At 59.2% G+C, this 57,671-nt stretch carries 45 protein-coding genes, 4 tRNA genes, 3 rRNA genes and 1 riboswitch (2 of these 53 running past the window's edge); of the genes, 17 read left to right on the forward strand and 35 right to left on the reverse strand.

What is annotated here, in order from left to right; genetic code table 11:
• Positions 1–289, reverse strand: the 5' portion of a protein-coding gene (locus ACMGG9_RS22640) for an autotransporter outer membrane beta-barrel domain-containing protein (RefSeq protein WP_414161738.1). The gene continues 2,735 nt to the left of window position 1, outside the view; 289 of the gene's 3,024 nt are visible here — the first part of the coding sequence; the start codon lies at positions 287–289; its stop codon lies beyond the left edge, outside the window.
• 480 nt (positions 290–769) lie between these two features.
• Positions 770–1,321 carry a TetR/AcrR family transcriptional regulator gene (locus ACMGG9_RS22645; RefSeq protein WP_249655407.1) on the reverse strand — a complete coding sequence of 184 codons (552 nt, stop codon included), beginning with the start codon at positions 1,319–1,321 and terminating at the stop codon, positions 770–772.
• 350 nt (positions 1,322–1,671) lie between these two features.
• On the opposite strand from ACMGG9_RS22645, the gene ACMGG9_RS22650 reads away from it, so the two are divergent.
• Positions 1,672–2,889: a Tm-1-like ATP-binding domain-containing protein gene (locus ACMGG9_RS22650; RefSeq protein ID WP_042785546.1), complete on the forward strand. Its 1,218-nt coding sequence runs from the start codon at positions 1,672–1,674 to the stop codon at positions 2,887–2,889.
• A gap of 90 nt (positions 2,890–2,979) precedes the next feature.
• On the opposite strand, the gene spy is transcribed toward ACMGG9_RS22650, so the two are convergent.
• On the reverse strand, positions 2,980–3,471 hold the full coding sequence (spy, locus tag ACMGG9_RS22655) for an ATP-independent periplasmic protein-refolding chaperone Spy (RefSeq protein ID WP_033645367.1): 492 nt from the start codon (positions 3,469–3,471) through the stop codon (positions 2,980–2,982).
• A 542-nt stretch (positions 3,472–4,013) separates the two neighbouring features.
• Here spy and pdeR point away from each other — a divergent pair.
• Positions 4,014–6,008, forward strand: a complete 1,995-nt coding sequence (pdeR, locus tag ACMGG9_RS22660; RefSeq protein ID WP_033645368.1) for a cyclic di-GMP phosphodiesterase — start codon at positions 4,014–4,016, stop codon at positions 6,006–6,008.
• 16 nt (positions 6,009–6,024) lie between these two features.
• Here the strand turns inward: pdeR and ACMGG9_RS22665 are convergent, their stop codons facing one another.
• Entirely contained in the window at positions 6,025–6,891 is an 867-nt protein-coding gene (locus ACMGG9_RS22665) for a crotonase/enoyl-CoA hydratase family protein (protein WP_033645369.1), read from the reverse strand.
• 341 nt (positions 6,892–7,232) lie between these two features.
• Between ACMGG9_RS22665 and yhjD the strand changes: the two genes are divergently transcribed.
• The 3 genes from yhjD to ACMGG9_RS22680 all read left to right on the forward strand — a co-directional run bounded on the left by yhjD (position 7,233) and on the right by ACMGG9_RS22680 (position 10,773).
• Positions 7,233–8,252, forward strand: a complete 1,020-nt coding sequence (gene yhjD, locus ACMGG9_RS22670) for an inner membrane protein YhjD (RefSeq protein ID WP_072626780.1) — start codon at positions 7,233–7,235, stop codon at positions 8,250–8,252.
• 329 nt (positions 8,253–8,581) lie between these two features.
• Positions 8,582–9,904, forward strand: coding sequence for an MFS transporter (locus ACMGG9_RS22675; RefSeq protein WP_016930463.1), 1,323 nt, complete (start codon positions 8,582–8,584; stop codon positions 9,902–9,904).
• Positions 9,905–10,005: 101 nt separating this feature from the next.
• On the forward strand, positions 10,006–10,773 hold the full coding sequence (locus ACMGG9_RS22680) for a CDP-diacylglycerol diphosphatase (RefSeq protein ID WP_342174526.1): 768 nt from the start codon (positions 10,006–10,008) through the stop codon (positions 10,771–10,773).
• On the opposite strand, the gene ACMGG9_RS22685 is transcribed toward ACMGG9_RS22680, so the two are convergent.
• Together ACMGG9_RS22685 and pdeH are read right to left on the reverse strand one after the other, a co-directional pair.
• Entirely contained in the window at positions 10,774–12,813 is a 2,040-nt protein-coding gene (locus ACMGG9_RS22685) for an AsmA family protein (RefSeq protein ID WP_223085291.1), read from the reverse strand.
• Positions 12,814–12,904: 91 nt separating this feature from the next.
• Positions 12,905–13,696 (reverse strand): cyclic-guanylate-specific phosphodiesterase, encoded by a 792-nt coding sequence (gene pdeH, locus ACMGG9_RS22690; RefSeq protein WP_042785549.1) that lies wholly within the window; start codon positions 13,694–13,696, stop codon positions 12,905–12,907.
• Between the two features lie 236 nt (positions 13,697–13,932).
• Between pdeH and ACMGG9_RS22695 the strand changes: the two genes are divergently transcribed.
• Positions 13,933–14,868, forward strand: coding sequence for a sugar kinase (locus ACMGG9_RS22695; protein WP_033645373.1), 936 nt, complete (start codon positions 13,933–13,935; stop codon positions 14,866–14,868).
• A 54-nt stretch (positions 14,869–14,922) separates the two neighbouring features.
• Here the strand turns inward: ACMGG9_RS22695 and ilvC are convergent, their stop codons facing one another.
• Positions 14,923–16,398 carry a ketol-acid reductoisomerase gene (gene ilvC / locus ACMGG9_RS22700; protein ID WP_033636408.1) on the reverse strand — a complete coding sequence of 492 codons (1,476 nt, stop codon included), beginning with the start codon at positions 16,396–16,398 and terminating at the stop codon, positions 14,923–14,925.
• A gap of 168 nt (positions 16,399–16,566) precedes the next feature.
• Here ilvC and ilvY point away from each other — a divergent pair, with 168 nt between their 5' ends.
• The gene (gene ilvY / locus ACMGG9_RS22705) at positions 16,567–17,457 is read left to right on the forward strand and encodes an HTH-type transcriptional activator IlvY (protein WP_414161739.1); all 891 of its coding nucleotides are present in this window, start codon (positions 16,567–16,569) and stop codon (positions 17,455–17,457) included.
• Between the two features lie 10 nt (positions 17,458–17,467).
• Here the strand turns inward: ilvY and ACMGG9_RS22710 are convergent, their stop codons facing one another.
• From ACMGG9_RS22710 to ACMGG9_RS22755, 10 genes are all read right to left on the reverse strand, one after another.
• Positions 17,468–18,169 carry a DUF2461 domain-containing protein gene (locus tag ACMGG9_RS22710; protein ID WP_033652695.1) on the reverse strand — a complete coding sequence of 234 codons (702 nt, stop codon included), beginning with the start codon at positions 18,167–18,169 and terminating at the stop codon, positions 17,468–17,470.
• A gap of 21 nt (positions 18,170–18,190) precedes the next feature.
• Positions 18,191–18,769: a hypothetical protein gene (locus ACMGG9_RS22715; RefSeq protein WP_342193405.1), complete on the reverse strand. Its 579-nt coding sequence runs from the start codon at positions 18,767–18,769 to the stop codon at positions 18,191–18,193.
• A complete protein-coding gene (locus ACMGG9_RS22720; protein ID WP_033654501.1) occupies positions 18,769–19,764 on the reverse strand; it encodes a hypothetical protein in 996 nt (331 codons plus the stop codon). Before ACMGG9_RS22720 ends, ACMGG9_RS22715 begins: the two co-directional genes overlap by 1 nt.
• Before the next feature lie 112 nt (positions 19,765–19,876).
• A complete protein-coding gene (ilvA, locus tag ACMGG9_RS22725; protein ID WP_015379394.1) occupies positions 19,877–21,421 on the reverse strand; it encodes a threonine ammonia-lyase, biosynthetic in 1,545 nt (514 codons plus the stop codon).
• A 5-nt stretch (positions 21,422–21,426) separates the two neighbouring features.
• Positions 21,427–23,277 carry a dihydroxy-acid dehydratase gene (ilvD, locus tag ACMGG9_RS22730; protein ID WP_015379395.1) on the reverse strand — a complete coding sequence of 617 codons (1,851 nt, stop codon included), beginning with the start codon at positions 23,275–23,277 and terminating at the stop codon, positions 21,427–21,429.
• 106 nt (positions 23,278–23,383) lie between these two features.
• Positions 23,384–24,310, reverse strand: coding sequence for a branched-chain amino acid transaminase (locus tag ACMGG9_RS22735; RefSeq protein WP_033645378.1), 927 nt, complete (start codon positions 24,308–24,310; stop codon positions 23,384–23,386).
• A 23-nt stretch (positions 24,311–24,333) separates the two neighbouring features.
• Positions 24,334–24,591: an acetolactate synthase 2 small subunit gene (gene ilvM / locus ACMGG9_RS22740; RefSeq protein WP_004929955.1), complete on the reverse strand. Its 258-nt coding sequence runs from the start codon at positions 24,589–24,591 to the stop codon at positions 24,334–24,336.
• Positions 24,588–26,234 carry an acetolactate synthase 2 catalytic subunit gene (gene ilvG, locus ACMGG9_RS22745; protein WP_342175338.1) on the reverse strand — a complete coding sequence of 549 codons (1,647 nt, stop codon included), beginning with the start codon at positions 26,232–26,234 and terminating at the stop codon, positions 24,588–24,590. Before ilvG ends, ilvM begins: the two co-directional genes overlap by 4 nt.
• Positions 26,235–26,376: 142 nt before the next feature.
• Positions 26,377–26,475 carry an ilv operon leader peptide gene (gene ilvL / locus ACMGG9_RS22750; protein ID WP_013814970.1) on the reverse strand — a complete coding sequence of 33 codons (99 nt, stop codon included), beginning with the start codon at positions 26,473–26,475 and terminating at the stop codon, positions 26,377–26,379.
• Positions 26,476–26,608: 133 nt separating this feature from the next.
• On the reverse strand, positions 26,609–27,841 hold the full coding sequence (locus ACMGG9_RS22755) for an MFS transporter (RefSeq protein WP_033645380.1): 1,233 nt from the start codon (positions 27,839–27,841) through the stop codon (positions 26,609–26,611).
• Positions 27,842–28,182: 341 nt separating this feature from the next.
• On the opposite strand from ACMGG9_RS22755, the gene ACMGG9_RS22760 reads away from it, so the two are divergent.
• Positions 28,183–29,706 carry a YifB family Mg chelatase-like AAA ATPase gene (locus tag ACMGG9_RS22760; protein ID WP_414161740.1) on the forward strand — a complete coding sequence of 508 codons (1,524 nt, stop codon included), beginning with the start codon at positions 28,183–28,185 and terminating at the stop codon, positions 29,704–29,706.
• A 28-nt stretch (positions 29,707–29,734) separates the two neighbouring features.
• On the opposite strand, the gene ACMGG9_RS22765 is transcribed toward ACMGG9_RS22760, so the two are convergent.
• Entirely contained in the window at positions 29,735–30,073 is a 339-nt protein-coding gene (locus ACMGG9_RS22765; protein ID WP_004929946.1) for a DUF413 domain-containing protein, read from the reverse strand.
• Positions 30,074–30,192: 119 nt separating this feature from the next.
• On the opposite strand from ACMGG9_RS22765, the gene hdfR reads away from it, so the two are divergent.
• Positions 30,193–31,020 (forward strand): HTH-type transcriptional regulator HdfR, encoded by an 828-nt coding sequence (gene hdfR, locus ACMGG9_RS22770; protein WP_033645382.1) that lies wholly within the window; start codon positions 30,193–30,195, stop codon positions 31,018–31,020.
• Between the two features lie 269 nt (positions 31,021–31,289).
• Here hdfR and ACMGG9_RS22775 read toward each other — a convergent pair.
• The 9 genes from ACMGG9_RS22775 to btuB form a co-directional block, all read right to left on the reverse strand.
• A tRNA-Trp gene (locus tag ACMGG9_RS22775) sits at positions 31,290–31,365 on the reverse strand.
• A gap of 51 nt (positions 31,366–31,416) precedes the next feature.
• Positions 31,417–31,493, reverse strand: a tRNA-Asp gene (locus ACMGG9_RS22780).
• Positions 31,494–31,587: 94 nt separating this feature from the next.
• Positions 31,588–31,703: ribosomal RNA gene (rrf, locus tag ACMGG9_RS22785) — 5S ribosomal RNA — on the reverse strand.
• Between the two features lie 175 nt (positions 31,704–31,878).
• Positions 31,879–34,786 (reverse strand): 23S ribosomal RNA (locus tag ACMGG9_RS22790).
• Between the two features lie 207 nt (positions 34,787–34,993).
• A tRNA-Ala gene (locus ACMGG9_RS22795) sits at positions 34,994–35,069 on the reverse strand.
• A 38-nt stretch (positions 35,070–35,107) separates the two neighbouring features.
• Positions 35,108–35,184: transfer RNA gene (locus tag ACMGG9_RS22800), tRNA-Ile, on the reverse strand.
• A gap of 74 nt (positions 35,185–35,258) precedes the next feature.
• Positions 35,259–36,800 (reverse strand): 16S ribosomal RNA (locus ACMGG9_RS22805).
• Together the 16S, 23S and 5S rRNA genes with 4 tRNA genes alongside form the textbook arrangement of a ribosomal RNA operon.
• Before the next feature lie 373 nt (positions 36,801–37,173).
• Positions 37,174–38,037, reverse strand: coding sequence for a glutamate racemase (gene murI, locus ACMGG9_RS22810; protein WP_033652199.1), 864 nt, complete (start codon positions 38,035–38,037; stop codon positions 37,174–37,176).
• Entirely contained in the window at positions 37,982–39,853 is a 1,872-nt protein-coding gene (btuB, locus tag ACMGG9_RS22815) for a TonB-dependent vitamin B12 receptor BtuB (RefSeq protein ID WP_033652200.1), read from the reverse strand. Before btuB ends, murI begins: the two co-directional genes overlap by 56 nt.
• A 68-nt stretch (positions 39,854–39,921) precedes the next feature.
• A riboswitch (cobalamin riboswitch) is annotated at positions 39,922–40,135 on the reverse strand.
• A 122-nt stretch (positions 40,136–40,257) separates the two neighbouring features.
• On the opposite strand from btuB, the gene trmA reads away from it, so the two are divergent.
• Positions 40,258–41,361, forward strand: a complete 1,104-nt coding sequence (gene trmA, locus ACMGG9_RS22820; protein WP_047025843.1) for a tRNA (uridine(54)-C5)-methyltransferase TrmA — start codon at positions 40,258–40,260, stop codon at positions 41,359–41,361.
• A gap of 34 nt (positions 41,362–41,395) precedes the next feature.
• Here the strand turns inward: trmA and ACMGG9_RS22825 are convergent, their stop codons facing one another.
• Entirely contained in the window at positions 41,396–41,767 is a 372-nt protein-coding gene (locus ACMGG9_RS22825; protein ID WP_025304650.1) for a YijD family membrane protein, read from the reverse strand.
• Positions 41,768–41,782: 15 nt separating this feature from the next.
• Entirely contained in the window at positions 41,783–42,415 is a 633-nt protein-coding gene (fabR, locus tag ACMGG9_RS22830; RefSeq protein WP_004931044.1) for an HTH-type transcriptional repressor FabR, read from the reverse strand.
• 218 nt (positions 42,416–42,633) lie between these two features.
• On the opposite strand from fabR, the gene sthA reads away from it, so the two are divergent.
• The gene (gene sthA, locus ACMGG9_RS22835) at positions 42,634–44,031 is read left to right on the forward strand and encodes a Si-specific NAD(P)(+) transhydrogenase (RefSeq protein ID WP_004931047.1); all 1,398 of its coding nucleotides are present in this window, start codon (positions 42,634–42,636) and stop codon (positions 44,029–44,031) included.
• Here the strand turns inward: sthA and oxyR are convergent.
• Entirely contained in the window at positions 44,014–44,931 is a 918-nt protein-coding gene (gene oxyR, locus ACMGG9_RS22840) for a DNA-binding transcriptional regulator OxyR (protein WP_033652202.1), read from the reverse strand. The two genes, sthA and oxyR, sit on opposite strands and share 18 nt — an antisense overlap.
• 151 nt (positions 44,932–45,082) lie before the next feature.
• Here oxyR and ACMGG9_RS22845 point away from each other — a divergent pair, with 151 nt between their 5' ends.
• The 4 genes from ACMGG9_RS22845 to ACMGG9_RS22860 all read left to right on the forward strand — a co-directional run bounded on the left by ACMGG9_RS22845 (position 45,083) and on the right by ACMGG9_RS22860 (position 48,071).
• Entirely contained in the window at positions 45,083–45,814 is a 732-nt protein-coding gene (locus tag ACMGG9_RS22845; RefSeq protein WP_015379403.1) for a glutathione peroxidase, read from the forward strand.
• 72 nt (positions 45,815–45,886) lie between these two features.
• Positions 45,887–47,335, forward strand: coding sequence for a dihydrolipoyl dehydrogenase (locus tag ACMGG9_RS22850; RefSeq protein ID WP_033645220.1), 1,449 nt, complete (start codon positions 45,887–45,889; stop codon positions 47,333–47,335).
• 162 nt (positions 47,336–47,497) lie between these two features.
• Complete coding sequence (locus tag ACMGG9_RS22855) at positions 47,498–47,758, forward strand: toxin HicA (RefSeq protein ID WP_033652203.1); 261 nt, start codon at positions 47,498–47,500, stop codon at positions 47,756–47,758.
• The gene (locus ACMGG9_RS22860) at positions 47,745–48,071 is read left to right on the forward strand and encodes a type II toxin-antitoxin system HicB family antitoxin (protein WP_033652204.1); all 327 of its coding nucleotides are present in this window, start codon (positions 47,745–47,747) and stop codon (positions 48,069–48,071) included. Before ACMGG9_RS22855 ends, ACMGG9_RS22860 begins: the two co-directional genes overlap by 14 nt.
• Before the next feature lie 33 nt (positions 48,072–48,104).
• Here the strand turns inward: ACMGG9_RS22860 and argH are convergent, their stop codons facing one another.
• From argH to argC, 4 genes are all read right to left on the reverse strand, one after another.
• Positions 48,105–49,478: an argininosuccinate lyase gene (gene argH / locus ACMGG9_RS22865; protein WP_004931059.1), complete on the reverse strand. Its 1,374-nt coding sequence runs from the start codon at positions 49,476–49,478 to the stop codon at positions 48,105–48,107.
• A gap of 69 nt (positions 49,479–49,547) precedes the next feature.
• Entirely contained in the window at positions 49,548–50,768 is a 1,221-nt protein-coding gene (locus ACMGG9_RS22870; RefSeq protein ID WP_004931061.1) for an argininosuccinate synthase, read from the reverse strand.
• A 25-nt stretch (positions 50,769–50,793) separates the two neighbouring features.
• Positions 50,794–51,567, reverse strand: coding sequence for an acetylglutamate kinase (gene argB, locus ACMGG9_RS22875; protein WP_033645219.1), 774 nt, complete (start codon positions 51,565–51,567; stop codon positions 50,794–50,796).
• Positions 51,568–51,587: 20 nt separating this feature from the next.
• Positions 51,588–52,592 carry an N-acetyl-gamma-glutamyl-phosphate reductase gene (gene argC, locus ACMGG9_RS22880; protein ID WP_025304655.1) on the reverse strand — a complete coding sequence of 335 codons (1,005 nt, stop codon included), beginning with the start codon at positions 52,590–52,592 and terminating at the stop codon, positions 51,588–51,590.
• Between the two features lie 216 nt (positions 52,593–52,808).
• Here argC and argE point away from each other — a divergent pair, with 216 nt between their 5' ends.
• Both argE and ppc read left to right on the forward strand, forming a co-directional pair.
• Complete coding sequence (gene argE, locus ACMGG9_RS22885) at positions 52,809–53,954, forward strand: acetylornithine deacetylase (protein WP_414161741.1); 1,146 nt, start codon at positions 52,809–52,811, stop codon at positions 53,952–53,954.
• A gap of 261 nt (positions 53,955–54,215) precedes the next feature.
• Positions 54,216–56,852, forward strand: coding sequence for a phosphoenolpyruvate carboxylase (gene ppc / locus ACMGG9_RS22890; protein WP_004931070.1), 2,637 nt, complete (start codon positions 54,216–54,218; stop codon positions 56,850–56,852).
• Positions 56,853–56,955: 103 nt separating this feature from the next.
• Here ppc and metF read toward each other — a convergent pair whose 3' ends face one another.
• A protein-coding gene (gene metF, locus ACMGG9_RS22895; RefSeq protein WP_414161742.1) for a methylenetetrahydrofolate reductase crosses the window boundary here: on the reverse strand, positions 56,956–57,671 show its 3' portion. Its footprint extends 181 nt past the window's final position; only the last 716 of its 897 coding nucleotides appear in the window; the start codon falls outside the window, past its right edge; its stop codon occupies positions 56,956–56,958.

Raw genomic sequence — 57,671 nt, forward strand, 5'->3', positions numbered from 1 at the left:
CCGGAATATAGGGATCGGTGTATTCGCGGATGCCTTCGGTAACCAGATTGATCACCTTATTCTCACCGGCAAACTCCGGGTGCTTGGCGTAGACCGGCTGATCGAAAATGCCAAGTTTGATGCCTTTTCCGGTATAACCGGCGGCGTAGGCCTGGTCGGCGTGGATCGCCCCCAGCCCCCATTCCGCGTTGAACTCACTGCTGCGCCAGCTGGCCGGATCGCCCGCTTTGCCGTTCTCTATATAGCTGGAGGCCTGCGCGCCGCCGATCGCCGTCAGGCAGATCAGCATCGCGCTCCATTGTGCGCGATGAACTCCGATTTCAGGCCAGCCGAAGGCCGCCCGAGCGGATTTAACTCCTCTAAGTTTCTTCTCCATCCCAGATACCGTCCGTTGTTGTTTGCAAATGTTTTATAAGATTTTTTGTGTAACAGTTTGGTAACACCAAATAAATAAAGCACAACAATCTCAAGTGCGCTTAATGTGTCACTCGGCAGTTCGGTGGGCGGAGAGAACGTTTCAGGGATGAATCAGACGGGGGACGATAAGGAAAGAGAATGATCTCGCTCAGCGCTGAGGCGGCATTTATTCGCGGGGGATAATTAAATTAATGCAATGATAAATAATGATATTTAATTAAAAGAAAACCAAAGAAAGCGTCGCCTGAAAAGTGCTTAACAGGCGCTTTTTATCACTTTTAATTATAACTTTTGCCAATATTTACTCAGTGAATTATGCTGGTTTTTCACTCAGGCAGCGGCAAAAATTGGATTATCCTGCTGATGTTTTTTTGCTGTTCATCGCATCCTCTTCCGCCTGACGCAGGATGGCTTTGGCCATCCATTGCGTGACATCCTGGATACCCTCAAGCTCCAGCCCCCAGATATCTTTCAGCACCAGGAACACCTCAGAACCGTAAATCAGCGAGAAAGCATGAATCACTCTCTGTAAAGAATCTGGCGGCAGTTTACCCTGCAACGGCTCTACCGCCAGCGCCAGCAGCCGCTTGCGGTTGCCGCGCACGAACTTTTCGCCCGGCGTGGCGTGCGCCCACTGCTGCAAAGAGAGCTGCAATGCGGCGCGCAGCGCCCCTTCGTGTCGCTCCATCTGAGGATAGGCCAACGTCAGCAACTGCTGGATGCGCTTCAGGGCATCGTCGTCCTGCGGGTGCCACGCCAGAATAGGCCCCAGACTTTCCGCCACCACCGCAGTAATTAATGCGCTTTGGGTCGGGAAGTAGCGGTAGGCGGTCGCGCGCGATACCTGCGCATGCGCCGCCAGATCGGTGATCGATGGAAACGCGCCCTCGCCATACAGCGTCATTGCGCTGGCCAGCAACAAACGATGTGTTTTCGCCCGGGCGGAGGTCAGAGAAAGGTCGGACGGGGTGGGAAAAGCATTTATCGGCACTTAAACCTCATACATCTGTACACGCTTGCGCGACAGGCGAGACGCCACTGCCGACAGGTTGACGACAAAGGGTTGGCCGCGCAAAAAGCTCAAAAATGAGACAGGAGTCCCATTTTGCACTGAGCTGCCCTTGCAAAAATGATACTGCCGTCTCATTATATAAATACATTAATCAATTTAATTTAAATGCCAACACCAGGGCACCTAAAAAAACATAATACATTAATTTTTAAATAAAAATTAGAAACACCCCGGAAAAACCCATGAAAGATACTTCAAATTTTGTCTATATTGCTACCACAGCAGATACAAAAGGACAAGAGTTGGAGTATGTGCGGCGGCTGATTGCCAGCCTGAATTTACCCACGCGAACCGTCGATCTCTCCACCCGAAGCTTGCCGTTTGACTCCCCGGCCGATATCGGCCCAGAAGAGGTCGCTCGCCACCATCCGGCGGGCGCAGGCGCGGTCTTTCTAGCCAGCCGCGGCCAGGCAATCGCCGCCATGGCGACCGCTTTCGAACGTTTTATCCTGACGCGCCGCGATATCGCCGGCCTGCTTGGCCTGGGCGGCTCCGGCGGCACCGCCATCATCACGCCGGCAATGCAGCAGTTGCCGATTGGCCTGCCGAAATTGATGGTCTCGAGCATGGCGGCGGGAGACGTTTCCGCCTATGTCGGCGCCAGTGATATCAGCATGTTGTATTCGGTCACCGATCTCGCCGGCCTGAACCGTATCTCGCGCCGGGTGCTGGGCAATGCGGCGCGCCAGATAGCCGGCGCAGTCCGCTTCGCCGCCGTCGATCATCACGACGACAAGCCCGCAATCGGCCTGACGATGTTTGGCGTCACCACCCCCTGCATTCAAGCGCTGGTTGCCGACCTTGAGCCGCAATGGGACTGCCTGACGTTTCACGCGACCGGCAGCGGTGGCAGAGCGCTGGAAAAACTGATCGATAGCCGGCAACTGCACGGCGCCATCGATTTGACCACCACCGAAGTGACCGATTACCTGTTTGGCGGTGTGCTGCCCTGCAATGCAGATCGTTTCGGGGCTATCGCGCGCACCGGCATCCCGTGCGTACTCTCCTGCGGCGCGATCGACATGATCAACTTCGGCGCGCTGAATACGGTGCCGGCTCGCTACGCGAACCGCCTGCGCCATCATCACAATCCGCAAGTGACGCTGGTGCGCACCAGCCCGCGGGAAAATGCGCTAATCGGACATTGGATTGGCGAGAAAATCAACGCCTGCGCGGGCGAAGTGCGCTTCGTGATCCCGGCGGGCGGCGTGTCGGCGCTGGATGCCCCTGGGCAACCGTTCTGGGATCCCGCAGCGCTGGCCGCCTTTACGCAAACGCTGGAGGAGACGGTGCACGCCACCCATAAGCGCCGGTTAATAAAAACGCCTTACCATATTAACGATCCGCGCTTTGCGCAGGCCGTTGCCGAACAGTTCCGACATATTGCCGCTGGGGAATGATAATCACTCGCTGCCGGGCCTGCCGGAGATAACGCCGAAAAAAAAGCCAGACAAATAGTCTGGCCCTTTTTTATTTACCGCGAGCGTATATTACTGACCGGAGGACATCTGCTCCTTCATTTTATTCATATGGTCCATCATCTTTTGCTCACGTTTCTGATAATTCTCATTGTATTGTTTTTTCTGCTCAGGGGTCAGCAGGTTATACATTTTATTTTCCGCCTTGGCGCGTTCCAGCATGCGTTCGGATTGCGCTTTGCCGATCGCGTCAATTTGCGCCTTCGCCTTCGCTTCATCGAAGCTGTCGGAAGCCACCAGATTATGCAGCGCCTGGCGTTCCTCTTTCATGCCCGGACCGCGTTTCGAGTGCGACTCTTTCATGATATCGCGCATTTGCTGGCGCTGCTGCTCGGTCAGGTTCAGCCCGGCGAACGGGCCGCCTTTACCTTCACCCTTGTGATGCATCATTTTCATCGGCGCGGCATCCGCAGCCGGGGCCGCCGTCGTATCAGCGGCGAACGCCGCAGAAGCAGAACCCAGAGCCAGCGTGGAAGCAATAAATAAAGCCGTCAATTTACGCATAATCATTTCCTTAAAAATTTTTCTTCATCAGGAGCGCTGTACGTTAACAGGCTCATTCGTTCGTCGAAGATAATAATAGGCTGATAAAATTCAAGTAATGCGAGGGTGTGTAAACTTTTTAAAACCCGTCACGGGTTTATTCACCAATTATGAGAAAACTATGAAGAAGGCGTTTATTTGATGGAAATTTTAATTTCCCGGCAAAAATCTCCCCGACAGGGTTATTTTTCAGCCGCCCTCTCACCGCTATAATTTACTCGCCCACAAGGCAACCTTGCATCAACCGTTTTTCGTTAGCGGGGAAGCCGGTACAAACTTCGCACGACCCGATGTTCTCCTCCTACACTTTAAGGCAACCGGTCGCCGGGTGGCGCGTACACCGCAAAACTAATCATTGCTTATAGAATAGTTTCCATTACCCGCCCCGCCTGTGAAAACCTGTTATATGATGCACAGACGCGCACGGCGACCACTTTCGGGCCCACAGGCCGCCAGCGGTTCTTCGTGCTGACCGGCCGCCCGTGCTCTTTTGAGGAATCATCATGTCCGCAGACCAAGGCCCTGAGCTTCTTAACGCCCACTTCGGCACCCAGAGCCCCCACTGGCGGCTGGCGTTTGACAGCAATGCCCTGGAGCTGTCCGCCGTTAAGGGCAAAGCCCACGTCGCGGTGGCGCTGAGCGCCATGGACGCGGCGAAAATTCGCCGTTTGACCGGCGTGACCGCCAGCCTTGAACTCACCATCACGCTGGCCGGCGAACCGCTGCATCTGCATCTGGTCGGGCGCCGCGTCAATAACCTCGAATGGGCGGGCACCGCGTCCGCGTTCAGCGATACCCAATCCGTGGCGCGCGATCTGGTGCATGGGCTCTCCTTCGCCGAGCAGGTGGTGTCCGAAGCCAACTCGGTGATCGTGATCGTCGACCAGCACGGCCGCATCCAGCGCTTCAATCGGCTGAGCGAGGAGTACACCGGGCTGCACGAACACGAGGTGATCGGCAAGAACGTTTTCCAGCTGTTTATGAGCCCGGAAGAAGCCGCCGCCTCGCGGCGCAACATCGCCGGCTTCTTCCGCAACGGCTCTTCGTATGAGGTGGAACGCTGGGTAAAGACGGTCAAGGGCGAGCGGCTGTTCCTGTTTCGCAATAAGTTCGTGCACAGCGGCAGCGGCAAGAACGAGGTGTTTCTGATCTGCTCAGGAACCGACATCACCGAAGAGCGTCGCGCGCAGGAACGGCTGCGGGTGCTGGCCAACACCGATATCATCACCGGCCTGCCGAACCGTAACGCCATCCAGGACAAGATCAACCACGCCATCGCCACGCGCGGCGAAGAGAGTTTCGGCCTGGTGTACCTCGATCTCGACAACTTCAAAAAGGTCAACGACGCCTACGGCCATATGTTCGGCGATCGGCTGCTGGTTGAGGTCTCGCTGGCGATCCTCGGCTGCCTGAGCCCGGATCAGGTGCTCGCCCGCCTCGGCGGCGACGAATTTTTGGTGCTGGCGCCTCAGACCGATCGCGAACGTTTGCAAACGCTGGCGCAGCGCATCATCGATCGGCTGAAGACCCCTTTCCGCATCGGCCTGATCGAAGTGTATACCGGCTGTTCGATCGGCATCGCGCTGTGCCCGGAGCACGGCAACGATCTCGACAGCCTGATCCGCAGCGCCGATACCGCCATGTACGTCGCCAAGGAGCACGGCAAACGCACCTATACCGTCTTCTCGCCGGAGATGAACAAGCGCGTCGCCGAATACATGTGGCTGGACACCAACCTGCGTAAAGGGCTGGAGCAAAATCAGCTGGTATTGTATTACCAGCCTAAAATCGACGCGCGCAGCGGTGAAGTGCACAGCGTGGAAGCGCTGGTGCGCTGGGATTCGCCGGAGCGCGGCCTGATCCCGCCGCTGCAGTTCATCTCCTACGCCGAGGAGTCCGGCCTGATCGGCCCGCTGGGCCAATGGGTGCTGCAGACCGCCGCCTGCCAGGCGGCGCAGTGGCGAGAGCGGGGATTGAATTTGCGGGTGGCGGTCAACCTCTCCGCCCGGCAGCTGGCCGACGACGGCATCGTCAACGATCTGCTCGGGGTGCTGCGCCGTCACCGCATGGCCCCTTGCCTGCTGGACTTCGAGTTGACTGAAAGCAGCCTGATTGAAGACGAAAACCGCGCGCGCGTGCTGATCACCCGGCTACGCGAGCTGGGCGCGCAGGTGCATCTCGACGATTTCGGCACCGGCTATTCGTCGCTGGCGCAGCTGGCGCGTATTCCGCTGGACGCCATCAAGCTGGATAAAAGCTTCGTGCGCGGGGTGAATTTCAACCCGGTTTCGCAATCGCTGGTGCGCGCGATCGTCGCGGCGGCGGAGGCGCTGGCCTTCCGCGTGATCGCCGAAGGGGTGGAGACCGAGAGCGAAAATCAGTTCCTCGACGAGGTCGGCGTGGACGAAAAGCAGGGCTTTCTGTTTGCGCGGCCAATGCTCCCGGAACAGCTGGAGCATTGGCTGCAGTCCTATCGCCCGCGCTCACCCTCCGCATGAGGCGGGCGCGTTAACGTTAGCCGGCACGACGCAGGTTCAGGGTGTGGCGATCCTGCAACATCACCAGCCGCTCGATGTAGGCGCGATCTTTTTCCTCAATGGTGAAAGCCGAGTGCACCCAATCCTCGGTAATGTCCATCAGCTCGGAACGCGTCAGCTGCAGCACGCGCTGACGCGCCCGCAACATGGCGCGCATGCCGTTGAGCTTCGGCCGGATGGTATCGATGAAAGTGCGCGTCGCCATGTAGGCGTCGCCGGGCTGGAACAGCTGATCCACCAGCCCACGGCTCTCGAACCACTCTGCGGTGTGCGACTCGCCGCCCCAAATCAGTTCTTCGGCCAAGCGCATGCCCGCCTTGCGCGCCACCAGCGAGTAACCGCCCATGCCGGGAAACAGGTTGAACGCAATCTCCGGGAACCCCATGCGCGCATTGTTCTGCGCCAACACGAAATGGTGCGCCAGCGCCGCTTCAAAGCCGCCGCCCAGCGCGCTGCCTTCGATCATCGCAATGCTGACCGCGCCGGTATCGAAACCGCGCGCCGCCGCATGCACGCAGTCGATGCAGGCACGCGCGTAGGCCATCATCGCCTCGCGTTTGCGGTTCTTGATGGCTTCGGCGAAGAACTGCAGATCGCCGCCGACGTTAAACATGTTCGGCACCAGCGAGCCGGTGACCCAGAAATCGAACCGCAGCGAAGACTCTTTCGCCGCCTGCGCCAGCGTCATGATGTCTTCAATCAGCGCCTGATTAAAGCAAGGACGCGGCGCAGCGCGCAGCAGCATCCACATGATATGCCTCTCCTCTTCATAGTAGGCGGAAAGCTGCGACAGATTGCCCGCTTCGGTAAACGGACGGCAGGTGGGGTGATTAAGCAATTTCATAAGACCTTCCAGTTTTTCTGTTGATGACGGGTGAGACCGTTCCAGCCCCTACGGCTGCAGCGGAGCGGCGCTCGGCAACGCGTGGCGCCACATCATGAGTAAACGCTTTCTCGCCGACGAAACAGATAAAAATTGGAGGTAGGGAAGTGAAAAAAACCGAGGCGCGGCGGGGTTTTCATAGGAATTTTACCTATCGGCCGCCTCCTGGCATTTCATGCCGGGCGCTAACGCGTTAAGCTCGGAAAATGACCGTTTGCCGCCCCGGCGCTCAAAACGCCGCGGGGCTTTGGCTATAATCAACGCGGATACATGCCGTTTAACGTTAAGGAAATCGTGAAGTAATGCCTACAGGACCAGACCAGGAACGCCGCCAGCCCACACAAGACACGCCGCCGAAGCCGCTTATCGCCATCAAGACCGGCCATGAAACGCTCGACCGCCGCATCAGCGGTTTTTCACGTCTGATTGAACGCATCAAAGCCTGGCCGAGCGTTGCGCACCTGCTGCGCGCCGCCGAACGCTTTAACGATCGGCTGGGCAGCCAGTTCGGCGCCGCCATCACCTATTTTTCATTCCTCTCGCTGATCCCGATCCTGATGGTGTCGTTCGCCGCCGCCGGTTTCGTGCTGGCTTCCAACCCGGATCTGCTGGCCCGTTTGATCAACCGGATCGTCGGCAGCATCAGCGATCCGACGCTGGCCAGCACGCTGAAGAACACCGTCAACACCGCCATTCAGCAGCGCACCACCGTGGGATTGACCGGCCTGGCGCTGGCGCTCTATTCCGGCATCAGTTGGATGGGCAACCTGCGCGAAGCGATCCGCGCGCAATCGCGTGACGTCTGGGAGCGCAATCCGCAGGATCAGGAGAAAATCTATTTCAAGTACACCCGCGACTTCATCTCGCTGACCGGCCTGGTGGTCGCGCTGATTATCACGCTGTCGCTGACCTCGGTCGCCGGCTCGGCGCAGGCGGCGATCGTCAACGCGCTGGGGCTGGACGGCATCGAATGGCTGCGGCCGGCGCTGACGACGATCGCGCTGTCGATCTCGATTTTCGCCAACTATCTGCTGTTCCTGTGGATTTTCTGGATGCTGCCGCGCCACAAACCGAAGAAAAAAGCGCTGCTGCGCGGCACCTTGCTTGCGGCTATCGGCTTTGAGGTGATCAAGTTCGTGATGACGATGACGCTGCCGCAGGTGGCGAAATCGCCCTCCGGCGCGGCCTTCGGCTCGGTGATCGGGCTGATGGCGTTCTTCTACTTCTTCGCCCGCCTGACGCTGTTTTGCGCCGCCTGGATCGCAACGGCCGACTACAAAGGCGACAAAGCCTTGCCGGAACGCGAGCCGCCGGCACGCTGAAGCCATGCAATCGTGCCGGTGTTATCGCACGCGCCGGCACTTTCCTCTGGTTAATGAGCAAAAAACCAGTCAATCCCTCTAAATCATGCGGCATGGCATTCGAAAAACCAGCATAACAAACTACCCAGTCACTTTTCTTTCCCGTTTTTACAGCCATTCACACTGTATGAACCCCATTTCTCAACGTTTAACGCTACAGAAAAGAAGTCAGGTAAAACATTAGTCTTTTTAACCGGTTAGCGGCGGAGCAGCCCAGAGTTCCAGCGTTGAAAAGGCGGAATGCTGTCACTAAGATGGATTTTTACCCCCTCCAACAATAAGAAATAGATATGCAAGCCACCATCGCACCCCCACTCGACGCCGACGACGCGTCTACACCGGTGAATTCCCGCGGGAAAGTCATCGTCGCCTCGCTGGTCGGTACCGCCATCGAGTTCTTCGACTTTTACATCTACGCCACCGCCGCGGTGATCGTGTTCCCGCACATCTTCTTCCCGCAGGGCGACCCGACCACCGCGACGCTGCAGTCGCTGGCCACCTTCGCCGTCGCCTTTGTCGCGCGCCCTATCGGCTCTGCGCTGTTCGGCCACTTCGGCGATCGCGTGGGGCGCAAGGTGACGCTGGTCGCCTCGCTGCTGACCATGGGGATTTCCACCGTGCTGATCGGCCTGCTGCCGAGCTATGAAACCATCGGCATCTTCGCCCCTATCCTGCTGGCGCTGGCGCGCTTTGGCCAGGGGCTGGGGCTGGGCGGCGAATGGGGCGGCGCCGCCTTGCTGGCGACGGAGAACGCGCCGGCCAAAAAACGGGCGCTGTACGGCTCCTTCCCCCAGTTGGGCGCCCCGATCGGCTTCTTCTTCGCCAACGGCACCTTCCTGCTGCTCTCGTGGCTGCTGAGCGACCAGCAATTTATGGAATGGGGCTGGCGCGTGCCGTTCATCCTCTCCGCCGCATTGGTGCTGATTGGCCTGTACGTCCGGGTGTCATTGCATGAAACGCCGGTGTTCGCCAAAGCGGCCAAGGCCGGCAAACAGGTGAAAGTGCCGCTCGGCACGCTGCTGAGCAAGCATCTGAAAGCCACCATCCTCGGCACCTTCATCATGCTGGCGACCTACACGCTGTTTTATCTGATGACGGTCTATTCGATGACCTACGGCACTGCGCCGCAGCCGCTGGGGCTCGGTTACTCCCGTAACAGCTTCCTGTGGATGCTGATGGTGGCGGTGATCGGTTTCGGCGTGATGGTGCCCATCGCCGGCCTGCTGGCGGACGCGTTCGGCCGTCGCAAGACCATGATCGCCATTACCCTGCTGATGATCGGCTTCGCGTTCCTGTTCCCGACCCTGCTGGGTTCCGGCAACCAGGCGCTGGTGATGGGCTTCCTGCTGTGCGGCCTGAGCATCATGGGGCTGACCTTTGGCCCGATGGGCGCGCTGCTGCCGGAGCTGTTCCCCACCGAAGTGCGCTATACCGGCGCATCGTTCTCCTACAACGTCGCGTCGATTCTCGGCGCGTCCGTGGCGCCTTACATCGCCACCTGGCTGGCGGCCCACTACGGGCTGTTTTACGTCGGCATGTACCTGGCGGCGATGGCCGGGCTGACGCTGCTGGCCCTCCTGCTGATGAAAGAAACCCGCCACCAGTCGCTGTGATCCTCTGCGGCCCCCTCACTGCGGGGGGCCGCACGCGTTGTTCGTTTCCTGTCATAAAACCGGGCTATGCTGGACGTTTATCTCGGTAACAGGATCGGCCGATGTCTCTGCGTCGTGGGGTATTTGTCTGCGTGGCGCTGCTGGCGGCTCTCGCCATCGCGCTCTATTACGGGTTGAAACCCGACCATCCCGATGCGCTGTGGCGCATCGTCAGCCAGCAATGTCTGCCCAATCAGCAAGCGCATGACAACCCGGCGCCCTGCGCGCAGGTGGATGTGCAGGCCGGTTTCGTGGTGTTTAAAGATCGCAACGGGCCGCTGCAATACCTGCTGATGCCCAGCGCCAAAATCACCGGTATCGAAAGCCCGGCAGTGCTGGACGCCGCCACGCCGAATTTCTTCGCCCAGGCCTGGCGCGCGCGCCACGTGATGGCGGAACGCTATGGCAAACCGATCGACGACGGCGATATTTCACTGGCGATCAATTCGGAATATGGCCGCACGCAAAACCAGCTGCACATTCATATCTCCTGCCTGCTGCCGGCGGTAAAACAGCGGCTGGCGCAGATCGGCCCCCATTTCATCGAGCAATGGCAACCGCTGCCCGGCGGCCTGTTGGAGCATGACTATCTGGGGCGGCGGGTGACCCCCGCCGAACTGGAACAACAGGGCGCCTTCCGCCTGCTGGCCTCCGGCCTGCCGCGCGCCGACGGGCGCATGGGCAGCTTCGGCCTGGCGATGACCGCGCTGCCGGACGGGGATTTCCTGCTGCTGGCAACCGAGCGCAGCCTGCTGCCGTTCACCCTGGCCTCGGCGGAAGAGATCCAGGATCACGACTGCCGGCTGCTCACGCCGCCGCCGCGCACCTGATTATTTTTTGCCTTTCATCTCCCGCAGGATCTGCCCGCACTGGTTCTCCTCGCCGCCTTCACTGGGCGAGACCAGCGCCAGCAGCGCCGCCGCCGGCGTCAGCACCGCCCCCAACGCCACCGCCGCCGCGCCGCGCGCGATCAGCGGCCCGGCTTTGACCCCGGCGTTTGGATGCTTGAAGGTGCCTTTCACGTACAGCGGCGATCGCAGGGTCAGCACGCGCATGCCCTTGCTTTCCGGATCGATGGATAAATCCAGCCGTTCGGTGGCGAGGTTGGTGTTGCCGGTGATGTTGATCACCGCGTTTTCGGTGTCGAACACGAACAGTCGCGGCGCGGCGACGCCGCTGCGGATGCCGACGTCCGCCGCCGCGCAGTTGATGCCCACCACGTCGTCACCGAACAGCTGCGCCACCAGATAGTTACCGACGTTCAGACCGAGGATCTCCATCAGGCTACGGCTGATCACCCCGTTATTGATCAGCAGGCGCAGATCGCCGTTGCTGGTCGCCAGCAGCTCGGCCACCGAATTGCCGCTGCCCGTCAGCCTGGCGTCGCCGTTCATCTGCCCGAGGCTGCGCTTCATCGCCTCCACGTTCGGCAACAGCTGTTTAAGCTGAAGTTTGCGTGCATGCATATCCACCTGCCCGCGCATCGGCTTTTTGCCGCCGTCGAGGCGCACGACGGCGTTCAGGCTGCCGCCCGCCATGCCGAAGCGCAGCGGATCCAGGCGCAGTTCGCCATTGTTCAGCTTCAGGTGCGTGGCCAGATCGCTCAGCGGCAAATCGCTGCCGCGTTCAATGCGCGCGGCGGCAAACTTCACGTCCGCATCCATCTTGCTCCAGCTTTGCGTATCGAACTGTTCGACCGGCAGCACCTTATCCGCAGGCTGACGGCTTTTCTCGCCGCGCCCGGCTTTGGCGGCGTTGGAGTCGGCGCCGATCAGCGGCGCCAGATCCGCCAACCTCAGCTGCCGGGAGTTCACCGCGCCGCTCAGCGTGGGCCGCGGTTTACCGGCAACGTACTTCAAGCTGCCGTGAATGTCGCTGTCGCCGATTTTTCCGTCGAATTTCTGGTACTCAAACACCGCGCCGCCCGGCTGATGCAGACGGGCGGTCAGATGGCCATCGGTCGCATACGGCGGGGTATTCGGCAACAACACGCCGGTCAGGCCATAGAGGTTGCTCAGGCTTTCACCGGAAAATTTCAGCTGTACATCCAGGCCGCCGAGGTTCAGCGGATCGGACAAGGTGCCCGCGACCACCACCCGGGTGCTGCCGGAGCGCACATCGGCCTGCAGCGGGAACGGCAAATCGGCGCTCTGCAGCGACAGCATGCCGCCAATCTTGCCGCTGCCGCTCAACGGTTCGCCGTTATATTTGCCCTTCACCTGCCAGCCGAAAACGTAATCGGGGGTCGCGGCCTTGTCGCCGCCCTGTTTGCCGATCACTTCACTGAACGGCAACGGCTTGCCGAGCGGATCGACGACGGCGCGGAAATCCGCCTTCAGCGTGGCGTCTTTAAAGGCGATCTGCCCCTTGTCGAATACGATGTCGTGAACGGTGAACGACCAGTCGGAAGGCGGCTGCTTGGGATCCTGGCCGGCGGCCAGGTCAAACGTCCAGTTGTTGTCGCCGTTGGCCAGACGTTGCAACGAAGCATTCGGCTGCTTCAGCCAGATGCGCGGGATCAGCAGCTCTTTACCCAGCAGCGCCAGCGGCGCAATGCTGGCGTCGACGCGCTGCAGCGTCACCATGCTGTCGCCGGGCATGTTTTTCGGGTTACCCAGCCACACGTCTTCGGCGTGAATATGCGGCCAGGGCACCCAGGCGCGCCAGCCGCCCTCATCCGGATTGCGCGACCAGTCGACGCCCAGATCGCCGCGAATGGCGAACGGTCGCCGCAGTTCGGCCGACACTTTGTCGTTGATGGTGGGCTTGAGTCGATTCCAGTCGAAGGTAGCAATGAAGATCGCCAGCGCGACGATCAGCAGCAGCACAATGCCGCCCAGCCAGCTGAAAACCTTTCCTGTTCTTGTCATAGCGGCTCCCTCAGCGCATAAATCGGGCTGCCGAATGAAAGGAAAAGGAGTTAGCAGCCTCGTTTAAGCCTAGCTGAGGATAGGCCGGAGTTCACGCCGGCGCGCCGGGCGCGGCGAACAGCGTCGGCACGCTGTGCAGAGTTTCAAAGCACGCCGGGCGGGAAAGGTAGTAGCCCTGAGCGGCCAACGCACCGGAACGCTGCACCAGCCGCCACTCTTGTTCGGTTTCCACGCCCTCGACGATCACCCCGTCGCTGTGCTGGTTCATCATCTTGATCAGGGTGCCGAGCAGCTGGACGCCCTCTTCCGACTGTTTGAGCAAGGTAAACAATTCGCGCGCCACCTTGATGTATTGATAACGCCAGGCGCCGACGGCGGAGAAGTTGGCCAGCCCGCTGCCGAAATCGTCCAGCCACAGCCGCTCGCCGCCGACGATCTGCTGCAGCGGGCGGTTTGACGCCGTTTCGGCGTGCTCCACCAGCTCGAAGCGCAGATAGGGCATCTCGGCGATCTGCCGTTGCAACGCGCTATGGCGCTGCAACGCTTGCAGCGCAATGCCGTCGATATTGACCGACACCATCACCGCGTGACGAATGAACAACGCCTGCCAGCGCTGCAACAGCGCCAGCTGTTCCTGGATCACCTGCAAACGCTGGGCGACGCCGAGCGAGGAAAAATAATGCTCCGGGGATTGCCGCTTGTCCGGCTCATTCGGGTGATACACCGCCGTCAGCAGTTCCACCGCCAGCAGCGCGCCGCTGGTGCGATAAATCGGCTGGAAGGTATACAAGCGCCGGCATTGCCGCCAGTAGCGCCGCGATTTGGCGCAGGCATAAAGGGCAAAACAAGGCGCCAGCAGACCAGAGATCAGATTGGTTATCATCGGTACTATCGCCGTGGCGGGGAAATGAGAGCGCTGCCGCTGTTTCTTTACCCAGCTTATCGGCAACGCGGCGTAAAACTTTAAGCCGAATTGCCGCCCGTTTCTCCTCCGTCCTGCCCGCGTTCGCCGATCGCGATCATAAAAAATTAAAACGCCGTTTTAATTTATTGACTCACTGACCGCCTTGCGTGGAGACTGGCGGCTATTGCTTCTTCTTTAGCCAGGGCTTATTGACGATGACTATCCGAAATCTCGCCGTGATCGGCGAATGCATGATCGAGCTGTCGCAGCAGGGCGCACAGCTGACGCGCGGCTTTGGCGGCGATACCCTCAACACCGCCGTCTACCTCGCCCGCCAAATGCCGGAACAGACGCTACGGGTGCATTATGTCACCGCACTCGGCACCGACAGTTTCAGCGGCGACATGCTGCAGGCCTGGCGGCAGGAGAAGATCGAGACCGGGTTGATTCAGCAATTCGACAACAAGCTGCCGGGCCTGTACCTCATCGAAACCGACGCCGCCGGCGAACGTACTTTCTACTACTGGCGCAATGACGCCGCCGCCCGGTATTGGCTTGCGGGACCGCAGGCCGACGCACTGTGCGAACGGCTGGCGCAGTTCGATTACTTGTACCTCAGCGGCATTAGCCTGGCGATCCTCGCGCCTGCCGATCGCATGAAACTGCTGGCGCTGCTGCGCCGCTGTCGCGCCAACGGCGGCAAGGTGATCTTCGACAACAATTACCGTCCGCGCCTGTGGCAAAGCCGTGAGGAAACGCAGCAGGCCTACCGCGAGGTGCTGGCCTGTACCGACATCGCTTTTCTGACGCTGGATGACGAAGAGTTGCTGTGGGGAGCGCAGCCTATCGAACAGGCGGTAGCTCGCACACAGGCGCTCGGCGTCGGCGAGATCGTCATCAAACGCGGCGCGCACGCCTGCCTGGTGTTCAGTATGGCAGGGGAGAAGCTTGAGGTGCCGGCGATCGCGCTGCCGCCAGAGCGTGTCGTCGACACCACCGCAGCGGGCGACTCTTTCAGCGCCGGTTACCTGGCGGCCCGCCTGAACGGCGGCAGCGCCCAACGGGCGGCGCAGCGCGGCCATCTGCTGGCCGCTACGGTGATCCAGCATCGCGGCGCCATCATTCCCGCCGCAATGATGCCGGAGGCATAAAATAAGCCGGCATCGCTGCCGGCTCTTTCTCTTTGTGCTTTGCCTTGCGGAAAATCAGCCCGCGACGGCGATGCGTTTCATATCGGTCATGTAGCCGCGAAGTTTACGGCCGACGGTTTCGATAGGGTGGCTGCGCACCGCTTCGTTCACGTCGCGCAGCTGCGCATTATCCACCGCCGTACCCGCCACGGCTTTGCCCAAATCGCCCGCCTGCAGGGTGGTCATGAAGTCCTTCAGCAGCGGCACCGCCGCGTTGGCGAACAGGTAGTTGCCGTACTCTGCGGTATCGGAGATGACCACGTTCATTTCATACAGACGCTTACGCGCAATGGTGTTGGCGATCAGCGGCAGCTCGTGCAGCGACTCGTAGTAAGCCGACTCTTCGATGATGCCGGCATCGACCATGGTTTCGAACGCCAGCTCTACGCCCGCTTTCACCATCGCCACCATCAGCACGCCGTGATCGAAGTACTCTTGCTCGCTGATTTTGCCTTCAAACTGCGGTGCATTCTCGAATGCGGTTTTGCCGGTCTCTTCGCGCCAGGTCAGCAGTTTCACGTCGTCTTCCGCCCAGTCGGCCATCATGCCGCTGGAGAACGCGCCGGAGATGATGTCGTCCATGTGCTTCTGGAACAGCGGCGCCATGATGGTTTTCAGCTGTTCGGACAGCGCATAGGCGCGCAGCTTGGCCGGGTTGGACAGGCGATCCATCATCAGGGTGATGCCGCCCTGCTTCAGCGCTTCGGTGATGGTTTCCCAGCCGAACTGAATCAGTTTCTCGGCGTAAGCCGGATCGGTGCCCTCAGCAACCAGCTTGTCGAAGCACAGCAGCGAACCCGCCTGCAGCATGCCGCACAGAATGGTCTGCTCGCCCATCAAATCGGATTTCACTTCGGCGACGAAGGAAGACTCCAGCACGCCGGCGCGGTGGCCGCCGGTCGCCGCCGCCCAAGCCTTGGCGATCGCCATGCCTTCGCCTTTCGGATCGTTTTCCGGGTGAACCGCAATCAGGGTCGGCACGCCGAAGCCGCGCTTGTACTCTTCACGCACTTCGGTGCCCGGGCATTTCGGCGCAACCATCACCACGGTGATGTCTTTACGCACCTGCTCACCCACTTCAACGATGTTGAAGCCGTGGGAGTAACCCAGCGCCGCGCCGTCTTTCATCAGCGGCTGCACCGCGCGCACCACGGAAGAGTGCTGCTTGTCCGGCGTCAGGTTGACTACCAGATCCGCCTGCGGGATCAGGTCTTCGTAGGTGCCGACCTTGAAGCCGTTTTCGGTCGCCTTGCGCCAGGAAGCGCGCTTCTCGTCGATCGCTTCTTTGCGCAGGGCATAGGCGACATCCAGACCGGAATCGCGCATGTTCAGACCCTGGTTCAGCCCCTGGGCGCCACAGCCGACAATCACCACTTTTTTACCTTTCAGGTAGCCGGCTTCGTCAGCAAATTCGTCGCGCGCCATAAAGCGGCATTTACCCAATTGCGCCAACTGCTGACGCAGGTTCAATGTGTTGAAATAGTTAGCCATGGTGGTACTCCGGTTTGATGTTGTCTTGCATTGTTATTTTCATTCCCCGCCCTGTCTGTGCGGAGATTCGTTAAACTCAATGTATAACAGGAAATGCGTTGCTTAAATTGATATATTGAGAACGTGACATTGCAATTTTTGCAACACTCTCACTGCGAGCGTATCGATATGGATTTACGTGATTTAAAGCTGTTCCTGCATCTGGCCGAAAGCCATCACTTCGGGCGTACCGCCAAGGCGATGCACGTCAGCCCGTCGACGCTCTCCCGCCAGATCCAGCGGCTGGAAGAGATCCTCGGGCAGCCGCTGTTCCTGCGCGATAACCGCACCGTGCAGCTCACCGACGCCGGCGAACAGCTGAAAGAATTCGCCCAGCAAACGCTGCTGCAATATCAGCAGCTCAAGCACTCGCTCGGCCAGCACGGCCCTTCGCTGAGCGGCGAACTGCGGCTGTTCTGCTCGGTGACCGCCGCGTACAGCCACCTGCCGACGATCCTCGACCGCTTCCGCGCGCAGCACCCACTGGTAGAGATCAAGCTGACCACCGGCGACGCCGCCGACGCGGTCGACAAGGTGCAGTCTAACGAGGCCGATCTCGGCATCGCCGGCCGGCCGGAAACGCTGCCCGCCAGCGTGGCGTTCACCAAAATCGGCGAAATTCCGCTGGTGCTGATCGCGCCGGCGCTGCCCTGCGCGGTGCGCAGCCAGGCGTTCGCCGACAAGCCCGACTGGGCCGAGATCCCCTTCATCTTGCCGGAGCACGGCCCTTCGCGAAAACGCATCGAACTGTGGTTCCGCCGTCACCGCATCAGCAATCCGCTGATTTACGCCACCGTCGGCGGCCACGAAGCCATCGTGTCGATGGTGGCCCTGGGCTGCGGCATCGCGCTGATCCCGAGCGTGGTGGTGGACAACAGCCCGGAACCGGTGCGCAACCGCATCTCGCAGCTGGATAACATCTCGATGGTCGAACCGTTCGAGTTGGGGGTCTGCGTCCAGAAAAAACGCCTCAGCGATCCGCTGATCGACGCCTTTTGGCGATTGCTGCATCCCCGCTGACGCGGGGTTTTTACAGGTCGGCCGGATCGACCTGCTTCATCGCCTCCACCTGCATCAGCCAGTGATAGAGCGGCTCAAGCTGCAAAAATGCCCCGGCCAGCAGCGGCGCCAGATCGGCGTTGAACAGCTTTTCCACCGCGCTGTCGCTGACCATCACCGCGAACGATTTGCGGTTGTACCAGGTGGCGATCTCCGCCGCCTGCTCCTTGACCAGCGGACGCTTGTAGCTCTCGCCCACCAGCTCGAACGGCGGCCGGCAACAGGCGGCCACCTCCAGGAAAGGCTGCGGCCGCTGTTTCAGCGTATGGCGGAACAGATCCATGGTCGGCTTGTTGGCGCTGTAGTAACCGAGCCCATAGCGCAGCATGTCCGGCCCCAGTTCGAAAAAGTAGACCGGCGCATCTTTCCAGTCTTTGCTCGGGCGCTTGAACGTCAGCCACATGCGGCTGCGGTAGCGCGACTTGTCGTGAGAAAACCGTGTATCGCGATGAATGCGCGACAGCGTTTTGCCGATCGCCGGGCGAGTCTCGAACTGCGGATCGATCGCCAGCATGCTGGGAGCAAGCTGCTCCACCAGCGCGCGAAACGGCGCCAGCAGCTCGCGATCGTAGATGTCGCGGTTGCCGTCGAACCACGCCTTATCGTTCTCGATCCGCACCTGCTGCAGGAAATTCAGGCCCTGCTGGCTAAAGCCGGAGAAAGGTTGCGTCATAAGTTTTTCCGTTCTGACGGTTTATCGGGTATTGCGCAGATCTTCCCTCTGCCAACGGCGTTTGATAAACACGCGCCGACGCGTGCGGAAATAGGCGACATACAGGTAGAACGCCGCCCGGTTGCTGAACAGCGCCCCGCCAACCGCGCCCCCCAGCAGCAGGGCGCCGGTGGCGATGCCGGTCATGCCCGCCGCCCACGCCGCCGCGCCGCCGAGGCAACACAGACCGAGCATGCCAAGGTAATATTGCAGCAATACCACCCCACTGTTTTTACCCTGCACCAGTTGGAACAGGATCAGCGTCATCCACACCGCCACGATCGCGCCGCTGCCCATCAACACGGCGGCGGAGGTCTTGCCGCTCCAGGCGGCCGCCACATCCGTGACCAGACCCATCACGCCCGCCAGGCCCAGCATCAGGCACACCATCAGCAGCATGACGTTGCCGACGCCCGGTGGTGACAGCCGCTGGCCCGGCGTCAGGAAATGCTGCTCGAGCTGCGCATCCAGGCCGGCGAAAAGCGCACGATCGCGCGCCGCGATTTGGCTTTCCATCTCCCGGCCCTGCACGATCAGGCGTTTAATCATCCACTCCGCCATTACCTCACCATCTGCGGCAATTTCTGCATAATGCCCACAAAATACTGTCCGGTGGTTTTCACATTCACCGGCGCCGACAGGGTGCCGCTGATGCCGCTGCCCACGAACGTCAATGAGTTATTGAGCGCCGAATGCAGTTGCTGACGCAACCCGTTTTGGATCGCTTCCGTCGGATAGCGCTTCGGGTATAAGCCGTTCTTCACCATCTCTTTCAAGACGTTATTGGAAATCCCCGGGTTTTCCGCCCGAATGATGTTTTCGGTCAGCCGCTTCCTTTCGCTGCGGGGCATACTTTTCAGCCATTCCGTCGCCTTGCGCGCCGAAATGCGGCGCATGGCGCGGTAGGTCATCGTCGCTTCCTTCAGGGCGGCCCCGGCGCTGGCCAGCGAGATCACATCGAGCACGGTACTGGTGGCGATATACCACTGCTCTGAATCGAGCTGAGCCAATTCATCCCCTTTCCCGTCATAAAGCTTGTTGACGCGGTACAGCCCATTACCGCACTGCAACGCGCTGGCGGCCATGCCGGCATAGCCCAGATAAGCCACCGCCGAGCTGGTGCCGCCGGTAAACGGAACGGCGACGCTGCCCGACGCCAGTAAAAAGACCGATACCAGCAGCGTTCCACACGACAGCGCGGCCGAGGCCAGCTCTTTGCTGACGCTCGGTTTGCTCAGCGCTTCCGACAGCGTATTGGTTGCGGCAACGCGCGAAGTATGAGCCACCGTTTTGCTGATGACCACATGAGTGACCTGCGAAGCGTTTGAGTAACCGGTGTGCTGCGTCGGACGAACTAAAAATGAGTTTTGCCCGTCGGAAAAAATAATCCCCACGCCATGAAAGGCGAGGCTGCAGTCCAGCGAGTCCTGCAGGGCTTGCAGATTAATATCGCGATAGAATTCTTGTACGCCGGTATTGCCCAACAAGCGGGCAAACTCGGCGTTGGTCAAATCGTCTTCGGGAGAACCGAACGGCGTAGAAAAAGCAGTTTTCATTGTCGTGCATCCCTATACGTCAGAAGTCTTGGCAGTATAAAAATGCACGACAAAATCACAACCGCGCAACCCATAAACTGACTAATGCGTCACGGTTACTTATCAATCCGGCTCACCCCTGCAAAAAGAAGCGGAACGCCGGGTTGTCGGTTTCGTCGTGGCAATCGTAGCCCAGCGCCTGCAGGTGCCGCTCGAATTCCGGCTCGCTTTGCGCCAGTTCGAAGGCCGCCAGCACCCGGCCGAAGTCGGTGCCGTGGCTGCGATAGTGGAACAGCGAGATGTTCCAGTGCGTGCCCAGCGTCTGCAGGAACTTCAGCAGCGCGCCCGGCGACTCCGGAAACTCAAAGCTGTACAGCCGTTCGCGCAGCGGCTTCGACGGACGCCCGCCCACCATGTAGCGCACGTGCAGTTTAGCCATCTCGTCGTCCGACAGATCCACCACCTGATAACCGTCGGCGTTGAGTTCGTCGATGATCTCCCGCCGTTCGGCGTGGCCGCGCGTCAGCCGCACGCCGACGAAAATGCAGGCGTTGTCGGCATCGGCGTAGCGGTAGTTGAATTCGGTCACCGAGCGCCCGCCCAGCAGTTGGCAGAACTTGAGGAAGCTGCCCTGCTGTTCCGGAATGGTCACCGCCAGCAGCGCTTCGCGCTGTTCGCCCAGTTCGCAACGCTCGGAAACATAGCGCAGCCCGTGGAAGTTGAGATTGGCGCCGGACAGCACGTGCGCGAGACGCTCGCCCTGAATGTTGTGCTGCTGGACGTACTTTTTCAGCCCCGCCAAAGCCAGCGCGCCGGAAGGTTCGGCAATGGCGCGCACGTCCTCGAACAGATCTTTGACCGCCGCGCAGATGGCGTCGCTGTCCACGGTGATCACGTCGTCCAGATACTCACGGCACAGGCGGAAGGTTTCGTCGCCGATGCGCTTCACCGCCACGCCTTCGGCGAACAGCCCGACGCGCGCCAGATCCACCGGATGGCCGGCATCCAGCGCCGCGCGCAGGCAGGCGGAGTCTTCCGCTTCGACGCCGATCACTTTGATCTGCGGCATCAGCTGTTTGATCAGCACCGCCACCCCGGCGGCCAGGCCGCCGCCGCCGACCGGCACGAAAACCCGATCCAGATGCGCGTCTTGCTGCAGCAGCTCCATCGCCAGCGTGCCCTGCCCGGCGATCACCGTCGGGTGATCGAACGGCGGCACAAAGGTCATGCCCTGCTGTTGGGAAAGCTCGATCGCCTTCGCTTTGGCCTCGTCGAAATTGGCGCCGTGCAGCAACACTTCACCGCCGAAGCCGCGCACCGCATCCACCTTGATGTCCGCGGTGGACACCGGCATCACGATCAGCGTTTTGATGCCCAGCCGTTTACCGGAGAAGGCGACGCCCTGCGCGTGGTTGCCGGCCGAAGCCGTCACAACGCCGCGCGCCTTCTGCTCTTCGTCCAGCCCGGCGATCATCGCATAGGCCCCGCGCAGCTTGAAGCTGTGCACCGGCTGGCGATCTTCGCGCTTCACCAAAATGGTGTTGCCGAGGCGCGAAGAGATTTTGCTCATGGCCTGCAACGGGGTGACTTGCGCCACCTCGTAAACCGGCGAGCGCAGTACCGCTCGCAGATATTCCGCGCCGCAGGGGGCGCTGGGTAGGGGTTGAGAGACCGCCATGCTGCTTATCCCCCCAGTTTGCTCTTGTCGCGCACCGCGCCTTTGTCGGCGCTGGTGGCCAACGAGGCGTAGGCGCGCAGCGCGAAGGACACCTGACGTTCACGATTTTTCGGCGTCCAGGCAGCGTCGCCGCGCGCCAGTTCCGCCTCATGCCGCGCCGCCAACTCCTGCTCGCTGACATCCAGCTGGATGCCGCGATGAGGAATGTCGATCGCAATCATGTCGCCGTCCTGCACCAGGGCGATCAGGCCGCCGTTAGCCGCTTCCGGCGAAGCGTGGCCGATGGACAACCCGGAGGTGCCGCCGGAGAAACGCCCGTCGGTGATCAGCGCGCACGCCTTGCCCAGCCCCATCGATTTCAGGTAGGTGGTTGGGTAAAGCATTTCCTGCATGCCCGGCCCGCCTTTCGGCCCTTCGTAGCGAATCACCACTACGTCGCCCGCTACCACTTTGCCGCCGAGGATCGCTTCTACCGCGTCGTCCTGGCTTTCATACACTTTGGCCGGGCCGCGGAAGGTGAGGATTTCCTTGTCGACGCCGGCGGTTTTGACGATGCAGCCGTTTTCCGCCAGGTTGCCGTACAGCACCGCCAATCCGCCGTCCTGACTGTAAGCGTGCTCACGGGTGCGGATGCAGCCTTCCTTGCGGTCGGTGTCCAGCGAATCCCAACGGCAATCCTGGGAGAATGCCTGCGTGGTGCGGATACCGGCCGGCCCGGCGGAGTACATTTTCTTGACGCTTTCGTCGCGGGTCAGCATCACGTCGTAGGCTTCCAGCGTCTGCGGCAGGGTCAGCCCCAATACGTTGTTCACCTCGCGGTTCAGCAAGCCGGCGCGGTCCAGCTCGCCGAGGATGCCGATCACGCCGCCGGCGCGGTGCACGTCTTCCATGTGATATTTCTGCGTGCTCGGCGCCACCTTGCACAGGTGCGGCACTTTGCGCGACAGACGATCGATGTCTTCCATGGTGAAGTCCACCTCACCTTCCTGCGCCGAAGCCAGCAGGTGCAGCACGGTGTTGGTCGAACCGCCCATGGCGATATCCAGCGTCATGGCGTTTTCGAACGCCGCCTTGTTGGCGATATTGCGCGGCAGCGCGCTTTCGTCATCCTGCTCGTAATAACGTTTGGTCAGCTCGACGATGCGCTTGCCGGCGTTGAGGAACAGTTCCTTGCGATCGGCGTGGGTGGCCAGCAGCGAACCGTTGCCCGGCTGCGACAGGCCCAGCGCTTCGGTCAGGCAGTTCATCGAGTTGGCGGTGAACATGCCGGAGCAAGAGCCGCAGGTCGGGCAGGCGGAACGCTCGATCTGCTCGCTGTCGGCGTCGCTGACGTTCGGGTTCGCGCCCTGGATCATCGCGTCCACCAGATCCAGCTTGATGATCTGGTTGGAGAGTTTGGTCTTGCCGGCTTCCATCGGACCGCCGGAGACAAAGATCACCGGAATATTCAGGCGCAACGCCGCCATCAGCATGCCCGGGGTGATCTTGTCGCAGTTGGAGATGCACACCATCGCATCGGCGCAGTGGGCGTTCACCATGTATTCGACCGAGTCGGCGATCAGCTCGCGCGACGGCAGGGAATAGAGCATGCCGCCGTGGCCCATGGCGATGCCGTCATCCACCGCAATGGTGTTGAACTCTTTGGCCACGCCGCCGGAGGCTTCGATCTGTTCGGCGACCAGTTTGCCCAGATCGCGCAGATGCACATGGCCAGGCACGAACTGGGTAAAGGAGTTGACCACGGCGATGATTGGCTTGCCGAAATCGGCGTCGGTCATCCCGGTCGCGCGCCACAATGCGCGGGCACCCGCCATATTGCGGCCGTGGGTGGTGGTGGCGGAACGGTACTTAGGCATGCTCTTTTCACTCCAAATGTATTTATGACAGGCGGCGAACGAACCGCCTGGATATTCTTATCTTGTCTGTCTTGTCGTCCGCCACGCTGCGCGGCGAACCTTATCGTTACGGATTGACCGGATCCAGCCAACCGTATTTGTCTTCGGTCTTGCCGCTGAACAGGCCGAAGAACGCCTGTTGGATCTGTTTGGTCACCGGGCCGCATTTGCCGATGCCGACCTGAATGCCGTCCACGCTGCGCACCGGCGTGATTTCCGCCGCGGTGCCGGACATGAACACTTCGTCGGCCAGGTACAGCGATTCGCGCGACAGCACCTGCTCGCGCACGTCGAAGCCCATGTCTTTCGCCAGCTTGATGATCGCGTCGCGGGTGATGCCCGGCAGCGCCGACGAGGTGAACGGCGGGGTATAGAGCACGCCGTCTTTCACTTCAAACAGGTTCTCGCCCGCCCCTTCGGAAATGTAGCCGTGCACGTCGAGCGCGATGCCTTCCTGATAGCCGTGGCGGCGCGCTTCGCTGCCCACCAGCAGGGAGGAAAGATAGTTGCCGCCGGCCTTGGCCGCAGTGGGGATCGTGTTTGGTGCGACGCGGTGCCAGGAGGAGACCATCGCATCGATGCCTTGATCCAGCGCTTCTTCACCCAGATAAGCGCCCCAAGGAAACGCCGCGATAATCACGTCCGTTTTATAACCGGCCGGCGGGTTGACGCCCATGCCGACATCGCCGACGAACACCAGCGGACGAATGTACGCGCTGACCAGGTTATTCTTGCGCAGCGTAGCGCGGCAGGCTTCCATCAGCTCGTCGACGCTTTGCGACACCGGCATGCGGTAGATTTTCGCCGAATCGTGCAGGCGCTGCATATGCTCGCGATGACGGAATACCACCGGCCCCAAGTGCGAGTCATAGCAGCGTACGCCTTCAAACACCGACGTGCCGTAATGCAACGCGTGCGACATCACGTGCACTTTGGCCTCGGCCCAAGGAACCATCTCACCATTGAACCAAATGTAATCGGCTTTCTTTGTCATTGTTATTTATCCTTCTCGGCGCCTCAGGCGCGTATTTGTTGTGATGTTGGCTGCTGGATCTCGACGCAGGAGACGTCCATCAGTTTGCTTAATTGAGATGACAACAGGGCGACCGGACGCGGGCTGGCAACGGTCAATTCGATATTGATGCTGTCGGCGTTGGCCGGGGAAACCATATTCATAGCACAAACCTGAAAGCCGCGATGACGCACGACCCGCAATACGCGCTCTAACATTTCGGGGCGAAAACGCGCCTGGATCGAGAGTTGATGCTGCATCATGATATTTCCTCCAACATGGTTTCGTTGCCGGCGCCCGGCGGCACCAGCGGCCAGACGTTTTCGAGTTCGTCGATAGAGACCTGCAGCAGATAAGGGCCTTCGGTGTTGAACAGCGCCTCGAGCGCGCCCTCCACCTGATCCTTGCGGCTGATGCGCTGGCCGGGAATACCGAAGGCGGCGGCCAGCATCAGGAAGTCGGGGTTATCGGACAGGTTGGTTTCGCTGTAGCGGCCGTCGAAGAACAGCTGCTGCCATTGGCGCACCATTCCGAGGCGCTGGTTGTCCAGCAGCACGAGCTTCAGCGGCAGCTGTTTGCGCTTGATGGTGCCCAGTTCTTGCACGTTCATCATGAAGGAGCCATCGCCCGAGACACAGATCACCGTATCTTGCGGACGCGCGATCTGGGCCCCGACCGCCGCCGGCACGCCGAACCCCATGGTGCCGAGGCCACTGGAGGTGATGAAATTCTCCGGGCGCTCGAACGTCATGTGCTGCGCGCTCCACATCTGGTGCTGGCCGACGTCGGTGGTCACCACGCTGTTGGCCGGCTTGCGGGCGGACAGCTGGCGCAAGAACAGCGGCGCGTAAATCGGCTGGCCGGGATGATCGTAGCGGCAGGCGTGATCGGCTTTCAGCGCCGTCACCCGTTGCCGCCAGGCGGCGATGTTCAGCGGGCGCTGCAACGCCGGCAGCAACGCTTTCAGATCGCCCTGCAGGGCCACATGCGCCTGGCGCAGCTTGCTCATCTCCGCCGGGTCGATATCCATGTGGATCACTTTGGCGTGCGGCGCGAAGGCATTCAGCTTGCCGGTCACGCGGTCATCGAAACGCGCGCCGACGGCGATCAGCAGATCGCACTCCTGCACCGCCAGGTTAGCGGCCTTGGTGCCGTGCATGCCCAACATGCCAAGGTACAGCGGATCTTGCGCATCCGGCGCGCCCAGCCCCTTCAGGGTGGCGACGTTCGGCATGCGGGTCACCGCGATGAACTCGCGCAGCGCCGGCACCGCCTGCGCCATGCCCACGCCGCCGCCGACGTACAGCATCGGTTTATGCGCCTGCGCCAGCAGCTCAGCCGCCTCGGCCAACGCCGCCGTCGGTAACGCCGGCGCTTCATCGACCGGCATCAAATGCGGATGCAGGTCGCCTTGCGCCAGCTGGATGTCTTTCGGGATATCGATCAGCACCGGGCCAGGACGGCCGCCAGCGGCGATGGCGAAAGCTTCCGCCATGATGCCCGGCAAGGCATCCAGCGATTCCACCAGGAAGCTGTGCTTGGTGCAGGCCAGAGACAGGCCGAGAACATCGATCTCCTGAAAGGCATCGGTGCCGATCAGCGCGGACCCCACCTGACCGGTGATGGCGACAACGGGAACGGAATCGAGCAGCGCATCCGCTAGCCCGGTGATCAGGTTGGTGGCGCCGGGACCGGAAGTGGCGATACAGACACCGACTTTGCCGGTGGCGCGGGCGTAACCGATGGCGGCCATGGCGGCGCCCTGTTCATGGCGGCACAGCAGGTGTTCCACGCCGCCGTCGTACAGCGCATCGTACACCGGCATGATTGCCCCGCCCGGATAGCCGAATACGGTATCCACACCCTGCGCACGCAACGCTTGAACTACCCACTGAGCGCCATTCATAGTTATTTCCCCGCCTTACTTCGACAACCGCAGGATTTTGTTCTGTTTTTCATGCTCTGCCCCTTGCTCCACTTTTCTCTTGCCAATAAAAAACCCCCGGACCTGACGGTGCGGGGGTTCTCTTGCGATTCCGGCTTGTTTGCTAAGCCTTTCTTCGTCCAAGTGCAGCCCCGCACGGTGGGATAATAATCACCACCACGCTAATCACGACTAGGCTAATCACTTGGGCAAAGGCTTTCATAATGGGTTTGTTCACTGTGCTCATTCAGAACTAATGCTTACAGAGGTACCACAGCCGCGCGCGACATGACAACACTTTTTTTGCGTTATTATTCGGCGCAATCTGGTCATACCTCACGCGAATCGCCCGGATTTCACACGTTGGCGCGCATACCTGGATTTTTCACCGCGCCGGTGATGGCCTTGCCGCGCGTATCCTTGCCGAAGAACACCAACAGAGCGATCGCCACCGCCACCGTCCCGGCAACCATGGCCATCGCCAGGCCATAATTATGCCCATGATGCTCGGCGAGGGTGGCTTGCAGCGTGGCGTTGACCGAAGCGATCAGGTTGCCCAGCTGATACACGAACCCCGGCAGCACCGCGCGGGTGTTGGCCGGCACCAGCTCGGTCAGGTAGGTCGGCACCACGCCCCAGGCGCCCTGCACCATGAATTGCATCAGGAAAGCGCCGATCCCGAGCATCAGCGAACCGCTGGAAAACGCCCACAGCGGGATCACCGGTAACGCCAACAATGCGGCGATGATAATCGCTTTTTTTCGGCCGATTTTTTCCGATAACGAACCGAAGAAAACGCCGCCGATAATTGACGCGATATTGTAGCTAATGGCGATGATACTGACGGTTTTCGGATCGAAACCGTGCTGAACTTTCAGAAATACCGGATACAGATCCTGCGTGCCGTGAGAGAAGAAATTGAACGCCGCCATCAGCAGCACCAGATAGCAGCACAGCTTCCAGTGGCTCTTCAACACCGGCAGCAAGGCGCTGCTTTCTTTACGTTCACGCGCCGCCAGCCACACCGGCGACTCCTGCACGCAATAATAAATAAACGGCAGCAGCAGGATCGGCGCCGCGCCGATGACGAACATGCCGCGCCAGCCGACCGTTTCGAACAGCAGGCCGTACACCACCGCCGCCAGCAGATAACCGAACGGATAGCCGGCCTGGAAAATGCCCGACATCAAGCCGCGCGAGCGGTCCGGTATGGTTTCCATCGCCAATGATGACGCCACGCCCCAGATACCGCCCATCGCAACGCCGTACAACACTCGTAACAGCAAGAAGACCGTCAGCGAGGGCGCGGCGGCGGAGAGCAGCTCAAACACCGAGAAGAAGACGATATTCAGCATCAGGATCGGTTTGCGGCCATATTTTTCCGCAGCGCGCCCGAAGATCAGCGCGCCGATCGGCCGCACCGCCAGCGTGAGCAGAATCGCCAACGTGACCTGTTCCAGGCCGACGTGAAAGGATTGTGCGATGTCGCTGAGTAAGAATACCAGTACGAAAAAATCGAAAGCGTCGAGCGTCCAGCTTGAAAAACTGGCGATTGCCGCATTGCGTTGCAGCGGGGTCCAACCAAACATAGTGTTATCCCTACCGTAGAGTACGAAGTCAGGAGATTTAGCGGCTGCCGGGCAGACTGCGGCGGCGGTCGGAGTGTGTTAAAGAAGTGATTTTTCTTTTAATCAATTGTTAAATACACCCATCAAGCCTATGGCTGCAATGCGTACAGGCCGCTAATGTGTTGCAGGCTTCAGCGAATTGTTAATGGGTATTGCCATAGGCTGCGAGGCGGTTCGCACAATTTCGTTCAATTCGATGAAAATCAGTGATTATGCTGCGAGTTTCATAGAAAAAATGCCAAGAACGCCGCGCGGCACCTGGATAAATCGCGCATCATGCTGCCCTCAGCAAGGAGAGCGATATGTCACTGGCGGTAATCTATAGCCGCGCCATCATCGGCGTTCAGGCCCCTTCCGTAACGGTAGAGGTGCATATCAGCAATGGCCTGCCCGGCCTGACGCTGGTTGGCCTGCCGGAAACCACGGTAAAAGAGGCGCGCGATCGGGTGCGCAGCGCCCTGATCAACAACGGTTTCACCTTTCCCGCCCGCCGCATCACCGTCAATTTGGCACCGGCCGATCTGCCGAAAGAAGGCGGGCGCTACGATCTGCCGATTGCGCTGGCGATCCTCGCCGCCTCCGAGCAACTACCCCTCGCACCGTTGGCACGCTACGAGTTTCTTGGCGAACTGGCGCTGTCCGGCGCGCTGCGCGCGGTCAGAGGCGCCATCCCGGCGGCGCTGGCGGCGGCTGACGCCGGACGACAATTGGTCCTCTCCACGGACAACGCCGCCGAGGTCGGCCTGATTGCGCAGTCACAATCCCATACTGCCCAACACCTGTTGGAGGTCTGTGCCTTTTTGCTCGGTCAGGGCGAGCTGCCGGTAGCCATCACGCCTCCCGCGGCAGACAACCCGCATGAAAACGCCGATCTGCGCGACATCATCGGCCAAGAGCAGGCCAAGCGGGCATTAGAGATCGCCGCCGCCGGCGGGCATAACCTGCTGCTGATTGGGCCGCCTGGCACCGGTAAAACCATGCTGGCCAGCCGACTGACGGGCTTACTGCCGCCGCTGACGGAACCTGAGGCGCTGGAAAGCCTGGCGGTCGCCAGCTTGCAGCATCCTGTTCTCACCGCTTTGCCATGGCGCCAGAGGCCATTTCGCGCACCGCATCACAGCGCATCGATGGCGGCGTTGGTCGGCGGCGGCGCACTGCCGCGCCCGGGTGAGATATCTTTGGCGCATAACGGCGTGCTGTTTCTGGATGAGCTGCCGGAATTCGAGCGTAAGGTGCTGGATGCGCTGCGTGAACCGTTGGAATCCGGCGAGATCGTGATTTCACGTGCCAACGCCAAGGTCTGCTTCCCGGCCAAGGTGCAATTGATCGCGGCGATGAATCCCAGCCCAACCGGGCATTACCAGGGTATGCATAATCGCGCCTCGCCGCAGCAGGTGCTGCGCTACCTGGCCCGGCTGTCAGGGCCTTTTCTCGATCGTTTCGATCTGTCTATCGAAGTGCCGCTGTTACCTCCAGGTACGCTCAGTAAGCGGCAAACTCAGGGAGAAAGCAGCGAGCAGGTGCGGGAAAGAGTGCGACAGGCACGCACCCGGCAGCTCGAACGCGCCGGTAAAATCAACGCGCTGTTAAACAACCGTGAAGTGGAACGGGATTGCGTGTTGCAGGCGGCAGACGCCGAGTTTTTGGAAGCGACATTAAACGCGTTGGGGTTATCGGTCCGCGCCTGGCAGCGCATCTTGAAAGTGGCGCGCACGCTGGCGGATTTGGCGGGGGATGCCGAGATCGGCAGGCGCCACCTGAGCGAAGCGCTGAGCTATCGCAGTATGGACCGTCTGCTGTTACAACTGCATCGTAGTCTGGAATAGAAAATGGGGCCCGAAGGCCCCATCGTCTTTAGTCTTCGCTGTCGCTGTAATCTTCTACTGCGTCAGCCTGCGGCTTACCGCCGGACAACGTATGGAATTTCTTCGGGCGACGTGTGCGCGCCAGATATTTAGCCCATACTTTTTCCTGCTCGGTAGCCGCTTCGCGCTCACCGCGGCACACTGCGACGAACAGCTGTTCTTCTTCAGTGGCCGGCTGGCGTTTGCCCGAGTCCAGCTCGTTAAACGCGTAGCCGAAGCGCTCTAGCAATTGCGCCTCTTTAATGGTGAAATCGCCGTGACGGGAGAACCCGCGAGGGTAATGTTTATTATCAAAAAAACGATTGGTCGTGGTGAAGCTATCCGCCATCTGACACGCTCCTAATTCTCTTATGGCCGTGCTGTTTATGGCGCGGAGTATTAGATAGGCTTGACAGCGTGTAAAACAAAACATTTAAATCTTAACGACAAATTTTTTTGGAGATAGGTGTGGATACCGAATTACTGAAAACCTTTTTGGAGGTCAGTAGAACGCGTCACTTTGGCAGAGCCGCAGAATCTTTGTACTTAACGCAGTCCGCGGTCAGTTTCCGCATCCGTCAGTTAGAAAACCAGTTGGGCGCAAATTTATTTACCCGTCATCGCAATAACATCCGCCTGACGCCTGCCGGCGAGCGGCTTCTGCCCTATGCCGAAAGCCTGATGAACACCTGGCAGTTGGCGAAGAAAGAGGTCGTGCGTTCACTGCAACATACCGAGCTGTCGATCGGCGCGACTGCCTCGTTGTGGGAGGCTTATTTGACCCCCTGGTTGCAGTCTCTCTATCAACAAAGAGAGGCGCTGCAGCTCGAAGCCAGGGTGGCCTTAAGGCACTCTTTGGTAAAGCAACTGCATGAAAGGCAGCTCGATTTACTGATCACCACTGAGCCGCCAAAGATGGACGAACTGGCCAGCCAGCAGCTGGGCAATTTCTCATTACGCCTGTTCTCATCCGCGCGTCGTGACAAGCAATCCCCCATGCCGTACATCAAGCTGGAATGGGGGGCCGACTTCCACCAACAGGAAAACCGCATGTTGGAAGGTGATAACGTGCCGGTACTCACGACCACCTCGGCACACCTGACGCGTCAGTTGCTGGAAACCACAGGCGGATGCGCTTTCCTGCCCAGCCAGTGGGAAAAAGAGTATCCGCAGTTGCTTGCCGCCGCCGAGATCCCGCCGATTGTTCGCCCACTGTATGCCGTCTGGTTGCAAAACAGCGATCAACAGCCTTTGATTCGGCAATTACTTAAAATACCTTTAAATACCGCAGCCTAAAGCGCTATGGCGGCCTTAAAAGCCGCCGCCGTGGTCATGGCTGTCTATCATGCCAAAAACCGCCCATCGCCTTCTGAGAGAAGAAAATGCAAAATGGTAGGAGAATCAGGAGGTCGGCGGAGGTAAAGATCGAAAGATCATAAGGCAACTCGGATCAGATAGACATCAGCATAGAGCAGCTAATGCGCTCTTTTCCAAAGCGGGAATGCTCCAAGGGAAGGGATAATAGGTAAAAAAAAACCCTTTGCTTTCGCAAAGGGTTCTTAATATGGCAGGGGCGGAGAGACTCGAACTCGCGACACCCGGTTTTGGAGACCGGTGCTCTACCAACTGAGCTACGCCCCTAAATCTCGCTTAACATTATGCCTGCTAAAAAAGCAGGCATAATTAAATAAGTGGCGGAACGGACGGGGCTCGAACCCGCGACCCCCTGCGTGACAGGCAGGTATTCTAACCAACTGAACTACCGCTCCACCGATTCTTTTACGTTGTATCTTTCGATACCGGCAATATCGCGCTTTGCGATTTGCGCATTACCAGTCGTCACACTGATAACGTTTATTTAATGCCTGGCAGTGTCCTACTCTCGCATGGGGAGACCCCACACTACCATCGGCGCTACGGCGTTTCACTTCTGAGTTCGGCATGGGGTCAGGTGGGACCACCGCGCTATTGCCGCCAGGCAAATTCTGTTTCATTCCAACCGCCTCACTTCCGTGAAGCCATCAGAACCAATCTTGGAACGTCGCTGAAAATTATTCGTATCATCCTGATACTCACCCCTTCGGGGCCAACGCTCCGCGTTGTTCAAAATCGTTCCTGACGATTTTGTCTCTCTAAAAACACCTTCGGTGTTGTAAGGTTAAGCCTCACGGATCATTAGTACTGGTTAGCTCAATGCATCGCTGCACTTACACACCCAGCCTATCAACGTCTTAGTCTTAAACGTTCCTTCAGGGGCCTTGAAGGCCCAGGGAAGACTCATCTTGAGGCAAGTTTCGCGCTTAGATGCTTTCAGCGCTTATCTTTTCCGCACTTAGCTACCGGGCAATGCCATTGGCATGACAACCCGAACACCAGTGGTGCGTTCACTCCGGTCCTCTCGTACTAGGAGCAACCCCTCTCAATCTTCCAACGCCCACGGCAGATAGGGACCGAACTGTCTCACGACGTTCTAAACCCAGCTCGCGTACCACTTTAAATGGCGAACAGCCATACCCTTGGGACCTACTTCAGCCCCAGGATGTGATGAGCCGACATCGAGGTGCCAAACACCGCCGTCGATATGAACTCTTGGGCGGTATCAGCCTGTTATCCCCGGAGTACCTTTTATCCGTTGAGCGATGGCCCTTCCATTCAGAACCACCGGATCACTAAGACCTACTTTCGTACCTGCTCGAGCCGTCACTCTCGCAGTCAAGCTAGCTTATGCCTTTGCACTAACCTCACGATGTCCGACCGTGATTAGCTAACCTTCGTGCTCCTCCGTTACTCTTTGGGAGGAGACCGCCCCAGTCAAACTACCCACCAGACACTGTCCTCACCCCGGATCACGGGGCCGAGTTAGAACATCAAACATTAAAGGGTGGTATTTCAAGGATGGCTCCACGCAGACTGGCGTCCACGCTTCAAAGCCTCCCACCTATCCTACACATCAAGGCTCAATGTTCAGTGTCAAGCTATAGTAAAGGTTCACGGGGTCTTTCCGTCTTGCCGCGGGTACACTGCATCTTCACAGCGAGTTCAATTTCACTGAGTCTCGGGTGGAGACAGCCTGGCCATCATTACGCCATTCGTGCAGGTCGGAACTTACCCGACAAGGAATTTCGCTACCTTAGGACCGTTATAGTTACGGCCGCCGTTTACTGGGGCTTCGATCAAGAGCTTCGCCTTGCGGCTGACCCCATCAATTAACCTTCCAGCACCGGGCAGGCGTCACACCGTATACGTCCACTTTCGTGTTTGCACAGTGCTGTGTTTTTATTAAACAGTTGCAGCCAGCTGGTATCTTCGACTGGCTTCAGCTCCATCCGCAAGGGACTTCACCTACATGCCAGCGTGCCTTCTCCCGAAGTTACGGCACCATTTTGCCTAGTTCCTTCACCCGAGTTCTCTCAAGCGCCTTGGTATTCTCTACCTGACCACCTGTGTCGGTTTGGGGTACGATTTAATGTTACCTGGAGCTTAGAGGATTTTCCTGGAAGCAGGGCATCAACTACTTCTGCACCGTAGTGCATCGTCATCACGCCTCAGGGTTGATATGCAACCGGATTTACCAGGTCACACCCCCTACACGCTTAAACCGGGACAACCGTCGCCCGGCCAGCCTAGCCTTCTCCGTCCCCCCTTCGCAGTAACACCAAGTACAGGAATATTAACCTGTTTCCCATCGACTACGCTTTTCAGCCTCGCCTTAGGGGTCGACTCACCCTGCCCCGATTAACGTTGGACAGGAACCCTTGGTCTTCCGGCGAGCGGGCTTTTCACCCGCTTTATCGTTACTTATGTCAGCATTCGCACTTCTGATACCTCCAGCAACCCTCACAGGCCACCTTCAACGGCTTACAGAACGCTCCCCTACCCAACAACGCCTAAGCGTCGCTGCCGCAGCTTCGGTGCATGGTTTAGCCCCGTTACATCTTCCGCGCAGGCCGACTCGACCAGTGAGCTATTACGCTTTCTTTAAATGATGGCTGCTTCTAAGCCAACATCCTGGCTGTCTATGCCTTCCCACATCGTTTCCCACTTAACCATGACTTTGGGACCTTAGCTGGCGGTCTGGGTTGTTTCCCTCTTCACGACGGACGTTAGCACCCGCCGTGTGTCTCCCGTGATAACATTCTTCGGTATTCGGAGTTTGCATCGGTTTGGTAAGCCGGGATGGCCCCCTAGCCGAAACAGTGCTCTACCCCCGAAGATGAGTTCACGAGGCGCTACCTAAATAGCTTTCGGGGAGAACCAGCTATCTCCCGGTTTGATTGGCCTTTCACCCCCAGCCACAAGTCATCCGCTAATTTTTCAACATTAGTCGGTTCGGTCCTCCAGTTAGTGTTACCCAACCTTCAACCTGCCCATGGCTAGATCACCGGGTTTCGGGTCTATACCTTGCAACTAATCGCCCAGTTAAGACTCGGTTTCCCTACGGCTCCCCTATACGGTTAACCTTGCTACAAAATATAAGTCGCTGACCCATTATACAAAAGGTACGCAGTCACACCACGAAGGTGCTCCCACTGCTTGTACGTACACGGTTTCAGGTTCTATTTCACTCCCCTCGCCGGGGTTCTTTTCGCCTTTCCCTCACGGTACTGGTTCACTATCGGTCAGTCAGGAGTATTTAGCCTTGGAGGATGGTCCCCCCATATTCAGACAGGATGTCACGTGTCCCGCCCTACTCATCGAACTCACGACCTGTGCATTTTAGTGTACGGGGCTATCACCCTTTGCTGCGCGACTTTCCAGACGCTTCCACTAACACACAAGCCGATTCAGGTTCTGGGCTCCTCCCCGTTCGCTCGCCGCTACTGGGGGAATCTCGGTTGATTTCTTTTCCTCGGGGTACTTAGATGTTTCAGTTCCCCCGGTTCGCCTCATGCCACTATGTATTCATGACATGATAGTGTGTCGAAACACACTGGGTTTCCCCATTCGGGTATCGCCGGTTGTAACGGTTCATATCACCTTACCGACGCTTTTCGCAGATTAGCACGCCCTTCATCGCCTCTGACTGCCTAGGCATCCACCGTGTACGCTTAGTCACTTAACCTCACAACCCGAAGATGTTTCCATCGTTCGCGCTGCAAACATTTGAGAGACTCTATGACAGGTTACTCTTCATCCCAGTACATCTACGGAGGGATAAATTTCAGCCGTCATGTTTCAATTTTCAGCTTGTTCCAGATTGTTAAAGAGCAAAATACTTCGCAGCATACTGTCGCCAATATACTCTGAAGTATTGAAATACCGGACTATATGGTGGAGCTAAGCGGGATCGAACCGCTGACCTCCTGCGTGCAAGGCAGGCGCTCTCCCAGCTGAGCTATAGCCCCATACAGTCACGTGCAGTACCTTTTCCACTTACAAGAAGTGGTAGGCCTGAGTGGACTTGAACCACCGACCTCACCCTTATCAGGGGTGCGCTCTAACCACCTGAGCTACAAGCCTATAAAGGTATTTCTGCTCGTTACTTTCTATCAGACAATCTGTGTGAGCACGCCACGCGAACTAATATCTTTAGGTAAGGAGGTGATCCAACCGCAGGTTCCCCTACGGTTACCTTGTTACGACTTCACCCCAGTCATGAATCACAAAGTGGTAAGCGCCCTCCCGAAGGTTAAGCTACCTACTTCTTTTGCAACCCACTCCCATGGTGTGACGGGCGGTGTGTACAAGGCCCGGGAACGTATTCACCGTAGCATTCTGATCTACGATTACTAGCGATTCCGACTTCATGGAGTCGAGTTGCAGACTCCAATCCGGACTACGACGTACTTTATGAGGTCCGCTTGCTCTCGCGAGGTCGCTTCTCTTTGTATACGCCATTGTAGCACGTGTGTAGCCCTACTCGTAAGGGCCATGATGACTTGACGTCATCCCCACCTTCCTCCAGTTTATCACTGGCAGTCTCCTTTGAGTTCCCGGCCGAACCGCTGGCAACAAAGGATAAGGGTTGCGCTCGTTGCGGGACTTAACCCAACATTTCACAACACGAGCTGACGACAGCCATGCAGCACCTGTCTCAGAGTTCCCGAAGGCACCAATCCATCTCTGGAAAGTTCTCTGGATGTCAAGAGTAGGTAAGGTTCTTCGCGTTGCATCGAATTAAACCACATGCTCCACCGCTTGTGCGGGCCCCCGTCAATTCATTTGAGTTTTAACCTTGCGGCCGTACTCCCCAGGCGGTCGATTTAACGCGTTAGCTCCGGAAGCCACGCCTCAAGGGCACAACCTCCAAATCGACATCGTTTACAGCGTGGACTACCAGGGTATCTAATCCTGTTTGCTCCCCACGCTTTCGCACCTGAGCGTCAGTCTTCGTCCAGGGGGCCGCCTTCGCCACCGGTATTCCTCCAGATCTCTACGCATTTCACCGCTACACCTGGAATTCTACCCCCCTCTACGAGACTCTAGCTTGCCAGTTTCAAATGCAGTTCCCAGGTTGAGCCCGGGGATTTCACATCTGACTTAACAAACCGCCTGCGTGCGCTTTACGCCCAGTAATTCCGATTAACGCTTGCACCCTCCGTATTACCGCGGCTGCTGGCACGGAGTTAGCCGGTGCTTCTTCTGCGAGTAACGTCAATTGATGAACGTATTAAGCTCACCACCTTCCTCCTCGCTGAAAGTGCTTTACAACCCGAAGGCCTTCTTCACACACGCGGCATGGCTGCATCAGGCTTGCGCCCATTGTGCAATATTCCCCACTGCTGCCTCCCGTAGGAGTCTGGACCGTGTCTCAGTTCCAGTGTGGCTGGTCATCCTCTCAGACCAGCTAGGGATCGTCGCCTAGGTGAGCCATTACCCCACCTACTAGCTAATCCCATCTGGGCACATCTGATGGCAAGAGGCCCGAAGGTCCCCCTCTTTGGTCTTGCGACGTTATGCGGTATTAGCTACCGTTTCCAGTAGTTATCCCCCTCCATCAGGCAGTTTCCCAGACATTACTCACCCGTCCGCCGCTCGTCACCCGGGGAGCAAGCTCCCCTGTGCTACCGCTCGACTTGCATGTGTTAAGCCTGCCGCCAGCGTTCAATCTGAGCCATGATCAAACTCTTCAATTAAAAGCTTGATGTGCTTCCACTCGAGAAGCGGTGCTCAAAGATTTACTGCATGAATTTTACTTCAGTTAGTCACTCTTCAAGACTTGATATTTTTTTGCATCCGAAGATGCTGGATATCGTCTTGTGGAGTGCCCACACAGATTGTCTGATAAATTGTTAAAGAGCAGTGCCGAGAAACTCATCGGCGCGGGCTGCGTATATTACGCTTTTCACCCGGAGAGTCAAGCGTTTATTTCGCTTTCTTCTCGCTAACCCGGCGGCTTGTCAGTCGTTGTTCCCGGTCAGTGGAGGCGCATTATAGGGAGTTCTCGGCGGGCCGCAACCCCTATTTTCAATATTTTTTCCGACCGTTGAATGTTTAACCAAAACACCGTTAAAGCGGCAGTTTTTTCAACGATTTAAAGCCATAGCCCTGCAAAACGGGCAATAAAGCGTCAGTATCTTCATCTAACGCCATGCAATACGCCAGATTCTCTTCCTGGCTCGAGACCAGGTTTTCCTGCGTAGAGATGAGCCAGGCGGTGCGACGGGCAATCGCCGCGCCGGAATCCACCAATCGGGTGCCTTCCGGCAACACCTGCATCAGCTCTTCAGCTAAAAGAGGGAAATGGGTGCAGCCCAGAACGACCGTATCCGGCGGCTCGCGCATGCTCAGCCACGGATGCAGGATCTTCTTCAGCACCGGTAGCGGCACGGCTTCGCCATGCAGCTTGGCTTCCGCCAGCTCCACCAGTTCTGAAGAGCCCAGCAGTTCAATCTTGCAGTCGGTGGCGAAACGGGAAATCAGCTCATGGGTGTAGCTACGCTGTACGGTGCCGCGGGTCGCCAACAGGCCGACAATGCCGTTGACGGTAAGACGGGCCGCCGGTTTGATGGCGGGCACCACGCCCACGACAGGGAAACTGAAACGCTCGCGCAGGGCCGGCAAGGAGACCGTGCTGGCGGTGTTGCAGGCGATGACGACAATCGCCAGAGGATGACGCTGCTGCACCGCGCCGACAATCTCCAGCACGCGCTCAACGATAAACTCTTCTGACTTCTCGCCGTAGGGGAACGCCACGTTGTCGAACGCGTATATATAGTGGAGATCCGGCAGCAACTGCCGAATCTCCTGATACACCGACAGCCCGCCGACGCCGGAATCGAAAACCAGCACCGTCGGGCGAGGTGTGGCGGTGCTGTTAGAAGGTATAGCTTCCAGTGAGGTAGTATTCTCTTCCTGGAGTAGCGTAGCCATAGGCCGTCTCATAATCTTTATCAAACAGGTTGGCAATTCTACCACGAACTGTCAGATGAGATGTGACCGGATACGAAACTGCGAGATCCCACAGGCTCACGCCGCCGAGTTTAACGCTCTGTTCCGGATAGGTACTGTAATCCTTGTCATAACGTTGACCCAGATATTGATAAGTCACCGCCCAGTCAAAGTCATACAGCTGCCAGTCCAGCTCATATTTCACCTGCTGCTTGGCGCGCCGCAGCAGCACTTCATTGGTCTTGGCGTTGCGAGGATCGACATAGTCATAACCAATCTGATGCGTCAACGGGCCGGTATCAAATGAGGCCGTAGCTTCAATCCCTTTGATGGTCGCCTTACCCACGTTGTAATAGACGTAGTTGGTTTCCCCCGTGGAATCGATCAAATTGTCGATGTCGTTGCGATAACCGGAGATGCGCCAGGTCACCGGGCCGGTCAGCCCTTCAAAGCCACCTTCCCACTGCTTGCTTTCTTCCGGTTTCAGATCGGTGTTGTTACCGAAGTTGCCGTATAGCTGGCTCATATTCGGTGCTTTGAACGCCGTGCCATACGACGCGATAAAACGGTATCCCTCGACGAATTCCCAGGCCGCGCTGGTTTGCCAGGTGCCATGCCAGCCAAACTCGGAATGATCGTCACCTCGAATCGCGCCTTCCAGCGTTACCGGGCCAACCAGTTGCTGCGCAGTCAGATAGATGCCTGCATCACGTTGGCTTTTTTCACCCTTCACGGTGGTGGAATCCGGTTTGATTTTCTGTTGCTGCCAGTCGACGCCAGAGCTTACGGTACCCTGTCCAACCTGCAGCGTATTGCCCCACTGCAGGTTGTACTGTTCGGAATCCACCAGGCTGGCCGAGCTGTCATGCATGCCGAGGCGAGGATCGTAATCGTAATCCTTGCTATGGCTGTAGCTGCCAATCACTTGTGTTGCGTAAATGCCTTCTTTATAGCGCAATCCGGTATCCCAGGTTTGGCTATACAGTTTGCGCGTATCCAGCAGAGGGCTGGTCGGTGAGGAATAATAACTATCATACGCCGTGCGGTTGTCGTAACCATACCCGCGCACAAAACCGCTGACCGATTCGCTGAACTGGTGCTCAAGCGCACCATACAGCGACTTACTCATAAAGCCATCGCGATCCTGCTGGCTTTGCATGCCGGTGCTGCCGTAGGCCACCACGTCATACCCTTTGGTGTAGGTGTAGTCACCCGCCACCGTCGCCACGGTGCTGTCGCCCAACTGCTGTTGGGTCGACGCGTCATAGGATTGATAGCCGTTGGAGCCGACGCCGGCAGCCAGCGTGGTGCCGTTCTTTTCACGCGTGGTAATAATGTTGACTACGCCGCCGATGGCGTCGGAACCGTATACCGCCGAGCGCGGGCCGCGGATGTATTCGACTTTCTGCACCAACGAAATCGGGATTTGGCTAAGGTCAGAAGAGCCGCTGACGCCCGCCTGATTAAGGCGAATGCCGTCAATTAGCACCAGCACGTGGCTGGAGTTGGTGCCGCGAATAAACAGCGAGCTCTTTTGCCCCAACCCGCCGTTTTGGCCAACGTCCACGCCCGGCAAACGGCGCATCACGTCGGTCAGGCTCTTGGCCTGCCAGCGATCGATATCGTTGCGGGTGACGATGGTGGTCGGCGCCAGCACGGAAGAAACCGGCTGCGGGAAACGGTTGGCGGTAACCACCAGGTTATCGCCATTCGTGGCTGTGGTGTTGTCTTGCGCCCATCCAGAAAAAGCCGTGACGGAAGAGACCACCGCCAGCAGCGTATTTTTTGTAATTGTCATGAGAAAAGCATCCAAACTTAATTGGCGGATGCCGCAGGATCATGGCCGGTAGTTCGCGACGGCCACGGACATTGCGACGTAACACCGGCAGGTCTTCGGGCTTGGGATTTGCGGGCCGCGGGGCGCGACCGGCAACGGGCGATGACTTCCCATCCTGCAGTGGACAGTGTCTGCGTCGAAACGCTATCGCCGTGACTTCCCCTTACCGCTGCGCGTCAGCTCCGGATTCACACCGGATTCCCTTTTCACTCGCTGCTTGAGGCCGGACGGCAATGCTACGATCAATGCAAATAGATGTCTAGACTGCCATTAATGTTACAAATAATAAACGCGACAAAACTGGACTTCACGGGCTGATTCCCTACAATCCCCGCTGATCAAATTTGCCTGACGAGAAGAAACACATGACGCCCGAGAATTTGCCTATTGAACGTTACGATGACCAACTGGCGGAGAAAGTCGCCCGCCTGAAGACGTTGATGTCACCGTTCGCGGCGCCCGAGCCGGAAGTGTTCCGCTCGCCAGTCGACCACTACCGCATGCGCGCCGAATTCCGCATCTGGCACGACGCGGAAGACATGTATCACATCATGTTCGATCAGCAGACCAAGCAGCGTATTCGCGTCGATCAGTTCCCGGCGGCCAGCGAGCTGATCAACCGCCTGATGACCGCCCTGATCGCCGCGCTGAAACCGGAGCCGATCCTGCGCCACAAGCTGTTCCAGATAGATTATCTGTCGACGCGAAGCGGCAAAATCATCGCTTCGCTGCTGTATCACCGCAAGCTGGATGACGTTTGGCAACAGCGCGCCGAGCAGTTGCGCGACGAGCTGCGCGCGCAGGGTTTCGACCTGCAGCTGATCGGCCGAGCGTCGAAGACCAAGATCATGCTCGACCAGGATTATGTTGACGAAGTGCTGCCGGTCGCCGGCCGCGACATGATTTATCGCCAGGTGGAAAACAGTTTCACTCAGCCCAACGCGGCCATGAACGTGCAGATGCTGGAGTGGGCGTTGGCGGTCACCGCCGGTTCCAAAGGCGATTTGCTGGAGCTGTACTGTGGCAACGGCAACTTCTCGCTGGCGCTGGCGCGCAATTTCGAGCGCGTGCTGGCGACCGAGATCGCCAAACCGTCGGTGGCGGCGGCGCAGTACAACATCGCCGCCAACCATATCGACAACGTGCAGATCATCCGCATGGCGGCGGAAGACTTCACTCAGGCGATGAATGGAGTACGCGAATTCAACCGGTTGAAAGGCATCGATCTGAGCGGCTACAACTGCGAGACGATTTTCGTCGATCCGCCGCGCAGCGGGCTGGACGATGAAACGGTGAAGATGGTGCAGGCTTACCCGCGCATTCTGTATATTTCATGCAATCCGGAAACGTTGTGCGCCAACCTGGAAACGCTGCAGGCCACCCACCGGGTCAGCCGTCTGGCGCTGTTCGATCAGTTCCCTTATACCCATCACATGGAATGCGGCGTGTTGCTGGAAAAGCACCGCTGATATGACAGGGGCGCCATGATGGCGCCCCGTTTCATTACGATTCTTGAGTCGGCGCATCCGGCGCCTTGCGCGCCTTCAGTTTCATGCCGATCCACAGCACCAGCGCCACGCAGATCACCGACGGCAGGAAGTTGGAGCCGATCTGCGGATACTCGGCGCGCACGATGGCGCTGTACAACAGCAGCCCCAGCAGGAAACAGGCCGCCGCCAGCTTCGGCATGCCGTCCGGCATGGCGCGGTTCAGGTAACGCTGATGCAGGCAGTACACCGCCAACACCAACGCGATCAGCGGGAAGATCGAAAACGGCACCACCGAGCTGAACAGCGCGGCAAAGGAACCGTTGATCGAAAGGCCGGCAATCAACGCCAGCAGTAAGGTGCCATTTTCACGGCCTGGTTTTTCCATCATTTTTTACCTTTTTTATACGTGGGACACAGAAGCTTTTTCTTGTTCGCGACGATACCAGTAATACGCCCCTTTGGAGATCATCCGTAGCTGCAGCACCAGCCGTTCTTCCAGCTGCTGCCGCTGCTCGACGTCGATATCCAGCGCTTCCGCGCCGGCGCTGAACACGATGGTGACCATCGCTTCCGCCTGCGCTTCGGTAAAGCTGCGCGGCATGTGATTTTCCAACTCGAGGTAATCCGCCAGTTCGGCGATGAAATGCTGGATCTCGCGCGCCACCGCCGCACGGAATGCCGCCGACGTGCCGGAGCGCTCGCGCAGCAGCAGGCGGAAGGCGTTCGGGTTGTTGCCGATAAACTCCATAAAGGTGGACACCGAAGTGCGGATCACGCTGCCGCCTTTGGCGATGCGTTGGCGCGCCTGGCGCATCAACTGACGCAGCATCAGGCCGCTTTCATCCACCATGGTCAGCCCCAACTCGTCCACATCGCGGAAATGGCGATAAAACGACGTGGGCGCGATGCCCGCCTCGCGTGAAACTTCCCGCAGGCTCAGACTGGCGAAGCTGCGTTCGGCGCTCAGCTGGCTGAAAGCGGCTTCGATCAGGGAACGACGAGTCCGTTCTTTTTGTTGTGCTCTGACGCCCATATGCATATCCGGATAGGTTCCATTTTCTCAGTCTAACGCCCTAGACTCGGCAATATAGCAAATTTTATTGCAACAGCATTTATACTAACGCGCTCTATCACACTTCCGCCCTGAGCCGATTGTGCTTTGACTCAAAAAGCCTAATGGTGATTGGGTGAGCAGCGCTATGATGTTAAGATACCGTTGTAATCTTGTATAAAAAAACAGGTCTCTCCTACATGCAACAGCACTATCAATTTGATGCCATTGTGATTGGCTCGGGCCCTGGTGGTGAAGGTGCCGCCATGGGGCTGGTGAAACAAGGCGCCCGCGTGGCCGTTATCGAACGGTACAATAACGTAGGCGGCGGATGTACCCATTGGGGCACCATCCCCTCCAAAGCCCTCCGCCACGCCGTCAGCCGCATTATCGAATTCAACCAGAACCCGCTTTACAACAACTCGCGCACGCTCAGCGCGACCTTCCCTGACATTTTACGCCACGCCGATAACGTCATCAGCCAGCAGACCCGAATGCGCCAAGGGTTCTATGAGCGGAACCAGTGCAAACTGTTCGCCGGCGACGCGCGCTTCATCGACGCCAACACCGTCAGCGTCAGCTACATGGACGGCACCCAGGACACCATCCGCGCCGATCACATCGTGATCGCCTGCGGTTCGCGTCCTTACCATCCGGCCAGCGTCGATTTCAATCACCCGCGCATCTACGACAGCGACTCCATTCTCGAGCTGAGCCACGAACCGCGCCACGTGATCATTTACGGCGCCGGGGTGATCGGCTGCGAGTATGCGTCCATCTTCCGCGGCCTGAACGTCAAGGTCGATCTGATCAACACCCGCGATCGCCTGCTGGCGTTCCTCGATCAGGAGATGTCGGATTCGCTCTCTTACCACTTCTGGAACAACGGCGTGGTGATCCGCCACAACGAAGAGTTCGAGAAGATCGAAGGCACCGAAGACGGCGTGATCGTGCACCTGAAGTCCGGCAAGAAGGTGAAAGCGGACTGCCTGCTGTACGCCAACGGCCGTACCGGTAACACCGATTCGTTAGGGTTGGAGAACGTCGGCCTGGAGTCGGACAGCCGCGGGCTGCTGAAAGTGAACAGCATGTATCAAACCGCGCTGTCGCACATTTATGCGGTCGGTGACGTGATCGGCTATCCGAGCCTGGCTTCCGCCGCCTACGATCAAGGCCGCATCGCCGCGCAGGCGATCGCCTCCGGCGAAGCCAGCGGTCACTTAATCGAAGATATCCCGACCGGCATCTACACCATTCCGGAAATCAGCTCCGTCGGCAAAACCGAGCAGGAACTGACCGCGATGAAGGTGCCGTATGAAGTGGGCCGCGCCCAGTTCAAGCATCTGGCGCGCGCGCAGATAGCCGGGATGAACGTCGGCAGCCTGAAGATCCTGTTCCATCGCGACACCCTGCAGATCCTTGGGATCCACTGCTTCGGCGAGCGTGCGGCGGAGATCATCCACATCGGCCAGGCGATCATGGAACAGAAAGGTGAAGGCAATACTATCGAGTATTTCGTTAATACGACCTTCAACTATCCGACCATGGCCGAAGCCTACCGGGTGGCGGCGCTAAACGGCTTAAACCGCCTGTTTTAACGCGCTGTCGATGTAGCCCTGCATGTGTTCGCGGATCGCCTCGGCCAGTTGCTCATAACGGCTGCGCAAAGGGGAGCCGGGGCGGTACACCAGCGCGATGGTGCGCTTCGGCTCCGGCTTGTAGCAATCCAGATAGCAGACGCCGTCGCGTTCGCGCTGCGGCGGTACCGCCAGTGACGGCAGCAGGGTAATGCCGCTGCCGGCCGCGACCATATTGCGCAGCGTTTCCAGACTGGTGGCGCGGAAGTGGGTATCTTCGTCCGCGCCCGCCTGGAAGCAGAAGCCCATCGCCTGATCGCGCAGGCAGTGGCCATCCTCCAGCATCAGCAGTTTCTCACCCGCCAAATCCGGCATCGGCACGCGCTCGCGCTGCGCCCACGGGTGATCGGAGTACACCGCCAGCTTCATCGGTTCATCGAACAAAGGCACTTCGATAAACGCCTCGGTTTCCTTAACCAATGCCAGAATGGCGCAGTCCAGTTTGCCGCTGTCGAGTTGCGCCAGCAGCTGATGGGTTTGCGCTTCGTGCAGGTACATTTCCAGTTTCGGGAACGTTTTGTGCAGCGTCGGGATGATCTGCGGCAGCAGATAAGGCCCCACGGTCGGGATCAGGCCGATGTGCAACGGTCCGGACATGGCTTCGCCCTGCTGGCTGGCCATCTCCTTCAATACTTTCACTTCTCGCAGCACGGTACGCGCCTGCTCCACCAGCAACAGACCCGCCTGGGTGAACAGCACCTTGCGGCTGGTGCGTTCGAGCAGCATGACGCCCAACTCGTCTTCCAGCTTGCGGATCTGCCCGCTCAGCGTGGGTTGGCTTACATGGCATGAATCGGCCGCGCGGCGGAAGTGCCGGTGCTCGGCCAAGGCGACCAGATACTCTAAATCACGAATATTCATTGTTTCCCTCCATTCCATGATAGCTCATGGCGATAGATAAGATAGCAATGAGCGATTAGATCTATCAAGTCCCAGCGACAATAATGTGTCCCAACGAAGCGATATCGCGCTAAATGCTAAAAATTACTTTTCCTAATTAAGGGGTTAATCAATGTTTACCAGTCAAGAAGGCAAGAAAGTTCCTCAGGTTACTTTCCACACCCGTCAGGGCGACCAATGGATTGATGTGACCACTGATGACCTGTTCAAAAACAAAACCGTCATTGTTTTCTCGCTGCCGGGCGCGTTCACGCCGACCTGTTCTTCGAGCCACCTGCCGCGCTACAACGAACTGTCCAGCGTATTCAAGCAGCACGGCGTCGACAGCATTCTTTGCGTCTCCGTGAACGACACCTTCGTCATGAACGCCTGGAAAGCCGACCAACATGCGGAAAACATCACCTTCGTGCCGGACGGCAACGGTGAATTCACCAAAGGCATGAACATGCTGGTCGAGAAAGCGGATCTGGGCTTTGGCCCTCGTTCATGGCGCTACTCGATGCTGGTACGCAACGGCGTGGTCGAGAAAATGTTTGTCGAGCCGAACAAGCCGGGCGACCCGTTTGAAGTGTCCGACGCCGACACCATGCTGAAATACCTGGCGCCGGAATTCAAAGTGCAGGAATCGGTCTCCCTGTTCACCAAACCGGGCTGCCCATTCTGCGCCAAAGCCAAGCAGATGCTGCAAGAGCGCGGCATTCAGTATGAAGAGATCGTGCTGGGCAAAGACGCCACCACCGTCAGCCTGCGCGCCGTCAGCGGCCGCGCCACGGTGCCGCAGGTCTTCATCGGCGGCCGTCACATCGGCGGCAGCGACGATCTGGAAACATTCCTGTCAGCTTAATAAGTAATAACAAAGCCAACGTGAACTTTGGCGGGCTACGGCCCGCCCTTTTTTTACCTTTCAGGAGCGGATATGAAACTGTTGAACGTTGATGTCGCGGTCATCGGCGGCGGCACCGCAGGGCTCGGCGCCTATCGCGCGGCCAAACTGTCTACCCCCAGCGTGGTGATGATTGAAGGCGGGCCGTACGGCACCACCTGTGCGCGCGTTGGCTGCATGCCATCCAAATTACTGATCGCCGCCGCCGAAGCGGTGCATCAAATCGAACGTGCGCCGGGCTTTGGCGTGCACCCAACCGGCAAAACGCGTATCGACGGACGCGAGGTGATGGCGCGCGTCAAACGCGAACGCGATCGTTTCGTCGGCTTCGTGCTGGAAGGCGTGGACGAGATCCCGGCCGCCGACAAAATTCAGGGCTATGCCCGCTTTATCGACGACAACACGCTGCAGGTCGATGACCATACGCGCATCGTGGCGCAGCGCATCGTGATCGCCACCGGCTCTCGCCCCAGTTGGCCGGCGCCGTGGAATGAACTGGGCGATCGCCTGATCGTCAACGACGATCTGTTCAACTGGGATGACTTGCCGCAGTCCGTGGCGGTATTCGGCCCCGGCGTGATCGGGCTGGAGCTGGGGCAAGCGCTGCACCGCCTCGGCGTCGACACCAAGGTCTTCGGCATCGGCGGCGCCGTCGGGCCGCTGACCGACAGCGCCGTGCGCGATTACGCTGCGAAGGCGCTGGGGGAAGAGTTCTACCTCGACGCCGACGTGAAAGTGGAGATGATGCAGCGCGAAGGCGACCGCGTATTTATCCGCTATCAGGATCTGCAGGGCCAGTCGCAGGAGATCCTGGTGGACTACGTGCTGGCCGCCACCGGCCGCCGCCCCAACGTCGATCGGCTGGGCCTCGAAAATACCGGCCTGCAGCTCGACGCTCGAGGCGTGCCGCTGGCCGACCGCCTGACGATGCAAACCAGCGTGCCGCATATCTTTATCGCCGGCGACGCCAGCAACCAGCTGCCGCTGTTGCATGAGGCCAGCGATCAGGCGCGCATCGCCGGCGCCAATGCCGGCAGCTTCCCGGAGATCAATCCGGGTCTGCGCCGCAGCGCGATTTCGGTGGTGTTCTCCGATCCGCAGATCGCCATGGTCGGCTCGACCTTCCGCGAGCTGAGCGAGAAGTTCAGCGCCTGCGGCTGTTTTGAAGTGGGCAAGGTCTCGTTTGAGAATCAGGGCCGCTCGCGGGTGATGCTGCGCAACAAGGGCGTTCTGCACGTTTACGGCGAGCAAGGCACCGGCCGTTTCCTCGGCGCGGAAATGATCGGCCCGGACGCCGAACACATTGCGCACCTGTTAGCCTGGGCGCACCAACAGCAGATGACCGTCGATCAGATGCTGGACATGCCGTTCTATCATCCGGTGATCGAAGAAGGCTTGCGCACTGCGCTGCGCGACCTGCAGGCGAAGCTCAAACTCGGCACGGCCGAAATCGAGCGCTGTCAGCGCTGTCCGGGCGAATAACGCCTCCTTCTCCATTCACACCTACCGGGCCTTCAGGCCCGGTTTTTTTGCGCAGCGCTTTCCAGATTTTCCTCCCTCCTCTTGCCTCACGGCCCTCCTGCGCTCATTTTTTATGCTTTGATATTGAAGTGATATCAATAATAATACTAAAATGGAGGCAGCATGAACGAGATCAGGGATGACATCGCTGATTTGCAACAGCGGCAGAACAGCATCAAATTCGCCGAGTTAGCGAAAATCTGCGTGCGATGGTTTGGGCCGCCGCGCATAAACGGTAGCAGCCATCACGTTTATCGCATGCCCTGGCCAGGCGATCCGCGCATCAATATCCAACGCGGCAACAACGGCGCGGCCAAGGCATATCAGGTTAAGCAGGTCATCGCCGCACTGGCCAGAATGGAGGAAGAACATGGAAAAGCATGAACACTATACCTATCGCATCACCTGGTCAGCGCAAGACCGTGAATATGTCGGGCTGTGCGCCGAATTCCCCTCGTTGTCCTGGCTGGCCGCCACGCGTACCGGCGCATTGGAGGGTATCGAGAAAGTGGTGAGCGAAACGATCGCCGACATGCTGGCACAAGGCGAAACGCCGCCGCAGGCGTTGGCGGAGAAAAATTTCAGCGGCAAACTGGTGCTGCGCATGACGCCGGAACAGCATCGCCGGCTGGCGATCGGCGCGATGGAAGAAGGCGTGAGCCTGAACCGTTATCTCTGCGCACGCCTGGCGGGGTAAAGGTTCAAGGGCGGCGCCAGGCCGCCCTCGTCGTCAAGCCAAACGCTGTTTCGCTGCGGCGATGGCCGCGGCCACCTGCTGCGGCGCGACGCCGCCTTTGGCCGCACGTTTGTCCAGGCAGGATTGCAACGCCAGGATCGGATAGACATCGTCGCCAATCGTCGCGCTGAACTGCTGCAAATCCGCCAGCGGCAGCGCTTCCAGCGGTTTGCCCTGGCGAATGGCTTCTACCACCGCCTCACCGACGATATGGTGCGCTTCGCGGAACGGCACGCCTTTGGCGACCAGGTAGTCCGCCAGCTCGGTGGCATTCGCATAACCCTGCTCCGCCGCTTCCCGGCAGCGCGGGCGCTTCACCTGAATGCCGTCCAGCACCAGCGCCGCCATCTGCAGGCAGTCCATCCAGGTGTCGAGCGCGTCGAACAGCCCTTCTTTGTCTTCCTGCATGTCTTTGTTGTACGCCAGCGGCAGGCCTTTCAGCGTCATCATCATGCCGGTCAGCGCGCCCTGTACGCGGCCGCACTTGCCGCGGATCAGCTCCAGCGCGTCCGGGTTTTTCTTCTGCGGCATCAGCGAAGAGCCGGAGGTCACGCGGTCAGACAGCTCGACAAACGCCGCCTCGCCGCTGTTGAAGAAGATCAGATCTTCGGCGAAGCGCGACAGGTGCACCATGCTGATGGCGGCGTTGGACAGCAGCTCCAGCACGTGATCGCGATCGGATACGCTGTCCAGGCTGTTGCGGGTCGCCGAGGCAAAACCCAGCCAGCCGGCCAGCTGCTCGCGATCGATAGGATACGCGGTGCCGGCCAGCGCGCCGCTGCCCAGCGGGCTGACGTCCAGCCGTTTCAGGGTATCCTGCAGGCGGCTTTCATCGCGCGCCAGCATCTCGACATAGGCCAGGCACCAGTGCGCGAAAGTCACCGGCTGCGCGCGTTGCAGATGGGTATACCCCGGCATCACCGCATCCTGGTTGGCTTCGGCGGTCTCCACCAGCGCCTGCTGCAGCTGGACGATCGCCTGATGCAGATCGCCGATCTGCTGTTTGCACCACAGCTTCAGATCGGTCGCGACCTGATCGTTGCGGCTGCGGCCAGTGTGCAGCTTCTTACCCAAATCGCCGACCTTCTCGATCAGCTTCTGCTCCACCCAGCTGTGGATGTCTTCGGCATCGCTTTGGACGATCGCCAAAGGATCGGCCTGGACTTCCGTCAGCAAGGCATTCAGCGCCTGCTCCAGCTGCTGTTGCTCCGTTGCCGTCAACACGTTAACGGTCACCAGCGCCTTCGACCAGGCCACCGAGCCCACGATATCTTGCTCCGCCAGGCGATAATCGAACCGCAGTGAATCGTTGAGTTGCTTGAACCGCTGATCCGCCGCCTGAGTGAACCGTCCGCCCCAAAGTGCCATACCTTTACTCCTGAATTTTTATGCGAAAGGGCGCAGCATGCTGCGCCCTTGCAGAGTCACGCCAATCGGTTATTTATTCTTTTTCTCGTTCAACGCGCGGATGCGTGAAGACAGAGAGAACAGGCGGATAAAGCCGCCCGCGTGGCTGTGATCGTAAACTTCGTCTTCTCCGAAGGTGGCGAACTCTTCGGAGTACAGGCTGTTGGCGGATTTTTTCTGGGTCGCCGTCACCTGGCCTTTGTACAGCTGCAGCACCACTTCACCGTTCACCTCTTCAGCCAATGCTTCGGCAGAGGCCTGCAGCGAGCGGCGCAGCGGCGCGAACCAGCGGCCGTCGTACACCACATAGGACATCTCCAGGCCCAGCTGCTCGCGCCATTTGAAGCTGTCGCGATCCAGCACCAGCTGCTCGATGGCGCGCAGCGCCGCCACCATGATGGTGCCCCCCGGGGTCTCATAGCAGCCGCGGGATTTGATGCCCACCAGACGGTTTTCCACGATGTCGATCCGGCCGACGCCGTGCTTGGCGCCCAGCGCGTTCAGGGTTTCCAGGCACTGGTACGGCGACAGCGCTTTACCGTTAACCGCCACGACGCGGCCTTTCTCGACGGTAACGGTCACCTGCTCAGGCTGGTCCGGCGCTTCCTGCGGATCGACGGTCCATACCCAGCAATCCTTGTTTGGCGCGTTCCACGGGCTTTCCAGCACGCCGCCTTCGGTGGAGATGTGCCAGGCGTTCTCATCGCGGCTGTAGATTTTCTCCAGCGATGCGGTGGTCGGGATATTGCGCTCTTTCAGGTAATCCAGCAGCGCTTCACGGGAACGCAGGTTCCACTCGCGCCACGGCGCTACCACTTTCAGCTGCGGCGCCAGCGCGGTGTAGGTGGTTTCGAAACGCACCTGATCGTTGCCTTTGCCGGTCGCGCCGTGGCACAGCGCGTCTGCGCCCACTTTCAACGCCAGCTCGACCTGCGCCTTGGCGATGATCGGCCGCGCCATCGAGGTGCCCAGCAGGTAGCTGCCCTCGTACAGGGCGCCGGTCTGCAGCACCGGATAAACGTAATCGCGGATAAATTCTTCACGCAGATCGACCACGTGACATTCAGAGGCACCGGACTGCAGGGCTTTTTGCTCCACGCCTTCCAGATCGCTGCGCTCCTGGCCGATGTCCGCCACGAACGCCACCACTTCACAGCCGCCGTAGTTCTCTTTCAGCCATGGAATGATGGCCGAGGTATCCAGGCCGCCGGAGTACGCCAGAACGATTTTTTTGATGCCTTGGTTTTGCATGATCTATTCCTTTCTAATTCTAAAATTAAGCGAGGATCCGGGTGCCAATCGACACGCCGTTAAACAAAGCAGGAAGCTGATCGGCATGGCGCCAGCTGGCGATATCCACCGGGCGGCCGAGGGTGCGGGCAGCGTCGAGCGCCGCATTCACCTTCACCACCATACCATCGGTGATGATGCCTTGCGCGATCAGTTGTTCCGCTTTTTGCGCCGTCATTTCCGCAATGCGTTGGCCCTTGCCGTCGAGGATGCCGCTGACGTCCGACAGCAGGATAAGGTCCGCCCCCAGCGTCGCCGCCAGCGCCGTCGCCGCCTGATCGGCGTTCACATTCATTAACTGCCCTTCGGCGGTGATGCCGATGGAGCTGACAACCGGCAGGTAGCCGGCGCCCAGCAGGGTATTGAGCAGCGCGGGCGAACCGGGCTGCGCGTTGCCGACGTGGCCCAATGCCGGATCGAGCGGGGTCACTACCGCGCTGCCGCCGTCCGCCAGGCTCAGGCCGACGGCGTTGATTTGGTGTTTAATCGCCCACGCCAGCAGCGTTTTGTTGGCGGTGCCGGCCAGCGCCCCGGTGATGATGTCGATCTGATCGGCCGGCGTGACCCGCAGGCCGTTCTTTTTCACCACCGGCAAAGCGAGCTGCTTCATCAGTTCGTCCACCACGCAGCCGCCGCCGTGCACGATCACCAGCGGGCGCTGGTGCTGCTGCCGATAGCTGTCCAACGCGGTAAACAGACGCTCCAGCGCTTCTTCACTGTCTAATAACACGCCACCTAACTTGATAATTAACGGGTTCATTGCTGTTTACTCACGCTGGTTTAAAGGAGTGATTGGGTTTCCGGGAAGCCGAAACGGATATTCAGGCATTGCACCGCCTGCGCCGCCGCGCCTTTCAGCAGATTGTCTTCCACCGCCACGGCGATCAGATGCTCGCCCTGCACCGCAAAACCGATGTCGCAGAACGGCAGCCCCACCACCGCTTTCAGCGCCGGCACGCCCTGGTCGTACAGCCGCACCAGCGGCTTGTCGTCATAGGCGGCATGATAGGCGGCCGCGACGTCCTGCGCGGTCACGCCGGCTTTCAGACGGCAGGTGATGGTTTCAAGGATGCCGCGCGGGAAATTGCCCAGGTGCGGCGTAAAGATGACCGGCACGCCGAGGTGCGCGGCGATCTCCGGCTGGTGCCGGTGAGTGAAAATACCGTATGGCTGCAGGCTCACTTCGCAGAAGCTGGTGGTCATGCTGGCCTTGCGCCCGGCGCCGCTAACGCCGCTGGTGGCGTTGATCACCGGCCACTGATCCAGATTCAGCAGCTGTTTTTCGATCAACGGTTTCAGCGCCAGCTGCGCCGCCGTAGGGTAACAGCCCGGCACCGCGATCAGCTGCGCCTGTTTAATCTTGTCGCTCTGCCACTCCGCCAGGCCGTACACCGCCTGCTCCAGCAGAGCACCATGCTGATGCTCGAAACCGTAGTACTGGCTATAAAAACCGGCGTCCTGCACGCGAAAGGCGCCGGACAGATCAAACACCACGCAGCCCGCCGCCAGGAAAGCCGGTGCGATATCGTGGCTGACTTCATGGGCGGTGGCGAGGAACACTACATCGATGCCCTGCGCCGCCTTGGCGACGTCGGTCAACGGCTGCAGCGGCAGATCGACGATGCCTTTCAACTGGGGATGGAGATCGGAAAGCAACTTTCCTGCATCTGCACTTTGCGCTGAAACCGCTAAAGCGGTTATGTTCATGTGTGGGTGGCGATTCAGGTAAGCCGTGAGCTCCGCTCCGGCGTAACCGCTGGCACCAACGATCAGCGTATTCAACATGTGGCCTTTCACCTTCTAAACTGACGTGCGGTCGCTTGCGACCCAGGTAACAGGGCTAGCCAGCGTTGTTGCGCCGTTCACCCACGGAGCCAGGCGTTGATGCTTTTATAAACATCCGGGCATCGGGTTCCCTTACGCTTCGGCTTACTGTATTTTTATTCAAAATAAATGCATGAATATTGATACTATCCTAACCTAAGGCTGTCAACAGTGAAGATGAAATTACCTCCATTTATTGAGCTGTACCGGGCGTTGATCGCCACTCCGTCAATCAGCGCCACCGATGCCGGCCTCGATCAGAGCAATGAGGCGTTAATCAACTTGTTGGCCGGATGGTTTGCCGACCTGGGCTTTCGCGTCGACGTACAGCCGGTGCCGGAGTCGCGCCACAAATTCAACCTGCTGGCCAGCATCGGCGAAGGCAGCGGCGGCCTGCTGCTGGCCGGCCACACCGATACGGTGCCTTACGACGAAGGCCGCTGGACGCGCGATCCCTTCACCCTGACCGAGCACGACAACAAGCTCTACGGGCTGGGCACCGCCGACATGAAAGGCTTCTTCGCCTTTATTCTGGATGCGGTGCGCGATATCGACGCGAGCAAGCTGACCAAGCCGTTGTACATTTTAGCCACCGCAGATGAAGAAACGACGATGGCCGGCGCGCGTTACTTCGCCGCCTCTACCGCCATTCGTCCGGATTTCGCCATCATCGGCGAGCCGACCTCGCTGCAGCCGGTGCGCGCACACAAGGGCCACATGGCCAACGCCATTCGCATCGTCGGCCAGTCCGGCCACTCCAGCGATCCGGCGCGCGGCGTCAACGCCATCGATCTGATGCACGAGTCCATTGGCCGCCTGATGGAGCTGCGCAAAACCCTGCAGGAGCGCTACAACAATCCGGCGTTCGCCGTGCCTTATCCCACCATGAACTTCGGCCATATCAGCGGCGGCGACGCGGCCAACCGCATCTGCGCCTGTTGCGAACTGCACCTGGATATCCGCCCGCTGCCCGGCATGACGCTCGACAACATCAACGAACTGATGCATCAGGCGCTGGAGCCAGTGAGCCAACGCTGGCCGGGCCGCCTGACCATCGAAGAGCTGCACGCGTCGGTGCCGGGCTACGAGTGCCCGACCGACCACCGCATGGTGGCGGTGATCGAGGAGCTGCTGGGCACCCGCACGCAGGTGGTCAACTACTGCACCGAAGCGCCGTTTGTGCAACAGGTATGCCCGACCCTGGTGCTCGGCCCCGGCTCCATCGATCAGGCCCACCAGCCGGACGAATACATCGACACCGCGTTTATCGAACCGACGCGCAACCTGTTGGGCCAGCTGGTCAATCACTTTTGCCGGCAATAAACCCGACATTTAACAGGGGAAATGCTTTATGCTTCCCCTAACTCAAAATAAGTAGAAAGCAGCGAAATAAGCCACGCTGATAACCCACGCGGCGTAATTAAATTTCAGAAAATGCGCCGATTTTGATGTTTTTTTGCTAAAAATAGTGTCAATTGACGATTGGACAGGAACGCGATGGGATCAGGCAGGCGGTCTGCGCCTGACGCGTGAAATTTATTTACAAGATAAAAATCATACATACAGAACTGGGTCAGGGGTTATATGAACGAACAATATTCGGCAATGCGCAGTAATGTCAGTATGCTCGGCAAATTGCTCGGCGATACCATCAAAGAAGCGCTGGGCGAGCATATTCTCGATCGCGTTGAGACCATCCGTAAGCTTTCCAAATCCTCACGCGCCGGCAACGAAGCGCATCGCCAGGAGCTGCTCTCCACCCTGCAGAACCTGTCCAACGACGAGCTGCTGCCGGTGGCGCGCGCCTTCAGCCAGTTCCTCAACCTGACCAACGTCGCCGAGCAGTATCACAGCATTTCGCCCAACGGCGAGGCCGCCAGCAACCCGGAAGCGCTGGCCCAACTGTTCAGCCGCCTCAAAGACAAAAAGCTCAGCGACAAAGAGCTGCAGCACGCGGTGTCACAACTCTCCATCGAGCTGGTGCTGACGGCGCACCCGACGGAGATTACCCGCCGCACCCTGATCCACAAGCTGGTGGAGGTCAACACCTGCCTCAGCCAGCTCGATCACAACGATCTGGCCGACTACGAGCGCAACAAGATCATGCGCCGCCTGCGCCAGCTGGTAGCCCAGTCGTGGCACACCGATGAAATTCGCAAACACCGCCCTTCCCCGATCGACGAAGCCAAATGGGGCTTTGCCGTCGTGGAAAACAGCCTGTGGGAAGGCGTGCCGGCGTTCCTGCGCGAATTCAACGAACAGCTGGAAAACTCCATCGATTACAGCCTGCCGGTAGAAGCGGTGCCGGTGCGCTTCACCTCCTGGATGGGCGGCGACCGCGACGGCAACCCGAACGTCACCGCCGAAATTACCCGCCATGTGCTGCTGCTCAGCCGCTGGAAAGCCTGCGACCTGTTTACCCGCGACATCCAGGTGCTGGTCTCCGAGCTGTCGATGACCGAGTGCACCCCTGAGCTGCGCGCCCGCGCCGGCGGCGATGAGGTGCAGGAGCCTTACCGCGAAATCATGAAGCAGCTGCGCAGCCAGCTGATGAGTTCCCAGGCTTATCTTGAAGGTCGCCTGAAGGGCGAGCGCGTGCTGAAACCGCACGACCTGCTGGTGAACAACGAGCAGCTGTGGGAGCCGCTGTATGCCTGCTACCAGTCGCTGCAGGCCTGCGGCATGGGCATCATCGCCAATGGTCAACTGCTGGATACCCTGCGCCGCGTGCGCTGCTTCGGCGTGCCGCTGGTGCGCATCGACGTGCGTCAGGAGAGCACCCGCCATACCGAAGCCATCGCCGAGCTGACCCGCTATCTGGGGCTGGGCGATTATGAAAGCTGGTCGGAAGCCGATAAACAGGCGTTCCTGATCCGCGAACTGAACTCCAAGCGCCCGCTGGTGCCGCTGAAATGGCAACCGAGCGCCGACACGCAGGAAGTGCTGGAAACCTGCAGGGTGATTGCCGAAGCGCCGCAGGGCTCGATCGCCGCCTATGTGATTTCGATGGCGCGCACGCCTTCCGACGTGCTGGCGGTGCACCTGCTGCTGAAAGAGGCCGGCTGCCCGTTCGCGCTGCCGGTCGCCCCGCTGTTCGAAACCCTCGACGACCTGAACAACGCCGACGACGTAATGACCCAGTTGCTGAACATCGACTGGTATCGCGGCTTCATCCAAGGCAAACAGATGGTGATGATCGGCTATTCCGACTCGGCGAAAGACGCCGGCGTGATGGCCGCTTCCTGGGCGCAGTACCGCGCGCAGGACGCGCTGATCAAAACCTGTGAAAAGGCCGGCGTGGCGCTGACGCTGTTCCACGGCCGCGGCGGTTCCATCGGCCGCGGCGGCGCTCCGGCGCATGCGGCGCTGCTGTCGCAGCCGCCGGGCAGCCTGAAGGGCGGCCTGCGCGTCACCGAACAGGGCGAGATGATCCGCTTCAAGTTCGGCCTGCCGGAAGTCACCATCAGCAGCCTGGCGCTGTATGCCGGCGCGATCCTCGAGGCCAACCTGCTGCCGCCGCCGGAACCGAAGAAAGAATGGCGGGCGCTGATGGACGACCTGTCCGAGACCTCCTGCCGAATGTATCGCGGCTACGTGCGTGAAAACCCGGACTTCGTGCCTTACTTCCGCGCGGCCACGCCGGAGCTGGAGCTGGGCAAACTGCCGCTGGGCTCACGCCCGGCCAAGCGCAAGCCGAACGGCGGCGTAGAGAGCCTGCGCGCCATTCCGTGGATCTTCGCCTGGACGCAGAACCGCCTGATGCTGCCGGCCTGGCTCGGCGCCGGCGCCGGATTGCAGGAAGCGGTGAAAGCCGGCAAACAGGCGGAGCTGGAGGCGATGTGTCGCGACTGGCCGTTCTTCTCCACCCGCATCGCCATGCTGGAAATGGTGTTCGCCAAAGCCGACCTGTGGCTGGCGGAATACTACGATCAGCGCCTGGTGGATAAATCGCTGTGGCCGCTGGGCCAACAGCTGCGCGATCAGCTGGAAAGCGACATCAAGGTGGTGCTGACCATCGCCAACGATGCGCACCTGATGGAAGACCTGCCGTGGATCGCCGAATCCATCGCGCTGCGCAACGTCTATACCGACCCGTTGAACGTCTTGCAGGCCGAATTGCTGCACCGTTCGCGCCAGCAGGAACAGCCGGACGCCCGCGTGGAGCAGGCGCTGATGGTCACCATCGCCGGCGTCGCCGCCGGGATGCGCAACACCGGCTAGTGAGCCTCATCGCGGCCCCGTTTATCGGGGCCGTTTTTTTATGTCTCCCCCACAAAAAAGGGCGCCGCGGTAAAGCGGCGCCCTTTTCAATGGAGCAAGCCCGTCAGGCGGCGGCCACCGGTCGCACGCCCAGCGTGTGGCAGATGGCATAGCTCATCTCGGCGCGGTTCAGGGTATAGAAGTGGAAATCTTTCACCCCTTCGCGGCTCAGGATCTTCACCATGTCCATGGCGATGTTGGCACCGACCATTTTGCGGGTCTCCGCATCGTCGTCCAGCCCTTCGAACATGCTGGTCATCCAGCTTGGCACCCGCACGTTGGTCATGGTGGCGAAGCGCTGCAGCTGCTTGAAGTTGGACACCGGCAGAATGCCCGGCACGATTTCCACGTCGATACCGGCGGCGACGCAGCGGTCGCGAAAGCGCAGGTAGCTCTCAACGTCGAAGAAGAACTGGGTAATCGCGCGAATGGCGCCGGCATCGATCTTGCGTTTCAGGTTAATCAAATCGGCCTGGGCGCTCTTCGCCTCCGGATGCACTTCCGGGTAAGCGGCGACGGAAATGTCGAAGTCACCCACGTCTTTCAGCAGCGCCACCAGATCGGTCGCGTACATTTCCGGCTTGCCGCCGCCCGGCGGCAGATCGCCGCGCAGCGCCACGATATGGCGGATGCCGCTGTTCCAGTAATCGGTCGCGATGTCGCGCAGCTGCGCCGGGCTGGCGTCGATGCAGGTCAGGTGCGGCGCCGCCTCCAGGCCGGTGCGTTCTTTGATCCCTTTGATGATGCTGTGGGTGCGATCGCGCTCGCCGGAATTGGCGC

Source organism: Serratia sp. BNK-10 (genome assembly GCF_047456065.1).
GTDB classification, from domain to species: Bacteria; Pseudomonadota; Gammaproteobacteria; order Enterobacterales; family Enterobacteriaceae; genus Serratia; species Serratia ureilytica.

What these genes read in the sequence shown, in the direction of transcription:
- ACMGG9_RS22645 (WP_249655407.1), bottom strand. Translation starts at nt 1,321, where the DNA reads ATGACGCTGTATGGCGAGGGCGCGTTTCCATCGATCACCGATCTGGCG.
- ACMGG9_RS22650 (WP_042785546.1), top strand. Translation starts at nt 1,672, where the DNA reads ATGAAAGATACTTCAAATTTTGTCTATATTGCTACCACAGCAGATACA.
- spy (WP_033645367.1), bottom strand. Translation starts at nt 3,471, where the DNA reads ATGCGTAAATTGACGGCTTTATTTATTGCTTCCACGCTGGCTCTGGGT.
- pdeR (WP_033645368.1), top strand. Translation starts at nt 4,014, where the DNA reads ATGTCCGCAGACCAAGGCCCTGAGCTTCTTAACGCCCACTTCGGCACC.
- ACMGG9_RS22665 (WP_033645369.1), bottom strand. Translation starts at nt 6,891, where the DNA reads ATGAAATTGCTTAATCACCCCACCTGCCGTCCGTTTACCGAAGCGGGC.
- yhjD (WP_072626780.1), top strand. Translation starts at nt 7,233, where the DNA reads ATGCCTACAGGACCAGACCAGGAACGCCGCCAGCCCACACAAGACACG.
- ACMGG9_RS22675 (WP_016930463.1), top strand. Translation starts at nt 8,582, where the DNA reads ATGCAAGCCACCATCGCACCCCCACTCGACGCCGACGACGCGTCTACA.
- ACMGG9_RS22680 (WP_342174526.1), top strand. Translation starts at nt 10,006, where the DNA reads ATGTCTCTGCGTCGTGGGGTATTTGTCTGCGTGGCGCTGCTGGCGGCT.
- ACMGG9_RS22685 (WP_223085291.1), bottom strand. Translation starts at nt 12,813, where the DNA reads ATGACAAGAACAGGAAAGGTTTTCAGCTGGCTGGGCGGCATTGTGCTG.
- pdeH (WP_042785549.1), bottom strand. Translation starts at nt 13,696, where the DNA reads ATGATAACCAATCTGATCTCTGGTCTGCTGGCGCCTTGTTTTGCCCTT.
- ACMGG9_RS22695 (WP_033645373.1), top strand. Translation starts at nt 13,933, where the DNA reads ATGACTATCCGAAATCTCGCCGTGATCGGCGAATGCATGATCGAGCTG.
- ilvC (WP_033636408.1), bottom strand. Translation starts at nt 16,398, where the DNA reads ATGGCTAACTATTTCAACACATTGAACCTGCGTCAGCAGTTGGCGCAA.
- ilvY (WP_414161739.1), top strand. Translation starts at nt 16,567, where the DNA reads ATGGATTTACGTGATTTAAAGCTGTTCCTGCATCTGGCCGAAAGCCAT.
- ACMGG9_RS22710 (WP_033652695.1), bottom strand. Translation starts at nt 18,169, where the DNA reads ATGACGCAACCTTTCTCCGGCTTTAGCCAGCAGGGCCTGAATTTCCTG.
- ACMGG9_RS22715 (WP_342193405.1), bottom strand. Translation starts at nt 18,769, where the DNA reads ATGGCGGAGTGGATGATTAAACGCCTGATCGTGCAGGGCCGGGAGATG.
- ACMGG9_RS22720 (WP_033654501.1), bottom strand. Translation starts at nt 19,764, where the DNA reads ATGAAAACTGCTTTTTCTACGCCGTTCGGTTCTCCCGAAGACGATTTG.
- ilvA (WP_015379394.1), bottom strand. Translation starts at nt 21,421, where the DNA reads ATGGCGGTCTCTCAACCCCTACCCAGCGCCCCCTGCGGCGCGGAATAT.
- ilvD (WP_015379395.1), bottom strand. Translation starts at nt 23,277, where the DNA reads ATGCCTAAGTACCGTTCCGCCACCACCACCCACGGCCGCAATATGGCG.
- ACMGG9_RS22735 (WP_033645378.1), bottom strand. Translation starts at nt 24,310, where the DNA reads ATGACAAAGAAAGCCGATTACATTTGGTTCAATGGTGAGATGGTTCCT.
- ilvM (WP_004929955.1), bottom strand. Translation starts at nt 24,591, where the DNA reads ATGATGCAGCATCAACTCTCGATCCAGGCGCGTTTTCGCCCCGAAATG.
- ilvG (WP_342175338.1), bottom strand. Translation starts at nt 26,234, where the DNA reads ATGAATGGCGCTCAGTGGGTAGTTCAAGCGTTGCGTGCGCAGGGTGTG.
- ilvL (WP_013814970.1), bottom strand. Translation starts at nt 26,475, where the DNA reads ATGAAAGCCTTTGCCCAAGTGATTAGCCTAGTCGTGATTAGCGTGGTG.
- ACMGG9_RS22755 (WP_033645380.1), bottom strand. Translation starts at nt 27,841, where the DNA reads ATGTTTGGTTGGACCCCGCTGCAACGCAATGCGGCAATCGCCAGTTTT.
- ACMGG9_RS22760 (WP_414161740.1), top strand. Translation starts at nt 28,183, where the DNA reads ATGTCACTGGCGGTAATCTATAGCCGCGCCATCATCGGCGTTCAGGCC.
- ACMGG9_RS22765 (WP_004929946.1), bottom strand. Translation starts at nt 30,073, where the DNA reads ATGGCGGATAGCTTCACCACGACCAATCGTTTTTTTGATAATAAACAT.
- murI (WP_033652199.1), bottom strand. Translation starts at nt 38,037, where the DNA reads ATGGCTACGCTACTCCAGGAAGAGAATACTACCTCACTGGAAGCTATA.
- btuB (WP_033652200.1), bottom strand. Translation starts at nt 39,853, where the DNA reads ATGACAATTACAAAAAATACGCTGCTGGCGGTGGTCTCTTCCGTCACG.
- trmA (WP_047025843.1), top strand. Translation starts at nt 40,258, where the DNA reads ATGACGCCCGAGAATTTGCCTATTGAACGTTACGATGACCAACTGGCG.
- ACMGG9_RS22825 (WP_025304650.1), bottom strand. Translation starts at nt 41,767, where the DNA reads ATGGAAAAACCAGGCCGTGAAAATGGCACCTTACTGCTGGCGTTGATT.
- fabR (WP_004931044.1), bottom strand. Translation starts at nt 42,415, where the DNA reads ATGGGCGTCAGAGCACAACAAAAAGAACGGACTCGTCGTTCCCTGATC.
- sthA (WP_004931047.1), top strand. Translation starts at nt 42,634, where the DNA reads ATGCAACAGCACTATCAATTTGATGCCATTGTGATTGGCTCGGGCCCT.
- oxyR (WP_033652202.1), bottom strand. Translation starts at nt 44,931, where the DNA reads ATGAATATTCGTGATTTAGAGTATCTGGTCGCCTTGGCCGAGCACCGG.
- ACMGG9_RS22845 (WP_015379403.1), top strand. Translation starts at nt 45,083, where the DNA reads ATGTTTACCAGTCAAGAAGGCAAGAAAGTTCCTCAGGTTACTTTCCAC.
- ACMGG9_RS22850 (WP_033645220.1), top strand. Translation starts at nt 45,887, where the DNA reads ATGAAACTGTTGAACGTTGATGTCGCGGTCATCGGCGGCGGCACCGCA.
- ACMGG9_RS22855 (WP_033652203.1), top strand. Translation starts at nt 47,498, where the DNA reads ATGAACGAGATCAGGGATGACATCGCTGATTTGCAACAGCGGCAGAAC.
- ACMGG9_RS22860 (WP_033652204.1), top strand. Translation starts at nt 47,745, where the DNA reads ATGGAAAAGCATGAACACTATACCTATCGCATCACCTGGTCAGCGCAA.
- argH (WP_004931059.1), bottom strand. Translation starts at nt 49,478, where the DNA reads ATGGCACTTTGGGGCGGACGGTTCACTCAGGCGGCGGATCAGCGGTTC.
- ACMGG9_RS22870 (WP_004931061.1), bottom strand. Translation starts at nt 50,768, where the DNA reads ATGCAAAACCAAGGCATCAAAAAAATCGTTCTGGCGTACTCCGGCGGC.
- argB (WP_033645219.1), bottom strand. Translation starts at nt 51,567, where the DNA reads ATGAACCCGTTAATTATCAAGTTAGGTGGCGTGTTATTAGACAGTGAA.
- argC (WP_025304655.1), bottom strand. Translation starts at nt 52,592, where the DNA reads ATGTTGAATACGCTGATCGTTGGTGCCAGCGGTTACGCCGGAGCGGAG.
- argE (WP_414161741.1), top strand. Translation starts at nt 52,809, where the DNA reads ATGAAATTACCTCCATTTATTGAGCTGTACCGGGCGTTGATCGCCACT.
- ppc (WP_004931070.1), top strand. Translation starts at nt 54,216, where the DNA reads ATGAACGAACAATATTCGGCAATGCGCAGTAATGTCAGTATGCTCGGC.